General features: G+C 63.3%; 50 protein-coding genes, 1 other RNA gene and 3 pseudogenes (1 of these 54 running past the window's edge). 35 read left to right on the plus strand and 19 right to left on the minus strand.

Translation table 11 applies throughout. The features are described from left to right. Positions 1-118: 118 nt before the first annotated feature. Together NKH83_RS27495 and NKH83_RS27500 are read right to left on the minus strand one after the other, a co-directional pair. Positions 119-1,597, minus strand: coding sequence for an esterase-like activity of phytase family protein (locus tag NKH83_RS27495; RefSeq protein ID WP_352703523.1), 1,479 nt, complete (start codon positions 1,595-1,597; stop codon positions 119-121). A 309-nt stretch (positions 1,598-1,906) separates the two neighbouring features. Continuing rightward, positions 1,907-2,932, minus strand: coding sequence for a LacI family DNA-binding transcriptional regulator (locus NKH83_RS27500; protein WP_352475350.1), 1,026 nt, complete (start codon positions 2,930-2,932; stop codon positions 1,907-1,909). A gap of 194 nt (positions 2,933-3,126) precedes the next feature. Here NKH83_RS27500 and NKH83_RS27505 point away from each other — a divergent pair, with 194 nt between their 5' ends. From NKH83_RS27505 to NKH83_RS27525, 5 genes are all read left to right on the plus strand, one after another. Next, positions 3,127-4,161 carry a Gfo/Idh/MocA family protein gene (locus tag NKH83_RS27505; RefSeq protein WP_352475349.1) on the plus strand — a complete coding sequence of 345 codons (1,035 nt, stop codon included), beginning with the start codon at positions 3,127-3,129 and terminating at the stop codon, positions 4,159-4,161. Continuing rightward, positions 4,161-5,066 (plus strand): sugar phosphate isomerase/epimerase family protein, encoded by a 906-nt coding sequence (locus NKH83_RS27510; protein ID WP_502895633.1) that lies wholly within the window; start codon positions 4,161-4,163, stop codon positions 5,064-5,066. The genes NKH83_RS27505 and NKH83_RS27510 overlap by 1 nt, the downstream gene beginning before the upstream one ends. A 105-nt stretch (positions 5,067-5,171) precedes the next feature. Next, on the plus strand, positions 5,172-6,185 hold the full coding sequence (locus NKH83_RS27515) for a substrate-binding domain-containing protein (protein ID WP_352475347.1): 1,014 nt from the start codon (positions 5,172-5,174) through the stop codon (positions 6,183-6,185). Positions 6,186-6,271: 86 nt separating this feature from the next. Beyond that, a complete protein-coding gene (locus NKH83_RS27520) occupies positions 6,272-7,069 on the plus strand; it encodes an ATP-binding cassette domain-containing protein (RefSeq protein ID WP_352475346.1) in 798 nt (265 codons plus the stop codon). Beyond that, positions 7,066-8,115: an ABC transporter permease gene (locus NKH83_RS27525; protein ID WP_352475345.1), complete on the plus strand. Its 1,050-nt coding sequence runs from the start codon at positions 7,066-7,068 to the stop codon at positions 8,113-8,115. Before NKH83_RS27520 ends, NKH83_RS27525 begins: the two co-directional genes overlap by 4 nt. A gap of 9 nt (positions 8,116-8,124) precedes the next feature. Here the strand turns inward: NKH83_RS27525 and NKH83_RS27530 are convergent, their stop codons facing one another. Further along, on the minus strand, positions 8,125-10,827 hold the full coding sequence (locus NKH83_RS27530; RefSeq protein WP_352808204.1) for an ATP-dependent helicase: 2,703 nt from the start codon (positions 10,825-10,827) through the stop codon (positions 8,125-8,127). A 253-nt stretch (positions 10,828-11,080) separates the two neighbouring features. Between NKH83_RS27530 and NKH83_RS27535 the strand changes: the two genes are divergently transcribed. Further along, positions 11,081-13,393 (plus strand): glucose/quinate/shikimate family membrane-bound PQQ-dependent dehydrogenase, encoded by a 2,313-nt coding sequence (locus NKH83_RS27535; protein WP_352475343.1) that lies wholly within the window; start codon positions 11,081-11,083, stop codon positions 13,391-13,393. A 10-nt stretch (positions 13,394-13,403) separates the two neighbouring features. On the opposite strand, the gene NKH83_RS27540 is transcribed toward NKH83_RS27535, so the two are convergent. Further along, positions 13,404-13,835: a hypothetical protein gene (locus tag NKH83_RS27540; protein ID WP_254818955.1), complete on the minus strand. Its 432-nt coding sequence runs from the start codon at positions 13,833-13,835 to the stop codon at positions 13,404-13,406. A 9-nt stretch (positions 13,836-13,844) separates the two neighbouring features. Then, positions 13,845-13,994: a hypothetical protein gene (locus tag NKH83_RS27545; RefSeq protein WP_352808205.1), complete on the minus strand. Its 150-nt coding sequence runs from the start codon at positions 13,992-13,994 to the stop codon at positions 13,845-13,847. A 272-nt stretch (positions 13,995-14,266) separates the two neighbouring features. Here NKH83_RS27545 and NKH83_RS27550 point away from each other — a divergent pair, with 272 nt between their 5' ends. Next, complete coding sequence (locus NKH83_RS27550; RefSeq protein WP_352808206.1) at positions 14,267-15,166, plus strand: dienelactone hydrolase family protein; 900 nt, start codon at positions 14,267-14,269, stop codon at positions 15,164-15,166. On the opposite strand, the gene NKH83_RS27555 is transcribed toward NKH83_RS27550, so the two are convergent. Then, positions 15,167-16,075, minus strand: a complete 909-nt coding sequence (locus tag NKH83_RS27555; protein ID WP_352808207.1) for an EamA family transporter — start codon at positions 16,073-16,075, stop codon at positions 15,167-15,169. A gap of 90 nt (positions 16,076-16,165) precedes the next feature. Here NKH83_RS27555 and NKH83_RS27560 point away from each other — a divergent pair, with 90 nt between their 5' ends. Beyond that, positions 16,166-16,645: an Lrp/AsnC family transcriptional regulator gene (locus tag NKH83_RS27560; protein WP_352808230.1), complete on the plus strand. Its 480-nt coding sequence runs from the start codon at positions 16,166-16,168 to the stop codon at positions 16,643-16,645. Between the two features lie 257 nt (positions 16,646-16,902). On the opposite strand, the gene NKH83_RS27565 is transcribed toward NKH83_RS27560, so the two are convergent. Then, positions 16,903-17,100 (minus strand): hypothetical protein, encoded by a 198-nt coding sequence (locus NKH83_RS27565; protein ID WP_023676715.1) that lies wholly within the window; start codon positions 17,098-17,100, stop codon positions 16,903-16,905. Positions 17,101-17,247: 147 nt separating this feature from the next. Further along, a complete protein-coding gene (locus NKH83_RS27570; RefSeq protein ID WP_352808208.1) occupies positions 17,248-17,733 on the minus strand; it encodes a thioesterase family protein in 486 nt (161 codons plus the stop codon). Positions 17,734-17,852: 119 nt separating this feature from the next. On the opposite strand from NKH83_RS27570, the gene NKH83_RS27575 reads away from it, so the two are divergent. Continuing rightward, positions 17,853-19,268, plus strand: a complete 1,416-nt coding sequence (locus NKH83_RS27575; protein ID WP_352808209.1) for an FAD-binding oxidoreductase — start codon at positions 17,853-17,855, stop codon at positions 19,266-19,268. A 96-nt stretch (positions 19,269-19,364) separates the two neighbouring features. Then, entirely contained in the window at positions 19,365-23,399 is a 4,035-nt protein-coding gene (locus tag NKH83_RS27580; RefSeq protein ID WP_352808210.1) for an AsmA family protein, read from the plus strand. An 11-nt stretch (positions 23,400-23,410) separates the two neighbouring features. On the opposite strand, the gene NKH83_RS27585 is transcribed toward NKH83_RS27580, so the two are convergent. Next, positions 23,411-23,848: a MarR family winged helix-turn-helix transcriptional regulator gene (locus NKH83_RS27585; protein WP_352808231.1), complete on the minus strand. Its 438-nt coding sequence runs from the start codon at positions 23,846-23,848 to the stop codon at positions 23,411-23,413. 153 nt (positions 23,849-24,001) lie between these two features. On the opposite strand from NKH83_RS27585, the pseudogene NKH83_RS27590 reads away from it, so the two are divergent. Continuing rightward, positions 24,002-25,795: pseudogene (locus tag NKH83_RS27590) on the plus strand (chloride channel protein). 3 nt (positions 25,796-25,798) lie between these two features. Here the strand turns inward: NKH83_RS27590 and NKH83_RS27595 are convergent. From NKH83_RS27595 to NKH83_RS27610, 4 genes are all read right to left on the minus strand, one after another. Beyond that, positions 25,799-26,020 carry a ribbon-helix-helix domain-containing protein gene (locus NKH83_RS27595; protein WP_254818946.1) on the minus strand — a complete coding sequence of 74 codons (222 nt, stop codon included), beginning with the start codon at positions 26,018-26,020 and terminating at the stop codon, positions 25,799-25,801. 19 nt (positions 26,021-26,039) lie between these two features. Next, positions 26,040-26,243, minus strand: a complete 204-nt coding sequence (locus NKH83_RS27600) for a DUF4169 family protein (protein WP_352808211.1) — start codon at positions 26,241-26,243, stop codon at positions 26,040-26,042. A gap of 18 nt (positions 26,244-26,261) precedes the next feature. Continuing rightward, positions 26,262-26,798, minus strand: coding sequence for an SspB family protein (locus NKH83_RS27605; RefSeq protein ID WP_254818944.1), 537 nt, complete (start codon positions 26,796-26,798; stop codon positions 26,262-26,264). 134 nt (positions 26,799-26,932) lie between these two features. Continuing rightward, a complete protein-coding gene (locus NKH83_RS27610; protein ID WP_352808212.1) occupies positions 26,933-27,616 on the minus strand; it encodes a TetR/AcrR family transcriptional regulator in 684 nt (227 codons plus the stop codon). A 167-nt stretch (positions 27,617-27,783) separates the two neighbouring features. On the opposite strand from NKH83_RS27610, the gene NKH83_RS27615 reads away from it, so the two are divergent. Both NKH83_RS27615 and NKH83_RS27620 read left to right on the plus strand, forming a co-directional pair. Further along, positions 27,784-28,989: a multidrug effflux MFS transporter gene (locus NKH83_RS27615; protein ID WP_023676705.1), complete on the plus strand. Its 1,206-nt coding sequence runs from the start codon at positions 27,784-27,786 to the stop codon at positions 28,987-28,989. Between the two features lie 100 nt (positions 28,990-29,089). Beyond that, positions 29,090-29,905 (plus strand): annotated as a pseudogene (locus tag NKH83_RS27620) (LysR family transcriptional regulator); the annotation flags it as partial. 72 nt (positions 29,906-29,977) lie between these two features. On the opposite strand, the gene NKH83_RS27625 reads toward NKH83_RS27620, so the two are convergent. Together NKH83_RS27625 and ssrA are read right to left on the minus strand one after the other, a co-directional pair. Further along, entirely contained in the window at positions 29,978-30,718 is a 741-nt protein-coding gene (locus tag NKH83_RS27625; protein WP_352808232.1) for an SDR family oxidoreductase, read from the minus strand. 309 nt (positions 30,719-31,027) lie between these two features. Next, positions 31,028-31,383: a transfer-messenger RNA gene (ssrA, locus tag NKH83_RS27630) on the minus strand. 161 nt (positions 31,384-31,544) lie between these two features. On the opposite strand from ssrA, the gene NKH83_RS27635 reads away from it, so the two are divergent. The 6 genes from NKH83_RS27635 (at position 31,545) to NKH83_RS27660 (ending at position 36,090) form a co-directional block, all read left to right on the plus strand. Beyond that, on the plus strand, positions 31,545-31,856 hold the full coding sequence (locus NKH83_RS27635) for a DUF2853 family protein (protein WP_254818940.1): 312 nt from the start codon (positions 31,545-31,547) through the stop codon (positions 31,854-31,856). 113 nt (positions 31,857-31,969) lie between these two features. Next, positions 31,970-32,764 (plus strand): thymidylate synthase, encoded by a 795-nt coding sequence (locus NKH83_RS27640; RefSeq protein ID WP_352475331.1) that lies wholly within the window; start codon positions 31,970-31,972, stop codon positions 32,762-32,764. Between the two features lie 281 nt (positions 32,765-33,045). After that, entirely contained in the window at positions 33,046-33,837 is a 792-nt protein-coding gene (gene modA, locus NKH83_RS27645; protein WP_502895632.1) for a molybdate ABC transporter substrate-binding protein, read from the plus strand. Positions 33,838-33,853: 16 nt separating this feature from the next. Further along, positions 33,854-34,558 (plus strand): molybdate ABC transporter permease subunit, encoded by a 705-nt coding sequence (gene modB / locus NKH83_RS27650; RefSeq protein ID WP_254818937.1) that lies wholly within the window; start codon positions 33,854-33,856, stop codon positions 34,556-34,558. Then, positions 34,555-35,667 (plus strand): molybdenum ABC transporter ATP-binding protein, encoded by a 1,113-nt coding sequence (modC, locus tag NKH83_RS27655; RefSeq protein ID WP_352475329.1) that lies wholly within the window; start codon positions 34,555-34,557, stop codon positions 35,665-35,667. Before modB ends, modC begins: the two co-directional genes overlap by 4 nt. An 81-nt stretch (positions 35,668-35,748) precedes the next feature. Continuing rightward, complete coding sequence (locus NKH83_RS27660) at positions 35,749-36,090, plus strand: winged helix-turn-helix domain-containing protein (RefSeq protein WP_023676697.1); 342 nt, start codon at positions 35,749-35,751, stop codon at positions 36,088-36,090. Positions 36,091-36,123: 33 nt separating this feature from the next. Here the strand turns inward: NKH83_RS27660 and cobF are convergent, their stop codons facing one another. Further along, complete coding sequence (gene cobF / locus NKH83_RS27665) at positions 36,124-36,897, minus strand: precorrin-6A synthase (deacetylating) (protein ID WP_352475328.1); 774 nt, start codon at positions 36,895-36,897, stop codon at positions 36,124-36,126. A 140-nt stretch (positions 36,898-37,037) separates the two neighbouring features. Between cobF and NKH83_RS27670 the strand changes: the two genes are divergently transcribed. The 5 genes from NKH83_RS27670 to NKH83_RS27690 all read left to right on the plus strand — a co-directional run bounded on the left by NKH83_RS27670 (position 37,038) and on the right by NKH83_RS27690 (position 42,439). Further along, complete coding sequence (locus tag NKH83_RS27670; RefSeq protein ID WP_352808213.1) at positions 37,038-38,048, plus strand: DUF4424 domain-containing protein; 1,011 nt, start codon at positions 37,038-37,040, stop codon at positions 38,046-38,048. After that, positions 38,048-38,566 carry a dihydrofolate reductase gene (locus NKH83_RS27675; RefSeq protein ID WP_352808214.1) on the plus strand — a complete coding sequence of 173 codons (519 nt, stop codon included), beginning with the start codon at positions 38,048-38,050 and terminating at the stop codon, positions 38,564-38,566. The genes NKH83_RS27670 and NKH83_RS27675 overlap by 1 nt, the downstream gene beginning before the upstream one ends. Positions 38,567-38,727: 161 nt before the next feature. Beyond that, entirely contained in the window at positions 38,728-39,822 is a 1,095-nt protein-coding gene (gene hflK, locus NKH83_RS27680) for an FtsH protease activity modulator HflK (protein WP_023676693.1), read from the plus strand. Beyond that, positions 39,822-40,778, plus strand: coding sequence for a protease modulator HflC (gene hflC, locus NKH83_RS27685; protein ID WP_352808215.1), 957 nt, complete (start codon positions 39,822-39,824; stop codon positions 40,776-40,778). The genes hflK and hflC overlap by 1 nt, the downstream gene beginning before the upstream one ends. A 143-nt stretch (positions 40,779-40,921) precedes the next feature. After that, entirely contained in the window at positions 40,922-42,439 is a 1,518-nt protein-coding gene (locus NKH83_RS27690) for a DegQ family serine endoprotease (RefSeq protein ID WP_254818931.1), read from the plus strand. Positions 42,440-42,485: 46 nt separating this feature from the next. Here the strand turns inward: NKH83_RS27690 and NKH83_RS27695 are convergent, their stop codons facing one another. Further along, positions 42,486-43,058: a GNAT family N-acetyltransferase gene (locus tag NKH83_RS27695; protein ID WP_352808216.1), complete on the minus strand. Its 573-nt coding sequence runs from the start codon at positions 43,056-43,058 to the stop codon at positions 42,486-42,488. Continuing rightward, on the minus strand, positions 43,055-43,942 hold the full coding sequence (serB, locus tag NKH83_RS27700; protein ID WP_352808217.1) for a phosphoserine phosphatase SerB: 888 nt from the start codon (positions 43,940-43,942) through the stop codon (positions 43,055-43,057). The genes NKH83_RS27695 and serB overlap by 4 nt, the downstream gene beginning before the upstream one ends. On the opposite strand from serB, the gene miaA reads away from it, so the two are divergent. From miaA to NKH83_RS27715, 3 genes are all read left to right on the plus strand, one after another. Then, a complete protein-coding gene (gene miaA, locus NKH83_RS27705; RefSeq protein WP_352808233.1) occupies positions 43,932-44,900 on the plus strand; it encodes a tRNA (adenosine(37)-N6)-dimethylallyltransferase MiaA in 969 nt (322 codons plus the stop codon). The genes serB and miaA overlap by 11 nt on opposite strands. Positions 44,901-45,004: 104 nt before the next feature. Next, the gene (locus tag NKH83_RS27710) at positions 45,005-45,799 is read left to right on the plus strand and encodes a GGDEF domain-containing protein (protein WP_352808218.1); all 795 of its coding nucleotides are present in this window, start codon (positions 45,005-45,007) and stop codon (positions 45,797-45,799) included. A gap of 147 nt (positions 45,800-45,946) precedes the next feature. Next, positions 45,947-46,333 carry an ester cyclase gene (locus tag NKH83_RS27715; protein ID WP_352808219.1) on the plus strand — a complete coding sequence of 129 codons (387 nt, stop codon included), beginning with the start codon at positions 45,947-45,949 and terminating at the stop codon, positions 46,331-46,333. 36 nt (positions 46,334-46,369) lie between these two features. Here the strand turns inward: NKH83_RS27715 and NKH83_RS27720 are convergent, their stop codons facing one another. Further along, positions 46,370-48,196, minus strand: coding sequence for an ATP-binding protein (locus tag NKH83_RS27720; RefSeq protein ID WP_352808220.1), 1,827 nt, complete (start codon positions 48,194-48,196; stop codon positions 46,370-46,372). A 152-nt stretch (positions 48,197-48,348) separates the two neighbouring features. Here NKH83_RS27720 and NKH83_RS27725 point away from each other — a divergent pair, with 152 nt between their 5' ends. The 8 genes and pseudogenes from NKH83_RS27725 to NKH83_RS27760 all read left to right on the plus strand — a co-directional run. Next, positions 48,349-48,915 carry a helix-turn-helix domain-containing protein gene (locus NKH83_RS27725; RefSeq protein WP_352808221.1) on the plus strand — a complete coding sequence of 189 codons (567 nt, stop codon included), beginning with the start codon at positions 48,349-48,351 and terminating at the stop codon, positions 48,913-48,915. Position 48,916: 1 nt separating this feature from the next. Continuing rightward, positions 48,917-49,228 carry a hypothetical protein gene (locus tag NKH83_RS27730; protein WP_254818924.1) on the plus strand — a complete coding sequence of 104 codons (312 nt, stop codon included), beginning with the start codon at positions 48,917-48,919 and terminating at the stop codon, positions 49,226-49,228. Between the two features lie 22 nt (positions 49,229-49,250). Further along, positions 49,251-49,775, plus strand: a complete 525-nt coding sequence (locus NKH83_RS27735) for a GNAT family N-acetyltransferase (protein ID WP_352808222.1) — start codon at positions 49,251-49,253, stop codon at positions 49,773-49,775. Between the two features lie 291 nt (positions 49,776-50,066). Then, positions 50,067-51,818 carry an acetolactate synthase 3 large subunit gene (locus NKH83_RS27740; RefSeq protein ID WP_352808223.1) on the plus strand — a complete coding sequence of 584 codons (1,752 nt, stop codon included), beginning with the start codon at positions 50,067-50,069 and terminating at the stop codon, positions 51,816-51,818. 65 nt (positions 51,819-51,883) lie between these two features. Then, positions 51,884-52,456, plus strand: a complete 573-nt coding sequence (gene ilvN / locus NKH83_RS27745; RefSeq protein WP_023676680.1) for an acetolactate synthase small subunit — start codon at positions 51,884-51,886, stop codon at positions 52,454-52,456. Positions 52,457-52,517: 61 nt separating this feature from the next. Then, positions 52,518-53,113, plus strand: a pseudogene (locus tag NKH83_RS27750) (LysE family translocator). A 168-nt stretch (positions 53,114-53,281) separates the two neighbouring features. After that, positions 53,282-54,526, plus strand: coding sequence for an efflux RND transporter periplasmic adaptor subunit (locus NKH83_RS27755; RefSeq protein ID WP_352808224.1), 1,245 nt, complete (start codon positions 53,282-53,284; stop codon positions 54,524-54,526). After that, positions 54,523-57,527 carry the 5' portion of an efflux RND transporter permease subunit gene (locus NKH83_RS27760; RefSeq protein ID WP_352808225.1) on the plus strand. 154 nt of this gene lie beyond the right edge of the window, so only the first 3,005 of its 3,159 coding nucleotides appear in the window; the start codon lies at positions 54,523-54,525; its stop codon lies off the right edge, out of view. The genes NKH83_RS27755 and NKH83_RS27760 overlap by 4 nt, the downstream gene beginning before the upstream one ends.

Raw genomic sequence — 57,527 nt, forward strand, 5'->3', positions numbered from 1 at the left:
GTTATCAAGGCAACTGAAGGCGGCGACCATGTCGATGATGCCTTCGCGGGCAATTTGCGTGCGGCCCGGGGGGGGGGGGGGGGGGGGGGGGGCCCCCCCCCCGTGCCTGGGGGTGTCGCTACTTCCCGGCGAGGCCTGGAAGCGTGACCTGATAGACTAGGAACATCGTGTCGACATCGGCGCCATCTTCGGCCTTGTAGGCCGCGCCGACCTGGAAGCCGTCCTGGGTGAGAAAGTCATTGTCGTTGGCGACGAACAGGAAATAGTCGTCGGGCCGTGTTGGATCGAGGACGCTCACCACCGACATCGCCTCCCACTTCTCCGAAAGGTTGTTGCGGTCATTGGGCGCGCCATTGTGCAGCCCGAAGCGGCCGAGCTCGGTCTTGTCGTTGATGTCGATGAACGGCGTCAGCTTGGCCGGCGTCACCGAGGGATCGAGCTCACCTTTGGGCGCAACCGGCTTGTCCTTGTCGAACTCGGTGCCGGCGATGTCGGTTGCCGCCGACACATCGACGACGCTGATCTCGCGATAGAGCGAGGTGTCGCCCTTCACCCCCTGGCCGTTGCCGCTGTCGCGCGCCAGCATCAGGAAGGTCTTGTCCGACAGAGCCACGATTTCGCTCTGCGCGGCAATCTTGGTCTTGCCCTTGGCATCGGTGAACACCGGCAGCGGCACGACATATTCATGCGCAAGCTTGAGTTGGGCCGGATCCGAGGCATCGTAGACCAGCGCGCGCGTGTTCTGGCGCGTCGAAGCGGAATCGCCGCCATCCTGTCTGGGGGCCGATTGCAGCACAGCGATCAGGAACTTCCCGTCCGGCGTCAGTGCCATGCCTTCGAGGCCCTGGTTGTTCTGACGGCCGGTTTCGGGATCCGTCGGATCTGGGTCTGCCGCGCCCGGTCCCGGATTGTTGGACGCGAAGTTCGGCGTTCCATGACGCATCGGGACAAGCGCCGCCGGCGACTGCGTTGCCGACATCAGACGCCCATCGGCGGAGAAGTGGTAGATGTTCGGACCATATTCGTCCGAGATGAACATGGTGCCGTCGGGCAGCCGCACGATCGCCTCGTTATCGAGCGCGAGCTTGCCGTTGGCTTCGGGCAGGATCGGCATGTCGTCGGTCGCGGCGCGCACGCCGTTGAGCGGATCGAGGCCGGTTGCGTCGGCGCCCTTGTCGTCGGTCAAAAGCATGGTGTCGGCAAGGGTTGCCTTGAGGCCGGACTGTTCCTGGCCGGCGGCTGGTGCCGCACCCGGTGCGATCGGGGCGAATTCGATGGCAATCGTGTTGATGCGCGGACGGTAATCGGTGGTGCCGACGACATTGTAGCCACGATCCGGCAGCAGCCACAGCGAGCCCTTATAGCCATCGGCGCCATGCGTCCAGCCGGCAGCGTCGATCGCCATGCCCGAGCCGGAGCCAAACGTCTCGCCGAACTTGTCCCTTTGGCTGGCCGGGATGCGACCGACACCGACCAGGCCCTTGTTGACGAAGCTGACGCCGCCGACGGTCGCTGCGTTTTCAGCCAAGGCCGGAGTCAAGGCGGTGAACATCGCCAGCGCGACCGCGAGGGACGCGTTTCGGTGCAGGTTTTTCATGGAAATCCTCTTTGTGACAAAACAGCCGAAGCGGGCGTCGCATCGACATGCCGCCAGCGCTTTCCGAAAAAGGTCTAGGACGCGAACATGATACTTGCGTGACAGAGGGCGCTTGTTCCTTCATCCCCTTGTGGGAGAAGGTGGATCGGCGCGCAGCGCCGAGACGGAAGAGGGGTGCTGGACGGAGTGCCTCGGTGCCGAGCTGGAGCACCCTCATCCGACCGAGCTGAGCCTGTCCTCTGGCTTGCCGAAGGCAAGACCCGTGGGCTCGGCCACCTTCTCCCCAAGGGGAGAAGGGAAGTGCCACGGTCAGTCGCTGTCGCGCGCGATCAGCTGCAGCGGCCAGACTTCACGGATGATGCGTGCGCCTTCGGCGCCGGCGTAAGCCGGGATCGATGCCAGCAGCATTTCGGCCAGCCGCTCGCCCATCGGCTCCAGCGCCGGGCGGAAGCCGGTCAGCGCCGGCGAAAAATAGCGGCAGAGCGGGGTGTCGACGATGACGATCACCGCGATGTCGTGGCCGGGCTTGATGCCCGCCTCGGCCAAAGCCTTGCAGCCGCCAAGCGCCATCGCGTCATTGTTGAAGATGATGGCGGTCGGCGGGTCCTTGGAGCGCATGACCTTCGGCGTCACCGCGTAGCCGCCTGCCTCGTTGATGAAGCCGTCGGCGATCAACTCGGGGTCGAATTCGATGCCGTGCCGCCGCAACGCCTTGCGATAGCCGGCGAGGAACAGATAGCCGAAATTGAGATCGAGCGACGGGCGGATGGCCGCGATGCGGCGGTGACCGCGCGCGACAAGACGATCGACCGCGTCAGCACCGGCTTTTTCGAAGTCGAGGTCGAGCGAGGGGTAGGCATCGCCGCCGGAGCGGCTGCGGCCGAGCGTCGCGAACGGGAAACCGGCCTGGGTCAGATAGTCGATGCGCTCGTCCTCGCGCCGCGTCCAGGCCAGCACCACCGCATCGGCCCGCCGGGTCTCGACGACACGGCGCAGGCGCTCCTGCTGATAGTCGCCCGGCGCGCCCATCACCACGATCAGGTCGAGTCCGCTTTCGGCGAGCTTGGCCTGCAACCCGGTCAGGAACGGAATGAAGAACGGCTCGCCATATTCCTGATCGCCCGGATGCGGCTGCAGCATGAAGGCGATCGAATGGGTGGCGCCGCGCCGCAAACTGCGGCCGGACTGGTTCGGCGAATAATTCAGCTTCTTGGCCGCATCGAGCACGCGCTGGCGTGTGTCGGCGTTGACGTCGGCGCGGCCGTTGAGCGCGCGCGACACCGTGCCGATCGAAATGTTCAGGTGACGCGCAAGGTCGTGAATGCTGGACGCCAAAGGACAGTTCTCCCCCTTGCTTGGCTAGCACCGGCTGCTGTTCAGGCCAAGCCGGCATCACGTTTTTCGCTATCGGCCGATTGACATTCTACGCCATCGGGTGTGTTCTCGTAAACGTTTACGGAAAACATTCACGGCCCTGCCGTGAACGCCGTGACGATCGGTCTGGAGGGGCCGAGAGGGAGGAGCACTGGATGATCAATGTCGTCCTGGTCGGCTGCGGCGCCATGAGCAAGGCATGGCTCGATGCAGCCAGGCAGATCGACGGGCTCGCCATTGTCGGCCTGGTCGATATCGATGTCGAACGGGCGCGGGCGAGGGCGCGCGAATACGAGCTTTCGAGCGCCATCATTGGAACCGACCTCGACGCCGTGCTCGACCAGACCAGGCCCGACGCGGTATTCGACGTGGTGGTTCCCGCCGCTCGCCGCGAGGTCGCGCTTTCCGCCTTTGCCCATAATTGCCACCTGCTGACCGAAAAGCCACTCGCCGACAGCCCGGACAATGCGCGTGCCATCGTCGAGGCCGCCCGCAGCGCCGGGCGTATCCATGCCGTCGTCCAGAACCGCCGCTATGTCGCCAATGTCAGGCGCATCCGGCGCTTTCTCGATTCCGGCGCCATTGGTGCGCCAACCAGCATCCATGCCGAGTTCTTCGTCGCGCCGCATTTCGGCGGCTTTCGCGAGGAGATGCGTCATGTGCTGCTGCTCGACATGGCGATCCACACATTCGATGCCGCCCGCTACATGGCGGCCGGCGAGCCGACCGGTGTCTATTGCCAGGAGTGGGAGCCGGCCAATTCCTGGTATCGGCAAGGGTCGTCGGCGACCGCAAGCTTCGACCTCGGCGGCGGCAAGCTGTTCACCTATGCCGGCAGCTGGTGCGCGGCCGGCTTCCGCACCAGCTGGGACAGTACATGGCGGATCGTCGCAGAGCGCGGCAGCATTGTGTGGGACGGCGAGGACGGGCTGAAGGCGGAAATCGTGCAGCCGGTCCGTGAAGGCCTGTTCGACCGCACCGAACCGATAGCCGTGCCGCCGCTCGACCCGGCCGATCGCGTCGGCGGCCATCTCGGCATCATCCAGGATTTCGTCCGCGCCGTCGAGACCGGCACCGAGCCGGAGACGCGCGGCGCCGACAACATCAAGAGCCTGGCCATGGTTTTCGCTGCGATCGAGAGCGCCGAGACCGGGCGCCGGGTCGCCATCGCTGCACAGGAAGGATCATGATGCCAAACCCGCTGCTCGACATCAGGATTGGCACAATGGTGCGGGCCAATCTCGACGACCCGGCCGCCTATGTCAGGCAGATCCTGCCGCTCGGCTTCGAGAGCATCCAGCCGTTCTTCTGGCAGACGCTGGGCGGCAAGGACATTCCGCGGCTGGCGGGCGAGATCCGCGAGGCGATCGGCGACGCCGATGTCGTCGTCTCGTCGATCGGCGTGTTCGGCAATCCGCTGGAGAGCGGCGAGATCGATCGCGGCGTGCTCCAGGCGTGGGAAACGATCATCGACAACGCGCATCTGTTCGGCGCCAATATGGTCAGCGGCTTTACCGGCCGCATTCGCGGCAAGCCGCTGCCCGACAGCCTGCCGCGTTTCCGCGAGGTCTGGGGACCCTTGGCCAGGCGTGCCGCCGACAAGGGCGTGCGCATCGCGTTCGAGAACTGCGCCATGGACGGCAACTGGACCAGCGGCGACTGGAACATCGCCCACAATCCGGACGCCTGGGAGTTGATGTTCAACGAGTTGCCGGACGACAATCTCGGCCTGGAGTGGGAGCCCTGCCATCAGGTGGTCTATCTGATCGATCCGATCCCGCAGATCCGCAAATGGGCGCCGCGCATCTTCCACGTCCATGGCAAGGACGCGACCGTGCGCTGGGACGTGATCCGCGAACATGGCGTGTTCGGCCGCCTGCCGTTCGTTCAGATGCGCACGCCGGGTTTCGGCGACAGCGACTGGACAAGGGTGATCAGCGAGCTGCGGCTGGCCGGCTACAAAGGCGCCATCGACATCGAGGGCTGGCACGACCCGGTCTATCGCGGCGATCTCGAGATCACCGGCCAGGCGCGTGCGCTGGATTATCTCCAACAATGCCGGGGAGGCGCGAGCTACCTGCCGAACCCGGTGTGAGAACTCGGCCGGCGGGAGGTGCCGGCCAGGGAAAGATTGCGGCGCCTTGCCGAAGCGATCGTCAAAACCCCTCGGCTAGCGAGGGAACAAAGGGAGGATAAGTGCATGAGCATTACGATGAGAAGGACAGTTCTGCGCTCGACCGTCGCGGCGGCCGCGATGGCACTCGCCGCCGCACTCTCGACCTTGCCGGCGCAGGCGCTCGATGCCCAGTGGTGCAAGGATGTCCATATCCGTTTCTTCGTCGGCGGGGCAGAGGGAGATGCCTTCGGCACGATCGTCTATAATGGTGCCAAGCAGGCGGCAGCCGATCTTGGGCCGAAGGTCGACTACATCTTTTCCCAGTGGGATGTCGAGAAGATGGTGCAGCAATTGCGCGAGGCTGTCGCGGTCAAGCCCCAAGGCATCGCCATGATGGGCCACCCCGGCGACGCCGCGATCATGCCGCTGGCCGAACAGGCACACAAGGACGGTATCAAGATGATGTACCAGAACGTGCCGGTGCCGACGGTCACGGCGGCGTTCGGCGGCGGCTATGTCGGCGCCCAGCAGGAGCAGCAGGGCCGCGCGCTCGGCGCCGAGGCGGTCAAGCTGGCCGGGCTCAAGGCCGGCGACAAGGCGATCATGATCGGCCCGTTCGAGAACGAGAGCCGCGGCGCGCGCGAACGCGGCACAGTCGCCGCGCTCAAAGAGGCGGGCGTCGAGGTCATACAGCTCTCCTCGCCGCCAAGCGGCGAATGGGCTTCCGACCCCAATCTGGCAATTCCGGTGATCACCGCGGCACTGCTCAACAATCCAGACGTCAAGGCGGTCGGCTATCCCGGCGGGCAGATGCTGGGCAACGTACCGACTTACATGCAGGCGGCGGGCAGGAAGCCTGGCGATATCTTCAACTTCGGCTTCGACACCAGCCCGCAGATCGTCGAGGGCTTCAAGGGCGGCTGGGTGCAACTGACAGCCGACCAGCAGCCGTTCCTGCAGGGATATCTGCCGATCCTCAGCCTCTGCCAGCAGGTGGTGCTCGGCCTTGCGCCGATGAATGTCGACACCGGCGCCGGCTTCGTCACGCCACAGAATTACGAGATCGTCGCCGAGCTCGCCAAGCAGGCGCTGCGCTGACCTCCCAAGCCGTCGGCCGGGATCGAGCCCGGCCGGCGGGACCGCCGGCGAAAAGACCGGCACGCGAAAATCAAGCGAGGATCGCCATGGCCGAACGCATCATAGAACTGCGCGACATCAGCAAGTCCTATGGCCAGGTCTATGCGCTGGGCGGGGTTAATCTCAGCGTCGATCGCGGCGAGGTGGTCGGCCTGATCGGCGACAATGGCGCCGGCAAGTCGACGCTGATCAAGATCCTGTCCGGCGTGGTCAAACCGACCAGCGGCGAGATTCTCGTCCGCGGCAAGCCGGTGACCGGATGGAGTCCTGCGCGCTCGCGCGACGCCGGCATCGAGACCGTGTTCCAGGACCGAGCCCTCGCCGTGCAGCAGACCATCGTGCGCAATATCTTCATGGGCCGCGAACTCACCGGCTGGCTTGGCTGGCTGAAGGTCAACAAGGAGATCGCGGAGGCGAGCCGGCTGATGCGCGAGATCGGCTTCACTTCGAAAGTGTTCACGCCACAGTCGATCGTCGGCCAGCTCTCGGGCGGCGAACGCCAGGGCGTGGCGATCGCGCGGGCCATCTATAAGAAGGCGGAGCTGATAGTCCTCGACGAACCGACGACGGCGCTATCGCTGACCGAGACCGCCAAGGTCTTCCACTTCGTGCGCCAGGTGCGGGCGAGCGGGCGGTCGATCCTGTTCATCGGCCACAATATTCACCACGTCTTCGACATCGCCGACCGGTTCGTGGTGCTCGACCGCGGCAAGGTCGCGCTCACCGCCGACCGCAGCGAGGTCAAGTCGGCCGAAGACCTGATCAACTTCATGGAAGACGTCGCCCACCCCAGCGGATTGCCGGGGTTGCACGACGTGGCCGATGCGGGGAGGGCGGCACGATGAGCAAGACCATGGAACCCGATCTGCAGAGCCCCCTCGGCGGCACGCATGGCGAAGCCGCCGGGAAAGAGTGGCGACACCCGTCCGACAATTGGTTGCGCGGGTTCATCCTCGACAACCGCGCCGCACTCGGCACGTTGGCCGTGTTCATCGTTATGATGGCGGTGTTCATGATCGCCAATCCGACGGTCTTCACCACCTGGTATCTTTACAGTTCCGTGCTGACCACGCTGCCGGTGGCGTTGTTCGTAGTTGTGCCGCTGGTCTTCGTCGTCACCTGTGGCGAGATCGACCTGTCGTTTCCGGCGACAATGGGCTTTGCCTCATGGGTGTTCGCGCTGGTCGTGCAGGCCGGCTACGACCCGTTCCTCGGCATCGCCGCCGCAATGGTCACCGGCATGCTGCTCGGCTTCCTGGTCGGCTCCCTGGTCGTCTATGGCGGGTTGTCGTCGCTGATCGCCACGCTCGGCATGAATTTCCTGCTGCGCGGCCTGATCCAGATCATCAACGAGGGCAGGTCGACGGCACTGACCGGCCTTGCCGACAGCTGGGCCTACAAGATCTTCTCCAGCCAGCTTTACGGCATTCCGGTGCAGATCTTCTGGGCCATCGGCTTCGTCGTGCTGTCGGCGCTGCTCTACAACCGCCATCGCTTCGGCGCGCAGGTCAAGGTGGTCGGCGACAATCCCGATAGCGCCCAGCAGATGGGCATCGACGTCAAGCGCGTGCGGGTAAAAGTGTTCGTCTTCGTCGGCATCGGGGCTGCGATCGCCGGCACGTTTTCGGTGATGATCAACTTCACCTGGTGGCCGACGGCGGGGGACGGATACCTGCTGCCGGTGCTGGCATCGGTGTTCGTCGGCGGCACGCCGACCTGGGGTGGCATCGGCACGGTCGTCGGCGGTGCGATTGGCGCGGTCACGGTCTCTTTCATCCAGACCGGCGTCGTCGCGGCTGGACTGAGCGGCTTCTACGTCCAGTTCTTCAACGGCCTGATCATCATCCTGTCGCTGCTCGGCCATAAGTGGAACCAGGCGCGGTATCGGTGAGGGGCGGCCTCACACCCCCGTGACAAACCCGTCCAGCACGCGTTTCTGGCCGGCTTTGTCGAAGTCGATGGTCAGCTTGTTGCCTTCGATGGCCGAGATGTTGCCGTTGCCGAATTTCTGGTGGAAGACGCGGTCGCCGACGCTGAAGGGGGACGGCGTGTCGGCGACGGATTTGGCGACCAGCTCGCCGTCGATGGTGCGGCCCTTGATCGAGGTGCGGCCGGCGCCGTAGCCGGAGTCGGTTTCGCCATAGCCGATGCGCTCGACCTGGTGGCCGGAGCGCGTGCCCCAATTGCGGTCGGTGGCTTCGGTGCGGTTGGCCTGAGCACGCTGCCAGCCCGGCGTCGCATAGGTGCTGGAGAAAGCGCCGGATTTCTCGGCGCCGTTATTGCCGCCGATGTTGTCGAAGCGCGATGCTCCATAGGGGTTCTGCCTGCCCGCCCCTTGGCCGCCACGACCGGAGGCGAACGAGCCGCCACCATAGGCATTGCCGTAGCCGCCATAGGAGTTGCCGCCCTCGGAAACTTCGACATGGGCTTCCGGCAGTTCGTCGAGGAAGCGCGACGGGATGGTCGACTGCCAGAGGCCGTGGATGCGGCGATTGGAGACGAACCAGATGTGCAGGTTCTTCTTGGCGCGGGTCAGGCCGACATAGGCGAGGCGGCGTTCCTCCTCCAGGCCGGAGCGGCCACCCTCGTCGAGGGAACGCTGATGCGGGAACAGGCCTTCCTCCCAGCCGGGCAGGAACACGGTTTCGAATTCGAGGCCCTTGGCCGAATGCAGCGTCATGATGTTGACGGCATCGAGCTCGGCGTTCTGCTCGGCGTCCATCACCAAGGCGACATGTTCGAGGAAAGAGCGCAGTGATTCATACTCCTCCATGGAGCGGATCAGTTCTTTTAAGTTCTCGAGCCGACCGGGCGCTTCAACCGAGCGGTCGTTCTTCCACATGTCGGTGTAGCCGCTCTCCTCCAGTATGGTCTCGGCGAGCTCGGTGTGCGGCGTGGTTTCCAGCGCCTTCTGCCAGCGTTCGAAATTGGCCGATACTTCGCGCAGTGCCGCGCGAGGCTTCGGCTTCAGCTCGTCGCTCTCGGCGAGTTTTGCCGCTGCCTCCAGCATCGGGATGCGCAGCGCGCGTGCGGTATCATGGATCTGGCGGATGGTGGCTTCGCCGAGCCCGCGCTTCGGCACGTTGACGATGCGCTCGAAGGCGAGGTCGTCGGCGCCCTGGGCGACGACGCGGAAGAAGGCCAGCGCGTCGCGGATTTCCAGCCGCTCATAAAAGCGCGGGCCGCCGATGACGCGATAATTGAGGCCGAGCGTGACGAAGCGGTCCTCGAACTCGCGCATCTGGAAGGAGGCGCGAACCAAGATCGCCATATCGTTCAAATTGTGCTTCTGGCGCTGGTAGGCCTCGATCGTCTCGCCGACGGCGCGGGCCTCCTCCTCGGAATCCCACGCGGCGTGGACATGCACCTTCTCGTCGTCCTCGGCGATCTTTTCGGTGAACAGCGTCTTGCCGAAACGGCCCTCATTGTGGGCGATGAGGTGGGAGGCGGTGCCGAGGATGTGCGCGGTCGAGCGGTAGTTGCGCTCCAGCCTGATGATGGTGGCGCCAGGAAAATCCTTGTCGAAGCGCAGGATATTGTCGACCTCGGCGCCGCGCCAGCCATAGATCGACTGGTCGTCGTCGCCGACGCAGCAGATATTAACGGTGGCCGGGCGCGAGTTTCCCTCCCCCTTGAAGGGAGGGTGGCCGGGCAAAGCCCGGTCGGATGGGGTCCGAGCGGCAGTGCTCGACCCCGTGGCGGTGCCTTCTGCGGCAACCCCCTCCGCCCGCTTCGCGGGCACCTCCCCCTCAAGGGGGGAGGATTGTGGCCGCTGCGCCAGGAGGCGCAGCCACATGTATTGCGCGGTGTTGGTGTCCTGGTATTCGTCGACGAGGATATACTTGAAGCGCTTGTGGTATTCCTTCAGCACGTCCGGATTGGCGCGGAAGATGCGGATCGGGTGGCATAGGAGATCGCCGAAGTCGCAAGCGTTCAGCGTTTGCAGCCGTTCCTGATAGGCCTTGTAGAGCTCGCGGCCCTTGCCGTTGGCGAAGGCACGGGCATCGCCCTCGGGGATGTCGGCGGGACCGAGGCCCTTGTTCTTCCAGCCGTCGATCATCTGAGCGAACTGCTTGGCCGGCCAGCGCTTGTCGTCCAGCCCTTCGGCCTGGATGAGCTGCTTGATCAGGCGCACCACGTCGTCGGTGTCGAGAATGGTGAAGTCGGATTTGAGCCCGGCCAGCTCGGCGTGTCGGCGCAGCAGTTTGACGCCGATCGAGTGGAAGGTGCCGAGCCACGGCATGCCCTCGACATTGCCTTCGCCGATCAACAGGCCGATGCGCTGCTTCATCTCGCGCGCCGCCTTGTTGGTGAAGGTGACGGCGAGGATCTGCGAAGGGAAGGCTTTGCCGGTGGCAAGGATGTGGGCGATGCGGGTGGTGAGCACCCGCGTCTTGCCGGTGCCGGCGCCGGCCAGCACCAGCACCGGGCCTTCGGTGGTTTCCACCGCCAGCCGCTGCTCGGGGTTGAGGCCGTTGAGATAATCGGGCGCGTTGTTCTGGTTGCTGCGGGCAGCCATGGCGCGCGCGGCAATGCCCGACGGGGCCACAGGCCGCGCGTTCGGTTCGTCAAACAAGGGCATGTCTTCCGAAAAGCCGGACATCTCTCACCGAATGTAGTGATTCGGCAGCGAAAGGCCAGAAGCGTCTCCGTTTTGTTCTCTGTCCGGTCGGTAGGCTCACAATCTGAATGGGTCTGCTAACCAAAACGCCGGGCTTGCCGAGGGCCGGCGCCGTAAAACGCCGAGCTTGCTTGACAGGGGAGGCGGGCCGGAGAAAGTTGTGCTCGGGGCAGGAGCGCAATGCCGGGTTGCCCATGGACGCGTCGCGGAGCGCACCAGTCGAAGGAGCACCGTCTTGGCTGTGGTCATCACCTCCCTGATCCTTTTCCTCATCGGCCTGGCGCTTGGCGGCGGCGGTATCTGGCTCGTGACGCTGGGCGGCAGCTGGTATTACGTCATCGCCGGTCTAGCTTTCCTTGTCGCGGCCTGGCTGCTCTACAGGCGCAGATCCACCGCGCTGTGGCTCTACGCGGCGATCGTGCTCGGCACGCTCGCCTGGGCGGTCTGGGAGATCGGCTTCGACTGGTGGGAGCTCGGCCCGCGCGGCGGCATCATCGTGCTTGTCGCGCTATGGCTGCTGACGCCATGGGCGCGGCGCGGGCTTACCGGTCCCGACGGACGCGCACCGCTTATCCTCGCCGTGCTGGCATCGCTTGCCGTCGCCGGTTATTCGATGACGGTCGATCCAAAGGATATTACGGGTGAACTCAACACTGACAAGGTGACGCCGACGGCCGATCTCGGCGGCAATGTGCCGCCCGGCGAATGGCACTATTACGGCCGTACACCCTATGGCCAGCGCTATTCGCCGCTCGACCAGATCACCCCGGAAAACGTCGCCAATCTGCAGCCGGCCTGGACCTATCAAACCGGCGACGTGAAAGGGCCCGACGACATCGGCGAGACGACTTATCAGGTGACGCCGCTGAAGATTGCCGACACGCTCTACATCTGCACACCGCATAACTTCGCCATCGCCATCGATGCCGCGAGCGGCAAGGAGAAATGGCGCTTCGATCCCCAGGTCAAGCTAAACAAGGACCGCCAGCACCAGACCTGCCGCGGCGTGTCCTATTATGCCGACGCCAAGATCGCCGCCGGCCAGCCCTGCGCCACACGCATCTACCTGCCGACGTCCGACGCTCGGCTGATCGCCCTCGATGCGGTGAATGGCCAGGTCTGCCCCACATTTGCCGAGGGTGGCACGCTGAACCTGCTCGCCAACATGCCCTATCCGAAGCCGGGCTATTATTATTCGACCTCGGCGCCGCTGATCGTCGCCAACAAGATCATCGTCGGTGGCGCGGTCAACGACAATTATTCGACGCAGGAGCCGTCCGGTGTCATCCGTGCCTACGATGCCGACACAGGCGCGCTGTTGTGGAACTGGGATTCCGGCAATCCGGACCAGACGACGCCGCTGCCGCCGGGCCAGACCTACACCAACAACTCGCCCAACATGTGGTCGACGGCAAGCGCCGACGAAAAGCTCGGCCTGCTTTATGTGCCGCTCGGCAACAAGACGCCGGACCAGCTCGGCGCCGGGCGCAGCGCCAATGACGAGAAATTCTCCTCGTCGATCACCGCGCTCGATCTCAACAGCGGACAGTTGCGCTGGGTACGGCAGACCGTGCATCACGACCTCTGGGACATGGACGTGCCGGCGCAGCCGACGCTGGTCGACATCACCACGGAAAATGGCGTGGTGCCGGCGCTGGTCGGGCCGACCAAGCAGGGCGACCTCTATGTGCTCGACCGGCGCAGCGGCGAGCCGATCGTTCCGGTCAAGGAAGTGCCAGCACCCGGCGGCGCGATCGAGGGCGACCATACCTCGCCGACGCAGCCGTTCTCGGACCTGAGCTTCAGTCCGAAACCGCTGACCGGCGCCGACATGTGGGGCATTACCATGTTCGACCAGCTGGCCTGCCGGATCGAGCTTCGCAAGTTGCGCTATGAGGGCCGCTATACGCCGCCGTCGCTGCAGGGCTCGCTGATCTACCCCGGAAATTTCGGCACCTTCAACTGGGGCGGCGTGGCAGTCGATCCGGTCCGGCAGGTGATGTTCGGCATGCCGACATACCTGGCGTTCATCTCCAAGCTGGTGCCGCGCGCCGACGTGCCGCCGCCCGGTGACACCAAGGGCAGCGAACAAGGCCTGAACCGCAATGAGGGTGCGCCTTACGCAGTGATATTGAAGCCGTTCCTGTCGCCGCTCGGCATTCCCTGCCAGGCGCCGCCCTGGGGCTATGTCGCCGGTGCCGACCTTCGGACCGGCAAGATCGTCTACAAGCATCGCAACGGCACCGTCTACGACATGACGCCGTTGCCGCTGCCGTTCAAGGTCGGCGTTCCCGGCATTGGCGGGCCGATGATCACTGCCGGCGGCGTCGCCTTCCTCGGTGCGGCGGTCGACGACTATGTGCGCGCCTATGACCTGACGACCGGCAAGCAGCTCTGGCAGGCGCGGCTGCCTGCCGGCGGGCAGTCGACACCCATGACCTACACGGTAGCCGACGGACGCCAGTTCGTCGTTATCGTTGCCGGCGGCCACGGCTCGGTCGGCACCAAGCCGGGCGATTATGTGATGGCCTACACGCTGCCGAAATAGAGAAGTTCCTTCAGAGCCCGAGATGCCCTTTCAGGTCGGGTACCGATGCAAGGACCTCATTGGTCAGCTGCGGGCCGGCTGCTGCCTCGGCCTGCTGGACCAGCATCGTGCCGGCCTGACTGATCTGTGCTAGCGTAAGGCCCGATGCCTTGAGTATGGCGACGCCGTTGATCAGCGCGCCGGTCTTTTCGCCGAGAGCGCCGCCGAGCGCGCCCTCCAGCGAGGACAGGAGGCCACCACCGGAAGCCGCGCCGGGAGCCATGACATCATATTGCTTGGCCAGGGCGTCTGCTCCCGGGATTTTGGCAAAGAAGCTGGACAGAGTCGTGCCTTCCGCCTCGTGTTCAAGCACCGAGAAAATCGTGCCGGCGATCTTTTCCGTCAAAGCCTGGTTGAGACCGGATTTCTGGGAGACGGTGTTGATGATGTCCTGAACGTCCATGATCTTTCCTCAGGCTTTGGTGTTTGCGGGCGGGTGCCGGTTGACGCGGATCTTGATCAACGATCGTTTGAAGGCGAGGAAGGCAGTGAACCGCAGCGCCAGCAAAGCCATGGCGGCGAGGGCGAACCCACTTGCCAAAACCGGGGAGGGAAAGGTCATGGGCGTATTCCTTCGTCGTTAATCAGGCATTCTTTTCCCGCCAAATGGCCATTCTCGTTCGCCAAATGGCCCGAATGAGGCATAGCCCGGTAACTTCTTTTTACATCGTGGTGCGTGCATTTAGCATTGCCACAAAGGACCAAAATTTAACGACAGTGCGGCGCCGGGCATCACGGTCGTCGTGCAGGGACTTTTGGCAGCCTCACTCAGCCGTGACTGGACCAGGCAAGCTTCGGCTCTATGTTGCCGCGGGGGCCCACGAGGAGCGCGCCATGACAACACCTGCCGGACCCACTGCCGCCAAGCCTGTCATTACCCAGGCGATGATCGATGCCTATGACGAATACACGCATCTGACGCTCGACCGGCGCCGCTTCATGGAGCAATTGACCAGGCTTGCCGGATCGGGTGCGGCAGCTGCCGCGATCGCGCCGCTGCTGGCGGCGAACTCGGCCCAGGCGGCAATCGTGGCGGAATACGATCCGCGTGTGAAAGGCGAAGACATCAGCTATCCCGGCAGCGGCGACGAGATGAAGGGCTATCTGGTCAGGCCGGCGGACCAGACCGGCAAGCTTGGTACCGTCATCGTCGTGCATGAGAACAGGGGTCTCAACCCGCATATTCGCGACGTGGCGCGGCGCGTTGCGCTGGAAGGGTTCGTGGCGCTTGCGCCGGACTTCATGACACCGCTCGGCGGCACGCCGGACGACGAAAACAGGGCACGTGACCTGTTTTCCCAGCTCGATCCAGCACAGGTCGCCGCCAATGCCGTGGCAACGGTCGCCTACCTCAAAGGCTACAAGGACGGCAACGGCAAGGTCGGCGCCGTCGGCTTCTGCTGGGGCGGCGGCACGGTGAACATGCTGGCCGTCAACGCGCCGGACCTCGCAGCCGCCGTCGCCTATTACGGCATGCAGCCAAAGGCCGAGGACGTACCGAAGATCAAGGCCGCGCTCATGCTGCATTATGCCGGCCTCGACACCCGCACCAATGCCGGCATCGATGCCTTCAAGAAGGCACTCGACGCGGCTCATGTCGAATACTCGGTCTATGTCTATGAAGGCGCCAACCATGCCTTCAACAACGATACGTCGGCGGCCCGCTACGACAAGAAGGCGGCTGACCTCGCCTGGGGCCGGACGATCGCTTTCCTCAAGGAGAAGCTGACCTGATCAGGTGGGCGCCGGCGCCGGTTTGTGAAGGGCGACGCCGGCCACCACCAGCGCGATGCCAACGCAGTCGGTGAGGCTCGGCACCTGCCGCAGCACGATGACGCCGATCAACGTCGCGGTGACCGGCAGCAAAGACAGCATCAGCGCGAAGCTGGAGCGCGGCAGCCGCGACATGGCAAGCTGGTCGCATATATAGGGAATGACCGACGAGCAGATACCGACGCCGACCGCCGCAAGCAGCAGCGGCGGCGCCGAGAAAGCCGGCAGGGCATCGGCGAAACCGATCGGCAGAACGACGAGAAGGGCGACCGCCATGGCGGCACCCAGCCCGACGATGCCATCGCCGGCGCCGCCGCGCGCGACGCGGTGGCCGAGCACGATGTAGCCAACGAACAGCGTGCCGTTGAGGAAGGCCCAGAACAGGCCGACGGGATCGCTCGACCATTTGACGTCGATCAGCAACAGGGTGCCGGCGACAGCGGTTGCGAGGGCGGCGAGATTGCGCGGGCTTCTGAGGCCGACAAGCGCGACGCCGATAGTGCCGACGAATTCGATCGCCGCCACCAGCGAGATCGGCAGCCGGTCGAGCGCCAGGTAAAACGAGCAATTCATCACCCCAAGGCAGACGCCGAAGGCCAGAAGCAACAACCGCGTCGAGCGATCGGCGCGGGCGAAGACCGCCCACGGCCGGGTCAACGGGGCAAAGACGAGTGCCGCGGTGGCGATGCGCAGCCAAGCCATGCCGAGCACGCCGACATGCGGGAACAGCAGCACCGCGAAGGCCGGTCCGAGATAGTGGAACACGGCGCTGACGCCGAACCAGAGATGCGGCGGGACCGCGTTTGCCAAGGTAAAGGCGGGGCCGGCGAGTGCCGGACTTGCTGCCGGGGCTTGCGTCCGATCTTGCATGGGGTCAGTATCGCAGGCGATTTTTGCCATTGATATGGATGATGGTCGGTCATTGCGGCTATTTGCTTTCCGAAATCAAGGAGTATTCCGCTGAAACGCCTTCGAAATGAAAATACCGATCTGGGCCCGGCGGATCTGAAAATCCTGCGCCTGCTGGAAAAGGACGCGCGCACCAGCACCGCCGAACTGGCGCGATCGGTCGGCCTGTCGGCGCCGAGCGTGGCCGAGCGCATCAAGCGGCTGCAGGAAAGCGGTGTGATCGAGGCCTATACGGTGCGCATCAATCCGGCCGCGCTGGGCATGAAGCTGTCGGCATGGCTGCGCATCAGGCCGGTGCCGGGGCAACTCGCCGTCGTGGCCGAAATCATCCGCGACCTGCCGGAAATCGCCCAATGCGACCGGGTCACTGGTGAGGACTGCTTCATCGCGCTGGTGCATGTCGCCTCGGTGGCCGAGCTCGAGCGAGTGATCGACCGGATCATTCCCCATGCGATGACCAACACGGCGATCATCCAGTCGTCGCCGGTGGTGCCGCGCTCGCCGCTGGGGGCGGTGAAGCGCCAGCTTTGATGCTTGGGGTCGTTCGTCAGCACGTCGTCCGCTTAACTCGAAACGTCGCGCCGCCCCTTCATCGCCCTGCGGGCACTTCTCGGACGCTGTCATCAATGGTTTCGTCAATTGCCAGCGTTTGCTGAAAGAGCGCCGAGGCTGCGGCCAGCTCCTTTTCCCCGTCACTATACGCGGAAGGTGGCGGCAGCCGGATGAGGGGCAGCGCAAACGTCCCAGAAATGCAAACCGGCCGGCCGGTCTGTTTCTTCCCGCACCGTTCAGGCGTGGCCGCGTTTCATCCGCGCCTGCTTCAGGATGGCGCGCCAGCGGATCATGGCGAAGGGAATCGGCTCGTTGTTGTTGGCGATGTGGAAGATCTCGTTGTTGAGGTTCTTCAGCGAGCGCCAGAAATCATAGTCGGTGATGCGTGGATCAGCCGCCAGCCTGTCCGCCTCGACCTTGATGTCGGTTTTCATGCACGTTCCCCGAACCGCTGCTGCTCCGCCGCCCGTATCGCAATTCGATGCGGATGGTTTTCCAACGCCGCGTTGAGTCGTTCAACGTCTCAATTCGGCTTGTTCACGTTAAAACCTCAGTAAGGTTAACGGCGGTCGGACTGCGGTTCAAGCCGGCTTACGACGAATACCGATCGAGCGGCCGGCGCGCTCCGGCATCGGCAGGGCGGCATGGGCGGCGCGCATCGCTTCCACCCTGGCCAGGACGTCAGCGGGGAAGGGCGCGACCCTCGGGCCAGCCATGTCGACATGCAGCGACAGCGTTTCGGAGGTGGCGGCGAGCCAGCCGTCGCGATGGCGGATTTCCTGGTAGGCCCTCAGCCGCTTCTCGTCATGGTCCAGCAACTGGAACGAGACTGTAACCTTGTGGTCGAGATGCAATTCCTGGACGTAGCAGACATGGACTTCCGCGGTGTAGATGGTCAGCCGCCGTTCCCTTACATAGTCCGGCCCCATCCCCATCATCTCGAAGGCTTCGTCGGAGCACCGGTCGAACAGCACGTTGTAATAGGCCATGTTGAGATGGCCGTTGTAGTCGATCCAGGCCTCCTCGATGTCCATGGCGCGAGAGACGAAAGGGGCGGGGATGGGCATCGGAAACTTCCTTCTCGTCATGCCGGGATGAGCGTGGACTGGACAGAACGTGGTTGGTGAGACTACGCATCCCTAGATGCAGAACAAGGGTGGACGCTGGTCCATTCGCGGAGGAATCGATGGCTCTAAGCGACCTCAATCCGGTCGAGCGCAACGAAGAAGGCATCGCTGCTGTGCTCGGCATCCTCAAACAGCGGCTCGGCGAGCGATTCCAGACCGGCCAGGCGATCCGCGCCCAGCACGCGCACACCACGACCTATATTCCGACGCAGGCGCCGGACGGCGTTGCCTTTGCCGAAACCACGCAGGAGGTGCAGGAGATCGTGCGCGCATGCGCCGCGCACCGCGTGCCGGTGATCGCCTTCGGCGTCGGCTCTTCGCTGGAAGGCCACACCAATGCGCCGGGCGGCGGCATCTCGCTCGATACCTCACGGATGAACCGGGTCATAGCGGTCAATCCGCAGGACCTCGATTGCACCGTCGAGCCCGGCGTGACGCGCGAGGACCTCAACCGGCATCTGCGCGACACGGGCCTGTTCTTTCCGATCGACCCGGGTGCCAACGCTTCGCTCGGCGGCATGGCGGCGACGCGGGCGTCGGGCACCAACGCCGTGCGCTACGGCACGATGCGCGAAAACGTCTTGTCGCTGACCGCGGTGATGGCCGACGGTGAAGCAGTGACGACCGGCAAGCGCGCCAAGAAAAGCTCGGCCGGCTACGATCTGACACGGCTGCTGATCGGCTCGGAAGGCACGCTCGGCATCATCACCCAGCTGACGTTGAAGCTGCAGGGCATTCCGCAGGCGATTTCGGGCGGCGTCTGCCCGTTCCCCAGTGTCGAGGCGGCGTGCAATGCGGTGATCGCGACCATCCAGATGGGCATTCCGGTGGCGCGCATCGAATTGGTCAACGCGCTGCAGATGCGGGCGATGAAGACCTATTCGAAGCTTGATTACCCGGAGAGCCCGTGCCTGTTCGTCGAGTTCCACGGCAGCGATGCCGGCGTCGCCGAGCAGGCCGAAACCTTCGGCATGATCGCCGAGGAAAATGGCGGCGGCCCGTTCCTGTGGACCAGCGTCGCCGAAGAGCGGACGAAATTGTGGAAGGCCAGGCACGATGCCTACTGGTCGTCGCTGACGCTGCGGCCGGGTGCCAAGGGCCTGTCGACCGATGTCTGCGTGCCGATCTCGCGCTTTGCCGAATGTGTCACCGAGACCGAGGCGGATATCGCCGAGATGGGCCTGATCGCGCCGATCGTCGGCCATGCCGGCGACGGCAATTTCCATGTGCTGGTGCTGATGGACGTGGACGATCCGAAGGAGATCGCGCTGGCGGAAAAATTCGTGGCGCGGCTCAACATGCGCGCTATCGCCATGGATGGCACCTGCACCGGCGAGCATGGCATAGGGCAAGGCAAGATCGGCTTCCTGCGGCACGAGCTTGGCCATGGCGTCGACATCATGCGCACGATCAAGCAGGCGCTCGACCCGCTGAACATCATGAACCCGGGCAAGATATTGCCTGGAAAGGGCTGACCTTCAGGCCGCTGCCGTGCCCCCATTTGCCTCTTTATCGACACGCTGATGCGGGTAGAGTGCCACTGACTTTCAACCAAAACTATCCAGGAGCTAATGCTCGCACGCCTGTTCGTGATCTTCGGTGGGCTTCTTGTGCTGGTGCTGTGTGCGGCGCTGGTGGTGCCGTACTTTGTCGACTGGACTGGTTACCGTGCCGATTTCGAGCGCGAGGCGAGTGCCGTCCTCGGCCGCAAGGTGACCGTGCAAGGCGATGCGACGGCAAGGCTGCTGCCGTTTCCCTCGGTGACGTTCTCGAATGTCGCCGTTGCCGGTGGCCCCAACGGACAGCCGGCAATGACCGTCGAAACCTTTTCGATGGATGCAGAACTCGCGCCATTCCTGCGCGGCGAGGTGCTGATCTTCGACATGCGGCTGGTGCGGCCGAAGGCGACGATCGACATCGCCGCCGACGGCACGGTCGACTGGACGATACGGCCATCCTCGCCCTTCGATCCCGGCCAGATCTCCATCGAGAAGCTGACGGTGACGGAAGGACAGATCGCGCTCAGCCACGCCGCGGGCGGGCGCAGCCATCTTATTTCCGAGATCAACTCAACGATCTCGGCCAAGTCGCTGGCCGGCCCCTGGCGGCTGGACGGCTCACTGTTGCTGGACGGGTTGCGGACCACGATCGCCGCTTCCACCGGCAAAGCCGAACCGGACGGGCAAATGCGGCTCCGGCTCAAGGCCGATCCGGATGCCTATCCGCTGGTCATCGAGACCGACGGCAATGTGGGCCTCGTCGAGGGCGCCGCCGTCTATTCGGGCCAGTTCAAGATATCGGGCGCAGACCGGACCGCGGCGCGGCCGCGCGGCACCGGCGGCGAGGCGCTGAAGGTCAGCGCCGGCAAACCGGACCCGGGCTTCAGGCTGAACGGCAAGTTTTCGCTCGACCACCAGAAGCTCGGCGTCGACGAATTCCGCTTCGAGACCGGGCCGCTCGACAATCCCTACACGGCCGACGGCAAGGCTGTGGTCGACCTTGGGCTGAAGCCGCATTTCTCTATCGAGGCCAATGGCGCACAGGTGCAGTTCGACGAGGCCGTCGGGGCGGCGGCCGGGGCCGGATTGACGCTGTCCGAACGGGTGGCGGCGCTCGAGCAGGCGCTGCTCGATCTGCCGAAGCCGACAATACCGGGCACGGTCGAGGTGAAACTGCCGGCGGTGGTCGTAGGCGACACGACGGTTCGCGACGTGCATCTGTCCGCCGAGCCGGCCGAAGGCGGCTGGGCGGTAAAATCGCTGGCCGCCACGCTGCCCGGCCGCGCCAAGCTGGAAGCCAATGGCATGGTCAGCGTCGAGGACCATTTCGGTTTCACCGGATCGCTGCTTCTGGCGGTGGCGCAGCCCTCCGGCTTTGCCGCCTGGCTGTCGAAGGACGTCGACGAGGCGATCCGCCGTTTGCCGGCCGCCGGCTTCAAGGCCAAGGTGGATTTGAGCGAAAGACACCAGGCCTTCAGCGATCTCGAACTCATCCTCGGCAAGGCGAAGTTCTCCGGCCGCATCGATTCCAACCAGCCCGACGAAACCCGTCCATCGGTGCTGATGCAACTCGAAGGTGGCGAACTCGACGTCGATGGGCTCGCTGCCTTCGCCTCGATCTTCGTCAGCGACAAGGGCGCCAACCGCTTTTCCGATCGCGACCTCGATTTCCAGATCAAGGCCGGGCCGGTCAGCGCCGGCGGCTTGACCGCCGATAGCGTCGATACTTCACTTAGATTGCGTGAGGGGCTGCTTGAGATCGACCGCCTGTCGGTCGGCGGACTTGCCGGCGCCTCGATCAGTGCCACCGGCCGGATCAAGGATTTCCCGGCGAGCCCGACCGGCAAGCTCGACGCCTCGGTGGTCGCCGTCGACCTCAAGCCGCTGATCGACGTCGCCGTCCAGCATTATCCAGACAATGCGGTGCTGAAGTGGCTGGCGGAGCGCGCTGCTGCCTATCCCGAGCTGTTCCAGGATGCGCGTATCGACGCGGTCACGAGTGCCGCAGACAATGGCGATGGTACGACCGGACTGGCCATGAGCGCACAGGGCAAGGCCGGTGGCTCGGCCTTTTCGGCGTCGTTGTCCGGCAAAGGGGCGCTCGACCGGCCTCTCGAAGCGCCGGTGACGCTGACCTTCAACGCAAGGAACGCCGACGCCACCGCGCTTCTGGCGCTTTACGGTCTGCCGGCGCTGCCGCTCGGCATGCTCGGCGAGGCGACCACCGACGTCTCGGCCAAAGGCACGCTTGGCGGCGGCCTGGCGACACGATTCAGCCTGGCCGGCGCTGACTTCAAAGCTGGTTTCGACGGGACAATTGCCGACACGCCTCAGGGCGCGGCCGCCAAGGGCAAGGTCAGCCTTGAAACGGCCGACATCTCGCCATGGCTGATGACGACCGGCGTCGGCCTGCCCGGCATGGAGACCGGCATGTCGACGTCGCTTGCTGCCGATGCCGACTACGGCAATGGTCTCCTGGTGCTGAGCGGGCTCAGCGGCGCCGTCAACGAAGCGGCGGTTTCCGGTGACGTAAATATCGACATCAAAGAGGGGCTGCCGCATCTTGCCGGCGCGCTGTCGCTGGACGAGCTGGACCTCGATCCGATGGCGGTGATGCTGTTCGGCGACCACGCTTTCCTTGTCAATGACAGGACCTGGCCGACGGCACCGTTCAGCCAGAAATCCAGTCTGCCATTTACCGCCGATCTCGATCTGACGGCGGCGTCGCTTGCCGCCGGCCCGCTTGCCACCGCCTATGACGCTGCGCTTTCGCTGCAGCTCGACCAGGAGGGCATCCGTGTTTCCGACCTCAAGGCAAAATTCCTCGGGGGCGAGTTGAGTGGCCTGTTCGAGCTCAAGAACAATGACGGCACCGGGCTTTTCTCCGGTCAGATGAAACTCGCGGGCTCCGATTTGACAGCTGTGCTGCCGGAGGCCGGCATCAGCGGAAGCGGCGATTTCTCGACGGCGCTTTCGACCAGCGGCAAATCGGTCGACGCGATGGTCGCGGCGCTGTCCGGTTCCGGCACGGCGACGCTGAAGGGTATGACTATTGCCGGTTTTAATCCCGATGCCTTTGGCGCATTTATTGCCAAGGCCGACGCGATCGGGCGCGATATCGACGCGTCGAAGACTGCCGGTTTTGTGCCGCAGATCGCCGCGGCGGGCAGTTTTCCGGCGCAGGACACCGATATTGCCTTCACCATCGCCGGCGGCACGCTGAGGGCGCCGCCGGTCAAATTGGAAAGCCCGGGCGCGACGCTGTCCGCCGACATCACCGCCGATCTGAACACCAGCACCGTCGATGCCAAGGGCGAGATCGCCTATCGACCCGGCGATGAGGCGCTGGTCGGCTCCGAACCGATTTTGAATTTCAGCGTCGACGGTCCGTTCGGCGCCACCAAACGGCAGTTCGACAGCGAGCCGCTGGCCCAGTTCCTGACCCAGCGTGCGCTGGAAAAGGAGCAGCAGCGAGTCGAAGCCATGCAAGCCGCACTGCTCGAGAAACAAAGGCTGCGGCGTGAGGTGCGCTACTACGCTGCCCTGCAAATCGAGCGTGAAAGAGCGGCGGCGGAACGGCGCAAGCAGGAGGAGGAAGCGGCGCGGCTGAAGGCTGAGGCCGACGCCAGGGCAAAGGCCGAAGCCGAGGCTCAGGCCCAAGCCGAAGCGGAGGCGAGGGCGCAGGCTGAAGCCAAGGCGCAGGCCGAAGCCGAGGCGCAGGCCCAAGCCGAAGCGGAGGCCAGGGCGCAGGCCGAAGCCAAGGCGAAGGCGGATGCAGCGGCGAAGGCCGAAGCCGAGGCGAGGGCGAAGGCCGAGGCGGCTGCAAAGGCCAAAGCGGATGCGGAAGCCAAAGCCAAGGCGGCGCAACAGGCTGCCGAGGAAGCAGCGCAGGCCGAAGAACAGCAACGCCAGAGGGCGGAAGAGGCGTTGCGGATCGCCTCGGAAGAGAAGGCAAGGCTCGACGCCGAACGCAAGGCCGCGGCGGAGCGAGCGGAACGGGCGCCACCGGCCACAAATAACGTGCCACCGCCAGTGCAGCCCCCGCCAAAGCTCAAGTTCGATCCCTCGTCGATCGACGATCTGCTAAAATCGCTGAATGGCGGGTGACGGCGCATCCCTTATGTGTCGCGTCCAGCAAGCAAGCGCTTGAGCATCGGCTCGATCCGCCCGAGTTCGTCGAGATGAGCGGCTGACAGATCGGCGAGACTGTCGTCGGCGCGCTCGGTCAGCCGCAGCAGCACGCGGCGGTGGTCCTCCTCGTCGTGGTTCCTCGCGACGAGCCCGGCTTCGCAAAGACGGTTGACCAATTCCACGGCGCTGTGATGGCGGATGCGCAGGCGCTCCGCGAGGTCGCCAATGGTCACCGGCCCTCCGCCGGGAAACCCTTTGATTGCAAGCAGGGCCTGATGCTGGCGTGGTGTCAGGCCGGCTTCCTGCGCCTGGATCTGGCTGAATTCGAGAAAGCGGCGGATCAGGTAACGAAATTCGGACAGCCTTTGGTAGTCGGCCGGTCCGATCGCTGCGCCGCGCTTTTGTGGCTTCGAAGTGTCTGCCATCGATTCCTTGCCGACAAAGCCGCAAACGGCCTTGAACATTTATATCGTGTTACGATACAGAGCGAACCAACATGGCTCGTGGCTGCCATCTTCGGTGGCACGGTCGGCGACGCATCCGCAAGTCGGCACGCCGCCAGAAAACAAGATTTGCAAATGAAATCCGATCACACCAACCCCGGCCATCTGCGCGATTTTACCACCGATGCCCGGGTGCTGCTCATTGCCGGCATAGCGGTGGTGGTTGCGACGGCAGGGTTGTTTGCCGGCATTGCCCTTTTGAAGCTGATCCGGCTTGCCACGAACATCGCCTATTTTGGCCAGTTCACGCTCGCCGACCTGAAACTGCAGGATACGCCGCCTGGCTATGCCTCGGTATTTGTTCCGGTCATCGGGGCATTGATCATCGGTGTGATGGCTCGCTTCGGAAGCGAAAAGATTCGCGGCCATGGCATTCCCGAAGCCATCGAGGCGATCCTGCTCGGACGCTCGCGGCTCGACGCCAAGGTGGCGATCCTGAAGCCGTTGTCGTCGGCAGTCTCGATCGGCACCGGTGGGCCATTCGGCGCGGAAGGGCCTATCATCATGACCGGCGGCGCCATTGGTTCGCTGATCGCGCAGATGCTGCCGGTCAGCGACAATGAACGCAAGACGCTCCTGGTGGCGGGTGCGGCGGCCGGCATGACCACCGTGTTCGGAACACCGATCGCTGCCATCATGCTTGCGGTGGAATTGCTGCTCTTCGAATGGACGCCGCGCAGCTTCATTCCCGTAGCGGTCGCTGCCATCATTGCCGAGGTCGAGCGCACCATGCTGCATCTGCCGGGGCCGATCTTCCCGTTTCAGGGCGGCATGGAGGTTTCATTTCCAGGCCTTGCCGGCTGGGTGCTGGTCGGCATGGCAGCCGGGCTGCTATCGGGGTTGCTGACCCAGATGGTCTATGCCTGCGAGGACGGTTTCCAGAAGCTGCCCATCCACTGGATGTGGTGGCCGATGCTCGGCGGCCTGGTGGTCGGCATTGGCGGGCTGATCGAGCCGCGGGCGCTCGGCGTCGGCTATGACAATATCGCCGACATGCTGGATGGCCGCACCATAGCGACCGCTGCGCTCACCCTGTTGGTGGTGAAGGCGATCATCTGGTCGGTCGCACTCGGCTCGGGAACGTCGGGAGGTGTGCTGGCGCCGCTGCTGATCATGGGCGGGGCGATGGGCGCGGTCCTCGCCGGCTTCCTGCCGGCCGCCGATCCGGGCTTCTGGGCGCTGCTGGCGATGACGGCGACGATGGGCGGCACCATGCGTGCGCCGCTGACCGCCACCTTTTTTGCGGTCGAACTGACCGGCAACACCCATGTCCTGGTGCCGCTGATCGCGGCAACTGCCACCGCGCATGCGGTGACCGTGCTGTTGATGAAGCGTTCGATCCTCACCGAAAAAATCGCACGGCGAGGGCATCACATGGTTCGCGAATACCGTGTCGATCCGTTCGCCCTGACCAGGGTGCGCGAGGTGATGACCAGCGAGGTCTAGAGTGTGCCGGCGACAATGACGCTACACGGTGCGGCAGCGTTCCTGACGGCGCCCGAGACACGGCATCCGAGCTTTCCGGTCGTCGATGAAGAAGGGCACGTGCTCGGCGTCATCGACCCGCCGGCGATCCTGCGCTGGAGACGCGCCGGCAAGCACCGCACGACGACGCTTGGCGAACTGCTGGCCGGCAGCAAGGTCACGCTGGCCTATCCAGATGAGTATCTCGAGGGTCTCTCCGACAAGCTGCTGATGGCGAACGTGTCCCATTTGCCGGTCGTCACGCGAGAAAATGCCCGGCTGGTGGGCTATGTCGGCTGGAAGGACCTGATGCGCGTCAGATCGAAGAAACAGGCCGAAGAACGCGACCGCTCGGCTTTGCTGGGCTTCCGTATCCGGCGCAGGAAACAGGATAGCGTTGCCTGAAGGCTAAAACTTGCCGCGCTTGGCCCAATCCAGCACATAGAGCCTGAGCGCCGAGGAGAGGTTCGCATCGCGCGGGCGGCTCTCGTCGATTTCGGCGACAAGCGCGGCGAGCGTCAGTTTTCGCACGGCCGCAATAGCGATCAGGTCGTCGTAAAAAGGCTTTTCGAGCGAATAGCTGGTGCGGTGGCCGCGAATCGTGACCGAGCGCTTTTCGACCGGGCTCACGCGACGATCCTATTCACATTCAAGCATCGGATTTGTCCGAATCGCCCGATTTTTCGCGGCGATGGCGGGCGACGAATTTATCGGCCTTGTCGGCGATCAGGCGGTCGCGATCCCGGCTGGTTTTGGAACGGCCATGCAGCGCCCGGTTTTGCTCGGCCAGGCGCTCCTTCTCGGTTCGCGCCTTCTGCTTGCGTGCCTGACGGAGATTGACGATCTCGGCCATGTCACGCCGCCCGTCGGGTCATTTCTTGCGGAAGGCGTCGAGCGACACCACGTCGGCGCCCTTGGCACCGGCGTCGGCCGCGGCAGGCTTCTTTTCCACCTCAGCGTTTTTCTTCTTCGTCTCAGGCTTTTTCTCGGCGACGATGGCCAGCGGCTCGGGAGCAGGCTTGGCCTTTGTCTCCTGTTCCGCCGGGGTGTCGGTCTTGACGTCGAATTCGAGCTCGAAGTTGACGGATGGATCGTAAAAGCCGCGCACTGCCGAGAACGGGATTTCCAGTTTCTCCGGCACGTCGGAAAACGACAGCCCGACTTCGAAGCCGGTGTCGCTCACCTTCAAGTCCCAATACTGGAACTGGATGACGATGGTCATCTGTTCGGGATAGCGCTCGCGCAGCCGCGACGACACGCGCACGCCCGGCGCGCCGGTGAGAAAGGTGATGAAGAAGTGATGGTTGCCCGGGAGACCGGTGCGCGCGACCTCGGCCAGGACTTTGCGCATGACGCCGCGCAACGCCTCCTGGGCCAGAATGTCGTAGCGGATGTGGTCGTCGGCCATGTGGCTGTCGGGTTCCGTTGAATCGTCCTGATAGCTGTAATCAAGCTTGAGCGCGGCGTAAACCGGATATAGATCGCCTGCGTGCGGAAGCGAAGCCCATCGGCGACGATTTGATCGTCAAACGGCTTTGATCGTCAAGCGCTGGCGAGCGCGCCCTGTTTACCAGCCACAGGCTGCCGCTTGCCGAAGGCGCGCAGGAAGGTGCGCACGCCATTTGTCGCCGACTGCACCACCTCGTCCTCGGTCGGTGTGCCGCCGAGCATGAACGTCGTCTGCAACTCGGCATTGGCAAGCGCCATGAACTGGCGCGCTGCGACGTCGGGATCATCGATATCAAGGAAGCCGGCATGAGCGAGGCGGGCGAAGCGGGCGGCGATCGCCGGCCATGTCCTGCCCGGTCCTTCTTCGCGCCATTCGGCGAACAACTCGGGATAGCGCCCGCCCTCGGTCTGGATCAGCTTGCGCAGGAATTTGCCGTCGCGGTTGCAGATGCAGTTGTGATTTATCCGCACAGCAAAAGCGATGAGGTCGGCCTCGAGATCCTTCGGCTGATCGGGAAAAGTGGAAATCGTGGAAAAGATGCCGGCGTTGCAACGTTCGGTGAGGTCGCGGACGATGGCAACGAAGAGTTTTTCCTTGTCGCCGTGATGATTGTAGATGGTCTGGCGGGAGACGCCGGCTTCGGCCGCAATCATGTCGATATTGGCACCGGCGAAGCTTTCGCGGCAGAAGACCGAGGTGGCGGCATCGACAATCGACATCCGCTTGGCCTCATGGCCCCGTGGCGGGAAAATGTCAGGAGAAACGTTGGCCTTCATGCAAAACTATATAGAGGTGGTTGACGAATTAGACAAGCCTGTCTAAATTTGTGGACTGCACGAAGGGAGTTTCGTTCCGCAGAAGAGTCGGAACTCCATGGGATGGAACGTCCTAGGGTTACGCGCCGGTCCTCGGCGGCAACCAGAATTCGAAAGAGCCTGCTATCATGAACGCCAAATTCCTCCGCATTGCGGTCGTGCTCGGCCTATTGTCCGCGATCGGCCCGTTTGCCATCGACATGTATCTTCCAGCCCTGCCGTCAATCGGCGAGGATCTGCATGCCGGCACTGCCGCGGTGCAGATGAGCCTGCTGATCTTCTTTCTTTCCATGGGCTTCGGCCAGATCGTCGTCGGACCGATCTCCGACATGGTCGGCCGCAAGCTGCCGCTCTACGGCGGCCTGGCGCTGTTCATGGTCGGCGGCGTCGGCTCGGCGCTGGCTCCCTCGATCGAATGGCTGATCGCCTTCCGCTTCCTGCAAGGGCTCGGCGCCAGCGCCGGCATGGCCGTACCGCGCGCGATCGTGCGCGACCTGCATACCGGCACCGAGGCCGCCAAGTTGATGTCGCTGCTGATGCTGGTGTTTTCGGTCTCGCCGATCCTGGCGCCGCTGACCGGTAGCCAGATCATCGAGAACTTCGGCTGGCGGGCCGTGTTCTGGACGGTGACGGGCGCGGCCGTGCTGGCCACCATCCTGCTGGCGACCTCTCTCAAGGAGACGCGGCCGGTCGAAGAGCGCGCCGGTTCGTCCTTCGGGACGGCACTTTCCGGCTATCGCTTCCTGATGGGCGACCGCAACTTCCTTGGCCTGACGGCCATCGCCGGCTTCGGCATTGCGAGCTTTTTTGTCTATCTATCGAGCTCGTCCTTCATCCTGATCGACCATTATGGCCTGTCCCCTTCGGTTTACAGCGTGTTCTTCTCGATCAATGCGGTTGCCTTCATCGGCATGTCGCAGCTGACCGGGTTGCTGTCGGAGCGGTTCGGGCTGCAGCGCGTGGTGCGCGTCGCGGTGACCGGCTATGCGACGACGATGGTGGTGCTGTTCGCGGTGATGGCATCGGGTGTCGACCGGCTCGACGTAATGGCGGCGCTGCTGTTCATCGGCTACGGCTTTCTCGGCCTGGTCATCCCGACAACGTCGGTGCTGGCCATGGAAGAGCATGGCGAGATCGCCGGCACCGCTTCGGCGCTGATGGGCACGCTGCACTTCGCCATCGGCGCGGTCGCCATGGGCGTCGCCGGCGTGTTTTTCGACGGCACGCCGCTGCCGATGGTGGCGGGCATCACGCTGTGCGCGGCGATCTCCTTCACACTGGCCAAGATAACGCTCGGCCGCAGCCGGGACGTTGCGGAAGCGCCAGCGGAGTAAGCTTCACCTGTCGAGACAAAAAGGCCGGGCGATGTTCCCGGCTTTTTCACATTTGCGGTCCCGGTTCAAAGCAGCCTATGCCTATATGACGGGTCAAGACATGCAGCTTCGACATCTCAAGACCTTCGTGGCGGTCGCCACCACCCTGAACATCACGCGCGCCTCCGAGCGGGTTCATCTTGCCCAATCGAGCGTGACCGAACAGATCCAGGCGCTGGAAGCCGATCTGGGCACGTCGCTGTTCGACAGGTCACGGCGTGGCTTGAAGCTGACGGCGGCAGGACAGCGCCTGCTGGACTACGCAAACGATCTCCTCGACCTTGCGGACGAAGCCCGTTCCGCTGTCGCCGACGCGAGCGGTACGGTTGCCGGTCGTCTGACGGTCGGCGGCCTGGAGACGCTTTGCTCGACACGCTTGCCGGCTTTGCTGGGGGAATTCCATCGGCGTCATCCCGATGTGGAACTGGACCTCAGGGCGAACGATAGCAGTGGGTTGCGTGCCGGCGTGACAAGCGGCGCGCTGGACGTATCGTTCCATTTCGGAGCCGTCCCGGCGGCGGCGCCGGAGCTGCGAAGCGAACAGATAGCCGAGGAAGAGCTCGTCGTCATAATGCCGGCAAATCACCGGTTGGCCGGATATTCTGCCATAAGGTCCGACGACCTGGCTGACGAGGCCTTCCTCGTCACCCAGCCCGGTTGCGTCTATAGGCGGATGTTCGACGAAACGTTTGCCGCAACATTGCCTGACTGTCCAAAACTCGTCGGCGAGTTCGCCAGCATGGGTGCGATACGGGGCCTTGTTGCAGCCGGTCTTGGATGCGCGCTGGTTCCGCGTCTCGTGGCTTCCGCGGCCGACGCCAATATCGTCGTGTTGCCTTGGGTCGGAAGCAGCCCGGTGACGCCGGTCACCATGGTATGGCGCCACCGGCGCATTCAAGCGCCGGTGCTGCGGCTGTTCCTCGCAATGGTTCGCGAAATTTGGCCATGGCTAGACCAGCCGCTGGCCACCATCGACATGAAGCACCGTTCCGGTGATGAAGCCGTTATGCATCAGGGACGTGATGGCCTGGGCAATGTCGGCTGCCTGCCCGATCCGGCCGACGAGCAGGCGCTTTGCCATGCCGTCCAGCGCAGCCGTCTTTCCGCTGCCGGCGACGGCATCCCAAATCGGCGTGTCGACCCAGCCCGGCGAGACGACGTTGATGCGGATCGGCGCCAGTTCGACGGCAAGAGCGTAGGCGAGTGAGCCGAGGGCCCCATTAACGGCTGCCACCACCGAGCCTTTCGCCGCCGGACGATAGGCGGCGATGCCCGAGGTCAGCGTGATCGATCCCCTGGGCGTCAGACGAGGCGCGCCATGTTTGGCAAGAAGAAGCGGTCCGACGACCTTGGAATCCATCACTTTCCGCGCCAACGAGATGTCCATGTCGGGAAGCACTACATAGACGCCGGTGACGTCGGCGGCGGTCGAGACGATGTGGTCGAGCGTACCGACATCCTGGAACAGGCGTCGGACCTCGTCCTCACTTGTGACGTCGGCTGCGATCGTCCTCAGCCTTTCCGGGTGAGGCAAGCGCCGCCGTGCGGCCGACAACCGGTCCTGGGAGCGGCCGACGATCGTAACCTTAGCGCCGGCGGCAAGCCCCTGTTCGGCCAGCGAAAGCCCCATGCCGGAGCTGCCGCCAACGATCAGGATGCGTTCGTGTTTTGGTGTGGTTTCCTGGTTCATCTTGTCTCCATCAGGTAGCTCGCCGGGCATGACCACACGCGGCGAGAAACTGAGGCCTTGTCCCGCAAAGGCATGAGAGAAGGGAAACGGGAAGATACGAATGCTGCCATCGGAGGTTCCGATCATGGGAAGCCCTTGGGCTTTCGCCTCAGCCTGAGACGCTCAGCCCGAGACGTTGATGAAACATTCGCCGGTGCGATCGATGCGGTCAGCCAGGGATTGGTATAAAGGCCGCGGCGCCTTGGGTCTGTCAGGGCGCATAAAAAAGCCGCCGGCCAAGCTGCAGCTGCGCATATCAAAAAAGGGAGAAATGGAGGTTTCTGTTGCCAGGTACCTCCGAACCCCGCCTAGAAGTGCGAACCACTAGGGCTTGAATTGAAGCTATCGCACCGCTTACGCGGCGAGACGTGCTTCCGCATAGTTGTCGTTGGCAACTATAAGTTTAGCCCGATAACGGTGGTACAATGCCGGGCAAAAGTACGATCTTTACACCTTCGTCGATCCTATTTCGCCCCCAGCAAAAGCCGCTCCTGAGCAGCGGTTTTTGGTGGAGGCGCCGGGTACCGCCCCCGGGTCCGAACGGCTTATTTCATCGCCTGTTTATCGCCATAGTCGGTCGAGCCGACGAAGCGAATATAGGGACTGGCGGTGGAAAATGAAAGGCCGGAATGCCACTTTCGTCCGTACCAAAGTGGATCATGAAGGGTTGACTTGCAGCCGGTCTCAACCGAAGCTTTGTGGCGGTGAGGAGACCTAGCGCATACTTGCGGCAGCGCGCCACAATCCTCATCAACCGGATCCCGTGGCGCCGACGAGGGGAAATTCGATGGCCGATTATCTTGCAGACGTAAAGAAATATGATGCGGCGGCGGATGCCGACGCGGTCGCCAAGATCGTCAAACATCTGGGCATCGCGCTCAGGAACCGCGATTCCTCGCTGGTGTCCTGCACCGACCCGGAGGAACTGAAGCGCGTCAGGAACAGCTGGGTCGCCGGCAAGCTCGGCGTCACCGACGGCGCCAAGGCAGATGCGGCTATCGAAAAGGCCTGCAAGGCGATGGCGGCCGACAACAGCAAGAGCCGGGTGACGTTCTACTACCTTGTCGCCAGGGATCTGGGCATGCTCGGCTCGCTCTGAGCAACCTCGCCGCTGATGCTGGTGAGCCTTCTGCTGGAATCGTCTCGCTTTGCTGTGTTCGGCCGACGGTCATTCGGCTATGATGGCTGACAACCCGAATCGGACCGGAGCCGATGCGCCAGTATCTCGACCTTCTGAAGCATGTGCTGGAAAACGGCGCTGATCGCGGCGACCGTACCGGCACCGGAACGCGCTCGGTATTCGGCTACCAGATGCGCTTCGACCTGGCCCGCGGCTTTCCGGTCACCACCACCAAGAAGCTGCACCTGAAGTCGATTGTCCACGAGCTTTTGTGGTTCCTGGCCGGCGACACCAACATCAAATATCTCAACGATCACGGCGTCTCGATCTGGGATGAGTGGGCCGACGAGAACGGCGATCTTGGCCCGGTCTATGGCAAACAGTGGCGGTCGTGGCCGGACGGCCATGGCGGCTCCATCGACCAGATTGCGAATCTTCTGAAGGAGATACGCAAAAATCCTAATTCGCGGCGGCTGATCGTTTCGGCGTGGAACCCGGCCGAGGTGGAGGCCATGGCGTTGCCGCCCTGCCACTGCCTGTTCCAGTTCTATGTTTCGGAAGGCAAGCTTTCCTGCCAGCTCTATCAGCGTTCGGGTGATATTTTTCTCGGTGTGCCGTTCAACATCGCTTCCTATGCGTTGCTGACGCTGATGGTGGCGCAGGTGACCGGATTGAAACCCGGCGATTTCATCCACACGCTCGGCGATGCGCATCTTTACTCGAACCATTTCGAGCAGGCGCGCGAGCAATTGCGGCGCACACCCAAGGCGTTGCCGACGCTATGGATAAACCCCGAGGTGAAGGATCTCTTTGCTTTCCGCTTCGAGGATTTCCGGCTCGACAACTATTTCGCCGACGCGACGATCAAGGCACCGATCGCGGTCTAGCACCATAGCTGACCGTCCATATCGAAATTGCCCACTGCGGCTCCGCTCTTGGGCGTTGTCAGCATTCAACTTGATCGGCCGACGTCGACCTGACGCAATCCCTGGTCGCTGTTTTTATGCAATATTTCCTTCGGCCTCGATACCGCTGTATCCAACGAAGATTATCGCAGGCCAGGAAAACCTCAGCCCAGAAGACCGTCGCCGGTAAAGAGCCTTTCATTGTTATGTTCACATGGATATATCGATAGCGGCTTCGGGCGATCCGGGACGAGGAGAGTTTCATGCTGACGCGCAAGGGTTCGACGACGATTGCCAAAGTCGGTCTCGCCGCCATGCTGATGGTCGTGGTGCCGGCGGCCTATGCCGATGACAAGGTGGTCGTGTTTGCTGCGGCGAGCCTCAAGGAAGGGCTCGACGCCGTCAACAAGGCCTGCGAGGCCGACGTCGGCGAGGTGGCAACCATTTCCTACGCGGCGAGCTCGGCGCTGGCCAGGCAGATCGAAAGCGGCGCGCCGGCAGACGTGTTCGTCTCGGCCGATCTCGACTGGATGAAATATCTTTCCGACAGGAAGCTGACCAAGCCCGAAACCGAAGTGAAACTGCTCGGTAACCAGATCGTGCTGGTCGCGCCGCGGGATTCCAAGGTCGAGACCAGGATTGAAAAGGGGTTCGCTCTTGCCGGGCTCGTCGGTGACGGCAAACTTGCCATGGGCGATGTCAAGGCGGTGCCGGCCGGCAAATACGGCAAGGCAGCCCTCGAATCGCTCGGTGTCTGGTCTTCCGTCGAAGGCAAGGTGGCGCAGGCCGAGAATGTCCGCGCCGCTCTAAAGCTGGTATCGACCGGCGAGGCAGCACTCGGCATCGTCTACGCCACGGATGCGCATGCGGAGCCTGGCGTGAAAGTGGTCGGCACTTTCCCCGCGGGTACCCATCCGCCGATCATCTATCCAGTCGCCCAGCTTGCGGATTCGAAGGGGAAGGATACCCCGGCATTCCTAAAATGCCTGCAATCCGCCAAGGCTGGCGAACTCTTCAAGGGGCAAGGTTTTACCGTGCTCGCGCCGAGCAATTAGGGCAACGCGCTGACGTATGAACTGGCTGCTGGATCTTACTCCCGACGAATGGAACGCGGTCCGGCTGTCGATCAAGGTGGCGACCGTGGCGATGATCGCCAGCCTGCCGCCGGGCGTAGCAATCGCCCTTGTGCTCGCCCGCGGCCAGTTCTGGGGCAAGACGCTGCTCAATGGTCTGGTGCATCTGCCGCTGATCCTGCCGCCGGTGGTGACTGGCTATTTGCTGCTTTTGACTTTCGGCAAGCGCGGTCCGGCCGGGGCTTTCCTGGCCGAGCATTTCGGCATCGTTTTTTCCTTTCGCTGGACGGGCGCCGCGCTCGCCTGCGGGGTAATGGGTTTTCCGCTGATGGTGCGGGCGATCCGGCTGTCTATTGAGGCCGTCGACCGCAAAATCGAGGCGGCCGCCGGCACGCTTGGCGCCAATCCGCTATGGGTATTCGGCACGATCACCCTGCCGCTTATCCTGCCCGGCCTGATCGCCGGTGCGATCCTCTCCTTCGCCAAGGCGATGGGCGAATTCGGCGCGACGATCACCTTCGTCTCCAACATCCCGAACGAGACGCAGACGCTGCCGTCGGCGATCTATACTTTCACGCAGGTTCCCGGCGGCGACGCCGGCGCGCTCAGGCTGACGCTGATCTCGATCGTCATATCGATGGCGGCACTCGTGGCCTCGGAAGTGCTGGCGCGGCGTGTCGGCCGGCGGATGGACATCGAATGACGGTTCAGGTCGACATCAGCCACCGGCTTGGCGGTTTCGCCGTCAATGCCCGCTTCGAGAGCGCCGGGCGGCTGACTGCGCTGTTCGGGCCTTCCGGCTCCGGAAAGACGACGCTCATCAATTTGATTGCCGGGCTGATCCGCCCCGACAAAGGCCGTATCGCGGCCGAGGGCCGCGTGCTGGTCGATAGCGACGCCGGCCTGTTCGTGCCGAAACACAAACGGCGGATCGGCATGGTGTTCCAGGATGCGCGGCTGTTTCCGCATATGAGCGTGGCGAGCAATCTGCGCTATGGCCGTTGGTTCACGCCGGCTGCCGAGCGCTACGCGGATATCGATGGCGTGGTCGAACTGCTCGGCATCGGTCATCTGCTCGACCGGCGGCCGGCAAAACTCTCCGGTGGCGAGAAGCAGCGCGTGGCAATCGGCCGGGCGCTGCTTGCCAGTCCGAAATTGCTGCTGATGGACGAGCCGCTGGCGTCGCTCGACGAGGCGCGCAAGGCCGAGATCTTGCCTTATATCGAGCGGCTACGCGACGAGACGAAAATTCCGATCGTCTATGTCAGCCACTCGATCGCCGAAGTGGCGCGGTTGGCGAGTGACGTCGTGGTGCTGATGCAAGGCAAGGTCGCTGCTTCCGGTCCGACCGGAGCGATCATGCAGCGTCTGGATCTATTGCCGGCCGAAGAGCGCGGCGAGGGCGGTGCCGTGCTGGATACCGCGGTTCTGCGCCACGACGAAGCCTTTGGCATGACGGTGCTAGGCTCATTGGCGGGCGAGATCCGGGTGCCGCTTCTGGCAACGCCGGTCGGTGCGCCGGTGCGCGTCCGCATCCGAGCCCGCGACGTGATGATCGCCACCGAGCAGCCGGTTGGCCTCAGCGCGCTCAACATATTGCCGGGCACGATCGTGGCGATAGAGCCGGGCGAAGGGCCTACGGTCGAGATTGGTCTCGACTGCAATGGCGCAACCGTGCTTGCCCGCATCACCGAAAAGTCGCGGCAGACGCTGGGGCTCCGGCTTGGTCGACAGGTCTTCGCCGTGGTCAAGACAGTGAGCTTCGACCGGGCGAATACCGGGACCGGCTTGCCGGCCGAGGCGGATGGGTGATCGGCCGATGATTCGCTATATCGTTTGGGAATAGCGGTATCGCTGCAGAACTTGTAGAGTAGCGTGACCGCGGAGGAGCAAATGCCGTCGCTGAGTTTGCGGATAAATCTCGATCCAGATGGCCGCATCGGGCCGGGCAAGATCGAGCTTCTGGAACAGATCGCCGCCTTCGGCTCGATTTCGGCCGCGGCGCGCGGCATGGAGATGTCCTACAAGCACGCCTGGGATCTGGTCGAAGACATGAACCGGGTGTTCGGCAAGCCGCTGGTTGCGGCACAAACGGGCGGCAAAAAAGGCGGTGGCGCTCAGTTGACGTCGGTCGGGCTTGCTGTGGTCAGCCGCTTCCGCGCGATCGAGCGGGCTGCGTCTTCAGCAGCGGCGGCGCATATGGAGGCGCTGCAGGCCGAGATCGACGCTGCGTGAACTCGGCGGAATTCATGCCGCGCTCGATCCCTGCTAATCCTCCGGCTCGCCCGGCTTGCGCAGCAGATAGGTGTCCATGATCCAGCCTTTTTTCCGGCGGGCCTCCTCACGGGTGCTCACGATCTTGTCGCCGACGTCGCCAATCCGGCCCGAGATGACGATCTCGTCGGGGGTGCCGAGGTAGGCGCCCCAGTGGACGGTGACGTCCTTGTCGTCCAGCGTGTTGAAGGCGCATTTGCCGTCCAGCATGACGATGGTGCTGCCGGCGTTTTCGGGCAGACCTTCCTCGGTGAGCCGGCGGCCGGTGGTGATCAAAACGGCGTCGCCGATTCGGTTCAATGCCATTTTGTGGCTGGCGGCGAGTGCCTGGATGGCGGTGATGCCAGGGATGACCTCCAGCTCGAACGCGATATTGCCTCTGAGGCGCACGCGATCCAGGATGCGCAGCGCGCTGTCGTAGAGCGATGGATCGCCCCAGATCAGGAAGGCGCCGCAGCCATCTTCGGGGAGTTCGTCGCGGATCAGGCCTTCGTAGATCACGGCGATCGCTTCGTGCCAGTCGTCGACGGTCGAGCGGTAGGAAGGCGCCGGTTCGGCGCGCACCGGCACCTCGAATTCGACACGGCGCGAGTTCGGATTAGTGACGAAGCGGTCGCAGATCTGGCGGCGCAATTCGGCGAGATCGCTCTTCTTGGCGCCCTTGTCGGGAATGAACAGCACGTCGGCCCGATTGAGGCCGTTGATGGCCTGGACCGTCATGTGCTCCGGATTGCCGGCGCCGATGCCGATGACGAGAAGCTTGCGCATGGGCCAACTCCTGCCCGATCGGAACCGGTGTGTCTAGACCGACACGACATGCCGGCAGGCGCCGGCGCATTTGCCGAAAGGCTTTGAAACGCCACATTGAACAGCTAGAGTCATGTTGGCATTCTCGCCGGGGAGTCTCCATGTTCCGTTACGTCCTGACCGCAGCCTTGGCGCTCTCGGCTACGCCTGCGCTCGCCAATGATTCGGTCGCCGAACTCGACACTGGTGGGCTGATCCTTTCGCGCAGCGATGCGGTGGCGATGGAAAGCGAGGATCTCTACATCTCGCCGGAAAAGGTGACGGTCGACTACGTCTTCCGCAACAACATCGACAAGGATGTCAATGCGATCGTCGCCTTTCCGATGCCCGACATCGAAGGCGACCCCGAAGAAATACCGGCAATTCCGGAGGCGCAGAGCGACAATTTCCTCGGCTTCGAAGTGACGATCGACGGGGTGCCGGCAAAGCCGCAGCTCGAGCAGAAGGTCTTCGCGCTCGGCATCGACATCGGCGCTGACCTGAAGGCGCAGGGCGTACCGTTCTATCCGTTCGGCGATGCGGCCAAGGCAGCGCTGGCAAAGCTGCCGCAAGCGGTCACCGACGACTGGGTCAATCGTGGCATCATCATCGAGGACACCGCCGACGACGGTTCGGGCATGAAGACCGTCTATACGCCGTTCTGGCAATTGCGCTCGACCTATTGGTGGCGCTCGACCTTTCCGGCCAACAAGACGGTCCATGTCTCGCATCGCTACAAGCCGAGCGTCGGCGGCACCTCCTCGGTCAGCTTCTTCTATGACGGCCAGTTCCAGGGCCAGTATGCCGCCTACAAAACACGCTACTGCATGGACGATGCCTTCGAGAATGCCGTGCGCAAGGCAGCCAAGGACGATCCCGACGGCTATCCCAAATATTTCGAGAACCGCATCGCCTATATCCTGACCACGGGCGGCAACTGGGCCTCGGGAAACATCGGTACGTTCAAGCTGACCGTCGACAAGGGCGATCCGAAGAACCTGGTCTCGTTTTGCGGCGAAAACGTCAGGAAGATCGGACCGACGACGTTCGAGATGAAGGCGCAGAACTTCTACCCCGAGCACGACGTCGACATATTGCTGCTGGAGCCATCCGATGGCGGGAACGGCGGCTGATGGATCTCGCGATTTATGTCGCCATCGCCGAGAACGGCGTGATCGGGCGCGAGGGTGGGTTGCCGTGGCGGCTTTCCACCGATCTCAAGCGGTTCAAGGCCGATACGATGGGCAAGCCCATCATCATGGGCCGCAAGACCTATGAAGGCATCGGCCGGCCATTGCCGGGCAGGCTCAACATCGTGGTGACACGAGACAGGGCATGGCGCGCCGAGGGCGTCGAAGTCGCGCACTCAATCGAGGACGCGATCGCGCTGGCGACGGTGCGCGGGCGCTGCATGGCCGGCGCCGACGAGGTCTGCGTCATCGGCGGCGGGGAGATCTACGCTCAGGCGCTGCCGTTGGCCGATAGGCTGCACGTGACCCATGTTCTAGCCAGGGTCGAAGGCGATGCCCATTTCCCGCCGATCGATCCGGCGCTGTGGCGGATCGTCCGCTCGCAAGACCTGGCGGCTGGCGAAAAGGACAGCCATGCGACACGCTATTCGGTTTACGAGCGGCGCCGCGACGTGCATTGAAGACGACAAAGGGTCGCGACAGGTCTAAATGGACCCAAAAGGCGGACAGTGGCGGCAGCCGATCGCGTTGAAAGCGTGCCGTTGCATCCCTATAGAAGAATAATATTGGATTTTGCGCCGGTGAGCCGGCGCTTGAGGGAATTCCAAGCGAAAGGACACCCATGCCCTGGAACGACAAGAGCGGCGGCGGCGGCCCGTGGGGCGGCGGCAACAATCAGGGGCCTTGGGGTCAGGGACCCAAGGGACCCAGCGGCCCACAAGGCTCGCCTCCCGATCTCGAGGATATCATTCGGCGCGGGCAGGACAGGTTGCGGCGCGCGCTGCCGGGCGGCGGTGGCGCGAGCCCTGCCGTGTTCGGGCTGATTGCCGCGGCGCTGGTGGTGCTATGGGCGTTCAAGGCGGTCTACACCGTGCAGCCCGACGAAGTTGCGGTCGAGCTCAGGTTCGGCAAGCCGAAGGCGGAGCTCTCGCAGCCTGGCCTGCATTTCCATTGGTGGCCCATTGAAACGGTCGAGACCGCCAACATCGCCGAGCAGCTTGTCAGCATCGGCGGCGGCAGTTCCAGCGGCAATGGCCTGATGCTTTCCGGCGACCAGAACATCGTCAACGTGCAGTTCTCTGTGGCCTATCAGGTCTCCGACCCTAAGGCCTATCTGTTCGACGTGTCCGACCCGGACGGCATGCTGCAGCAGGTCGCCGAAAGCGCGATGCGCGAAGCGGTCGGCCGGCGCCCGGCGCAGGACATTTTCCGCGACGACCGGCAAGGCATTGCGGCGTCGGTGCGTGAGATCATCCAGACGACGCTGGACGGCTACAAGGCCGGCCTCAACGTCAACGCAATTTCGATCGAGGACGCCGCGCCGCCGCGCGAGGTTGCAGACGCGTTCGACGAGGTGCAGCGGGCCGAACAGGACGAGGACAAGTTCGTCGAGCAGGCCAATCAGTATTCCAATCAGAAGCTCGGCCAGGCGCGCGGTGCGGCCGCACAGATCCGCGAAGACGCGGCCGCCTACAAGAACCGGGTCGTGCAGGAGGCCGAAGGCGAGGCGCAGCGCTTCATCTCGGTCTATGACGAATATGCAAAGGCGCCGGAAGTGACGCGCAAGCGGCTCTACCTGGAGACGATGGAGAGGGTGCTGAAGGATTCGAGCAAGGTCATCGTCGAGCAGGGCAACGGGCAAGGGGTGGTTCCCTACCTGCCGCTGCCGGCATTGCAGCAGAAGGCGCCGGCACCGGCCACCGGAGGAAACCAGTGATGGCCAACCGTCTTCCCGTCATTGCGGTCATCGCCGCGGTCATCCTGTTCCTGCTCTATTCGTCGGTCTTCGTCGTCAATGCGCGCCAGCAGGCGCTGGTGCTCAGGTTCGGCGAAATCGTCGACGTCAAGAACCAGCCGGGCATCTATTTCAAGGCGCCATTCTCCTTCTTCGATGCCGACACCGTGCAGCTGATCGAAAACAGGGTGCTGCGCTTCGACCTCGACAACATCCGTGTCCAGGTTTCGGGCGGCAAGTTCTATGAGGTCGATGCCTTTATCGCCTATCGTATCTCGGACCCGCGTGTGTTCCGCGCCGCGGTCTCTGGCCAGATAGAACTGGCCGAGGCCCGGCTGAGGACGCGTCTCGACGCCGCTTTGCGCCGCGTCTATGGCCTGCGAGACTTCGAGGCGGCGCTCTCGGAAGAGCGCGCCGTGATGATGCGCGAGGTGCGCGATCAGCTGAGGCCGGATGCCACCTCGCTTGGCCTGCAGATCGAGGATGTCCGCATCCGCCGCACCGATCTCACGGCCGAAGTTTCACAGCAGACCTTCGACCGCATGAAGGCCGAACGTCTCGCCGAAGCCGAGCGGCTGAGAGCGCGCGGCAACGAAGCAGCGCAGCGGATCAGGGCTCGCGCCGACCGCGAAGTGGTGGAAATCGTCGCCGAAGCGCAAAAAGAGTCTGAAATCCTGCGTGGTGAAGGTGAAGCCCAGCGCAGCGCCACGTTTGCCGGTGCCTATCAGCGCGATCCGGCCTTCTTCGATTTCTATCGGTCGATGAATGCCTATGGCACGGCGCTGAACAGTACCGGAACGACGATGGTGCTGTCGCCGAATTCCGAGTTCTTCCGCTTTTTCCGCGACCCGAACAGCAAGGAAACGCCTGCGGCACCGGCGGCACCACCGCCTGCCGCTCCCACCGCACCGGCGGCACAGCCAAGCACCGGCCAGTAGGGCCGGTGCAGGGGCGCCGGCGTAACGGAGGATTTATCCTCTGGCCGTAGCCATAGCCGCAAACGTGCCTTATTTCTTGCCAACATGACGCGGACCGGCATTTTTGCCGAAGCGGTTTTTTCAGAACACCCGGAGGCCTTTCGATGACATCCACCACCCTTCTGCGTGCAGCGAGGCGGACGTTCATCGCCGGGGCCGCTGCGCTTCTGGTCGGCGCCGTTGCCGTTCCCTCGTTCGTGGCGCCGACGATGGCAGCCGACGGGCCGCCCTCGGTTGCCGATCTCGCCGCCGGCCTGCTTGGCGCCGTGGTCAACATCTCGACGTCGCAGACTGTTAAAGGCACTGAGGGGCCGGGCGCAGTGCCGATGCCGCAGCTGCCGGAAGGCTCGCCCTTCCAGGACTTCTTCGACGATTTCTTCAAGAACCGTGGCGGCGACAAGGGCGGCGGCGGGCAAAAGGTGCAGTCGCTGGGCTCCGGCTTCGTGGTCGACGCCGAGCAGGGCATAGTGGTGACCAACAACCACGTCATTGCCGATGCCGACGACATCGAGGTGAATTTCTCCGATGGGGTGACGCTCAAGGCGACGCTGGTCGGCACCGACACCAAGACCGACGTCGCGGTGCTGAAGGTCGATCCGAAAGGGCACAAGCTGACGGCTGTGAAGTTTGGCGATTCCAACAAGATGCGTGTCGGCGACTGGGTAATGGCGATCGGCAATCCGTTCGGTCTCGGCGGCACGGTGACGGTCGGCATCGTCTCGGCGCGCAATCGCGACATCAATTCCGGTCCCTATGATGATTTCATCCAGACCGATGCCGCGATCAACCGCGGCAATTCCGGTGGACCGCTGTTCAACAGCAGCGGCGAGGTCATCGGCATCAACACGGCAATCATCTCGCCGTCGGGCGGCTCGATCGGCATCGGCTTCTCGATCCCGTCGCAGCTTGCCTCGGGCGTCGTCGACCAGCTTCGCCAGTTCGGCGAGACGCGGCGCGGCTGGCTTGGCGTGCGCATCCAGCCGGTGACCGACGACATTGCCGAGAGCCTGGGCATGGCGACCGCCAAGGGCGCGCTGGTCGCCGGCGTCATCAAGGGCGGGCCGGTCGACAACGGCACCATCCAGGCCGGCGACGTCATCATCAAGTTCGACGGCAAGGACATCCATGAAATGCGCGACCTGCCTCGCGTCGTGGCGGAGAGCCCGGTCGGCAAGGCCGTCGACGTGATCATCGTGCGCAAGGGTGTCGAGCAGACCGTCAAGGTGACGCTCGGCCGGCTCGAGGATGGCGAGAAGCTTGCCAGCGGCGGTGAAAACGGCAACACCGACCAGGACGACGCCGACAAGGCGCCTGCGGTTTCGACGGCTTCCGTGCTCGGCATGACGATCGGCGAGCTCAATGACGAGACGCGCACGAAGTTCGGCATCGCCGCCGACGTGTCCGGCGTCGTCGTGACCGACGTCTCCAAGGATTCGGCGGCGGCTGAACGCGGCATCCAGCCGGGCGAGGTGATCACCGAGATCGCGCAGGAATCGGTCGCAACGCCCAAGGACGTCATGGACCGGATCGGTGCGCTGAAGGAGCAGGGGCGCAAGAACGCGCTTTTGATGCTGGCGTCGAAGACCGGCGAGCTGAGGTTTGTGACAATCCGGATGGATTGAGTCCGGAAGAGCCTGCAACACTCTGATGTTGAAAGGAAAAGGGCGGCTAGCGGGCCGCTCTTTTTCTTGCCTGCCAGTCGGTGCGTGACAGCCTGTAGAAGACATGTCGCCTGAGTGCGGTGTGGTTGTCCGGAACACCTGGATGGTCGAAGTCGGAGGCGGGGTCGGGGATCATGCCCAGGCGCTCCATGACGGCAGTGGACCGGCTGTTATCCTTGACTGCGAAGGACACGATTTCGTCGAGGCCAAGTCTTTCAAAGCCATAGGTGAGCCAGGCTTCGGCTGCTTCGGTGACATAGAAGCGGCCCCAGAATTCGGGTGCCAGCCGCCAGCCGATCTCGATCGTGCCGGGCGGCAGGAAGGGCAAATGATCGGTTCGGGTTATGCCGACGAAGCCGATGCATTCACCCGTGGCTGCGATCTCAGCGGCCGCGAAGCCGAAGCCGTCGCGATCGATAGCCGCGCGCAACTCCTCCATCTTGGCGTCAGCCTGGGCGCGGTCGCAGCGAAACGGAAAGAATTCCATGACCAACTCGTCGGAATTGATGCGATGGAAGAGCTCGCGGTCACGATCTTCCCAGTTGCGCAGGATCAGGCGCTCGGTGCGGATCGGCGTCATTCGACAAATTCCTCCCGGCGATAACCCTGCAGATAAAGCAAGGCGGTGAGGTCGCCGTGGTCGATGCGGATCTTTGCCTCGGATGCCACGGCCGGCTTGGCATGCAAGGCGACGCCGATGCCGGCAAGACGGATCATGTCGAGATCGTTGGCGCCATCGCCGACGGCAATGGCATCGGCAGGTGTCAGGCCGAGGCGGGCGGAAATCTCGAGAAGGGCCTCGGCCTTGGCGGCGCGGCCGAGGATCGGTTCGGCGACCAAGCCGGTGAAGCGGCGATCCTGCTCGATCAGACGGTTGGCGCGATTTTCGTGAAAGCCGAGCAATGCTGCGATGCGGGTGGTGAAGATGTCGAAACCACCGGAGATCAGCGCCGTCCAGGCGCCGCTGGCCGCCATCGTCTGGACGAGCGTGCGGCCGCCGGAGGCAAGCGTCAGGCGATTGTCGATGATGCGGTCGATGATTGCGGCATCGAGACCCTTGAGCAGGGCCACGCGCTCGCGCAAGGCCGGCTCGAATGCGATCTCGCCGTTCATCGATCGCGCGGTGATGGCGGCGACACGATCCTTGACGCCGATCTCGTCGGCAAGCTCGTCGATGCATTCCTGGTCGATCATCGTCGAATCCATGTCGGCGATCAGGATCTTCTTGCGCCTGTTCTCAGCCGGCTGGACGGCCACGTCGATCGGTTCGGAAGCAAGCGCGGCATGCAGGCGCGCCGTTATTTCGGAAGCGTCGGCGGTCTCCGGCAAGTCGACCTCGCAGGCGATGCTTTCGGCCAGCCAGCGAACAGCGCTTGCGCCGACCGACCGCGAGGCCATATTCGCTAGCGTCGGCGTCAATGCGCGGCCGGCGGGATGGGATAGAAGCGTGGCGATCAGCGGCATCGAAAATTCCAGCGGACGGGCGGGCGAAGGCCGCGTGAAGAACGCGATCCTGATAGCCGGGCCGACCGCCAGCGGCAAGTCGGCGCTCGCACTCGACCTCGCCGAGCGCAATGGCGGTGTCATCGTCAACACCGATTCCATGCAAGGCTATTCGGTGCTCGACGTGCTGACGGCGCGGCCTGGTCCTGCCGAACTCGCCCGCGTCCGTCACTTTCTTTATGGACACGTCGATCCGTCCACTGCCTATTCCACCGGCGCCTGGTTGCGTGATGTCACGAAGCTGATCGACGACGGCATGCTCTCGGAGCGGCCAGTGATTTTCGTCGGCGGTACCGGGCTTTATTTCCGGGCGCTCACGGAAGGTATCTCGGAGATGCCCGACATTCCGAAGTCGATCCGCGATCGCTGGCGCTACGAACTCCAGGAACAGGGCGCAGTGAGATTGCACCGCATCCTGTTGCGCGAGGATTCTGCGGCCGGCATGATGCTGAGGCCGACGGATGGCCAACGCATCGTGCGGGCGCTGGAGGTGCTCGACGCATCGGGCCGTTCCATCCTGGACTGGCAGGCCGCGCGTGGCCGGCCGTTGATCGACAGGAGTAGCGCGCGCTTTTTCGTCATCGAGCCGGAGCGAGCGGCGCTGGTGGAGCGGATCGATGCCCGCTTCGACAGCATGCTGGACAAGGGGGCACTGGACGAAGTGAAGCAGCTTTCGGCGCTCGGCCTCGATCCCGACCTGCCGGCGATGAAGGCGATCGGTGTTCGCGAGCTCCAGGCCGCGCTGGCCGGCGCCATCAGTTTTCCCGAGGCCATCGAGCGCGCGAAGATCGCGACGCGGCAATATGCCAAACGGCAGACGACCTGGTTCAGGCACCAATTGGGCCCGGAATGGCAGAGATTGCGTCCGGGTGAGGGGATCGACTCGATGCCCTCACCCCCTCCTTCGAGCGCAACCTGAAAACTCGACACCGAGGGGCCATTTCGCGTTGAAGTTGTCCAGGTTAACTGTCCGTAAGTTCCCGCATGCCATAAGATCGATAGGAACTTTCCAACGGGGAGCAGATGCGTTTCCACAAGGCGGAATCAGCCTTTTTTGTCTTTATTTTTGTGATCCTGGCCGCCGGCCTGGTGACGCTTTACGCCTATGGGCTCCTGCAAACCCTGGCCGCCGACGTTAGCAATACGCCTTCGGAACTCGATGAAATCATCTATCTCAACAAGCTGCTGTTTGCGACCGGCGTGCTGCTGGCGACTGCGCTGTTCTTCGGCATTTTCTTCATCTACCCGCTGATCCGAAAGCAGGCGACGGAAGAAGGCAAGCTGCGTGCCATGACCGTTTCGCTCAGCGCGCGTTCAGAGACGCTGGAGCATGCGGCGCTCACCGACAGCCTCACCGGCATGCAGAACCGGCGCTACTTCGACGATGCGCTGAAGGAATATCTCGAAGAGTTCCGCCGCATCGAGAAACCAGTCGGGCTGATGATCCTCGACCTCGACCATTTCAAGCAGGTCAACGACAGCCACGGCCACGATGTCGGCGACGAGGTGTTGCGGGCGGTCGCAAACTGTCTCAAGGACATGACACGCTATCACGACGTGGTGGCGCGCCTCGGCGGCGAGGAGTTCGCGGTGGTCACGCCCAATATGGATGCCGAGCTGCTATCCAAATTCGCCGAGCGCATCCGCAAGGCGATCGCCAACATGTCGGTGCTGACAGGCAATGTCCGACTGAAAATCACCACCAGCGTCGGGCTTGCTGTCTGGGATCGCAAGGAAACCGCCGAGGAGTTCTATCGCCGCGCCGATCGCCAGCTCTATGAGGCGAAGAGGCAAGGGCGCAACCGCGTCTGCGCCTGAAATTCCGTCGTCAAATTCGTGATGTGGAAATTCGTGATGCTGGCCGTCTGGTATCGTTTTCTGCGTTTCCGGTGCACGCAGACCGACGTCACCCGGTCAAGCTGAGATGCTGCCTTTGTGGGGCTTGCCGGAAATAGAGGTGTTGCCATGACTAAATCCGACCTCTCAGATCGTTATCGGGGCTATATTGCATGTCTAAACAAGCAGGATTGGCCAAACCTGGGGCGGTTTGTCGATGATGAAGTGATCCACAACGGTCGCAAACTCGGATTGTCCGGCTATCTCGAAATGTTGGTGAGAGACTTCGACGAAATTCCGGACCTTTACTTCGACATTCAGCTATTGGTTGCCGATCCGCCTTATGTAGCGAGCCGGCTAAGCTTCGACTGCGTGCCAAGGGGAACGTTCCTTGGGCTCGATGTGAGCGGGAAAAGAATTTCGTTTGCCGAGAACGTATTCTATGAGTTTCAGAGAGGGAAAATTGGCCAGGTGTGGTCAGTTATAGACAAGACAGCCATCGAAGCTCAGCTGTGATATCTGCGAGCGCTGCCTAAAAGTCGCTCGGCTCAATCATTCTGGCGGACGCAGCCCGAAGGTCGCCGGCTTGAGGCCGTATCGCAAGTCGAAATCGTCGTTCCGCTGGGTGCGTGCGGCCGACGGCTTGCGATAGTCCGAATCGCCGGCCTGCCGGCCCGGATCGACGACTTCCGCGAAAGGCATTGCCTGCTGTGATTTCGGCATGTTGCGCAGCCGTTCGACGATCGCCACTAGGTCGACCTCGTCGCCGGTTTCGGACGGCAAGGCATTCTCGCGTTTGGCGTTGCCTGGGATCAAATCCTCGGAGAGTTTTTCGAACTTCATCCGCATCGTCGTCGCCACGCCCTCTCCGAAGGCGATGGCCTCGCGCTGGCCCATGGAAGACAGGAACGCCAGCGTCGAGGCCGAGGAGTCCGCGATTGCCGAGCGGATGATCGCCTGGTCCTGCTCGTTGGCGAGCCGCATGGCAAAGAACGTCGAGCACTGCGACAGGATGGTCGGGTCGAGTTCGCCCGGGCGCTGGGTGACGACGCCGAGATAACAGCCATATTTGCGGCCTTCCTTGGCGATGCGCGACAGCGCGTGCCGCGTAGGCGCGAAACCGAGGCGCGGATCGGCCGGCATATAGCGATGCGCTTCCTCGCACAGGAAGAGCAGCCGCAAGCGGCCTTCGCTCCACAATGCCAGGTCGAAGGCCAGCCGCGCCAGCACCGAGCAAACGGAATTGACCACCTCGGACGGCATGCCGGCCATTTCGAAGCAGGTCACCGGGCGGCCGTGATGCGGCACGCGGAAAATGTTGCCGATCGTCTCGTGGATGGTGTCCTCGATCAGGCGCGAGTTGAACATGAAACGGTAGCGCGGATCGGATGCCGCCGATTCGATACGTGCCTTCAGTGACCTGAGGGTCGGGCGATCGTTCTTGCTTTCCAGCAATCCCATGCGCTCGTCGACCAGCTTGATGAGGTCGGCAATGCGATAGGGCACCGGCGCGTCGGCGGTCAGCGCGTCGGTGCTGCGCCGTAGGTAGTTGCCGGAGTTCGGATTGCGGTAGAGGTTCTTGGCCGCGGGGATGAGATCGCGCAAGGCGTCGACCTCTTCCGGGACCGTCTCGCGGCCGCGAAACAGCACCTCGGCAAATTCCTCGAGCTTGAACATCCAGAAGGGCAGGTCGAGCGTCGTGGAATCGACCCTGACGCAATGTTCGGGCAACGATGCGGCGAACTCGTTGTGTGGATCGAGGATGAGCACGCGCAGATCGGGCCGGGCGGCGATCGACTTGCGCAAGAGCAGCGACACGGCGGTCGATTTGCCGACTCCAGTGGTGCCGACAATGGCGAAATGGCGCGCCAGCGTATCATCGATGGCGATATTGGCGTCGATGGCCTCGTCCTGCGACAGCGTACCGATGGTGATCGAATGACGACCGGCGAGATCGTAGACGGCCTGCAGGTCGCGGCTGCGGATACGATGGGCAATGGCACCGATATGCGGGTAGGTTGTGATACCACGGTCGAAGATCGGCTTCGCGCCGGGTTCGGCACCGTCGCGCACCTCGCCGATCAATTCGATGCTGACCTCGATCGGATTCTGGCCCTCGCTGCTCCAGGCACGATCCGACTTGCCGATTTCATAGACAAGGCCGACGGTTCGTGATGTGCCGAGATTGATCGAGATCATCTTGCCGACGCTCCACAGGCCGGTGACCGTGCCTTCGATGTCGTCGGCATAGGCGCTGATGGTGGCGCGCGCGCCGTCGCATTGCACGACATTGCCCAGAATGCGCTTGTCGTTCTGCTCCGCCCTGCGGCGCTCCAGCAAAGTCGGTTCCCCAATGGAGGCTTCGCGTTCAACGAGCATGGACAGGCCGGTCCCCTTTTCCCAAGCGATGAGCCTAGGCGAACGGGGTTAAGGTGGGATGAGGCCGGATGGTTTAGCGGGCATTAAGGAGTTTGCGAAAACTGGACGAAACGGTCGTTGCCTCGCAGAAAAATTTTCGATATATTGTATTAATGGATGGTATAGCGAACGATATATCCTCGACTATCGGCAGAAGGATACACACTGAAAGGGTGGCTCGCAGCTGGTCCCTGGCTGAATTGGCGGAGCGGTCCGATGTCTCGAAAGCGATGCTGAGCACGATAGAGCGCGGCATGACCAGCCCGACGGCGGCACTCCTCGTGCGCATCGCGGCCGCCTTCGGCATGACGCTGTCCACATTGATCGCAAGGGCGGAATTGCAGGGCGGTGGCCTGCTTCGCGAAGGTGACCAGCCGCTGTGGCGCGATCCGGCTACGGGTTATGTGCGGCGGCATCTTTCGCCGGTCTCCGACATGCCGCTCGAACTGATCCGGATCCAGTTGCCGGCCGGCGCCAAGGTAAGTTTCCCGGCGGCATCCTATGCCTTCATCAGGCAACAGATATGGCTGATCACCGGGCGGCTGGAATTCACCGAGGGCGACATCGTTCACAGGCTCGAACCCGGCGACTGCCTGGCGCTCGGCGCGCCATCAGATTGCGTCTTCCACGCTCCGGGGCCGGACGCCGCCGACTATCTGGTTGCGTTGGCCAGGCGCTGAGGTGAAGGCACGCCGTCCGAAACGCTCCGACAATGGTGGACCGCCGCTCGACGACTATGACGGTCCGCCCTGGGGCAAGGGCGATCCCTATGTCTTTCTTGCCTGGCGGACCGCCCATGCCCAGGCATGGAAAGCGCCGAGCCGCGAGATCATGCTGATGCGGCTGGACAAGGCCGAGCGGCTGGGCCTGACCTATGAGGAATACACGCTCGAACTGCTGGAACGCGGGCGACATCTGCAAGAGGAAGACGCCGATCGCATCGCGGAAATCCGCCGGGCCAGGAAGCGGAAGCGGACCAGTCATTTCGACTGACGGGCGGCGAAGGGGAAACCACATGAGTTCGATCGAAATCAGGCCACTCAGCAATATTGACGGAACGCAAAAAATGCTGGCGGATCTGCTGATCGGGACAGTCGCTGCCGGCGGCTCGGTCAGCTTCATGCATCCGCTGGCGCCGGAGATGGCCGCGGCCTTCTGGAACAAGTCGCTTGATGCGGCCGCCAGAGGCGAAAGGGCGGTGCTTGGGGCCTGGAACGGCGAGGCTCTGGTCGGCACAGTCACCTTGCTGCTCGACTGCCCTCCCAACCAGCCGCACCGGGCCGAGATCGCCAAGCTGATGACCCGCCTCGATTGCCGCGGCAAGGGCATAGCAACCCGCCTGATGGAGGCGGCGGAAGCCGTTGCCGTGGAGAAAGGCCGCACGTTGTTGGTCCTTGACACGGCAAAAGAGGAGGGGGCTTCCGGCCTCTATGAAAAGCTCGGCTTCACGCTGGCCGGCGAAATACCGGATTATGCGCTGAAGCCGCATGGCGGGCTCACAGCCACCCTTATCTACTGGAAACGCATTGGTTCAGCCTGATCCGACCCGTGCACATTCGCCGTTGACAGCGGCGTCAAACCAATTCTATTGTCCGCCACCATGAAAAAGGCACTCATTCTCGTAGGAAAGCGCGTGGGCGAGGCGGTGTAACCGCCGGGCGATGACCTCCCATGCGCAAGACACAGGCTCCCTCGGGGGCCTTTTTTATTGCCCGAAACACGACTAAACGACGAGCAATCGCCAGATGGCGAACAGTACGGGACCAGACCGATGAGCAGTGGACAGAATGAGCGGCGCGACATGCCAAGAACTGAAATGCCAAGAACTGAAATGACTGGCGCCGAAATGGTGGTGCAGGCGCTGAAGGACAATGGCGTCAAGCATGTTTTCGGCTATCCGGGCGGCGCGGTTCTGCCAATCTACGATGAAATCTTCCAGCAGGACGAGGTCGAGCACATCCTCGTCCGCCACGAGCAGGGAGCGGGCCATGCGGCGGAAGGCTATGCGCGCTCGACCGGCAAGGCCGGCGTCATGCTGGTGACCTCGGGGCCGGGCGCCACCAACGCGGTGACGCCATTGCAGGACGCGCTGATGGACTCGATCCCGCTGGTCTGCCTGACCGGCCAGGTGCCGACTTCGCTGATCGGCTCGGATGCGTTCCAGGAGTGCGACACGGTCGGCATCACGCGACCCTGCACCAAGCACAACTGGCTGGTGAAGGACGTCAACGAGCTCGCGGCAACGATCCACGAGGCCTTCCATGTGGCAACGACGGGGCGCCCCGGTCCGGTCGTCGTCGACATTCCGAAGGACGTTCAGTTCGCCAAGGGTATCTATGTCCCGCCGCAGACGGCGCCGCGCACCAGCTACCAGCCGAAGGTCCAGGGCGACCTGGAAAAGATCAAGGCGGCGGTCGAGCTGATGGCCGGCGCCAGGAAGCCGATCATCTATTCGGGCGGCGGCGTCATCAATTCCGGCCCGGAGGCGAGCCATCTGCTGCGCGAGCTGGTCGACCTGACCGGCTTTCCCATCACCTCGACGCTGATGGGCCTCGGCGCCTATCCGGCGTCGGGCAAGAACTGGATGGGCATGCTCGGCATGCACGGCACGTATGAGGCGAACATGGCGATGCACGATTGCGACGTCATGCTCTGCATCGGCGCGCGCTTCGACGACCGCATCACCGGGCGGCTGACGGCGTTTTCGCCGAATTCGAAGAAGATCCACATCGACATCGACCCGTCGTCAATCAACAAGAACGTCCACACCGACGTGCCGATCATCGGCGATGTCGGGCGCGTGCTGGAGGATCTGGTGCGGCTGTGGCGGGCAACCGTCAAGGCCGACAAGAAAGCGCTTCACCCGTGGTGGGAGCAGATTGCCAAATGGCGCGCCCGCGATTCGCTCGCCTACAAGATGAACCACGAGGTGATCATGCCGCAATATGCCGTCCAGCGGCTCTATGCGCTGACCAAGGACCTCGACACCTACATCACCACCGAGGTCGGCCAGCACCAGATGTGGGCGGCGCAGCACTATCATTTCGAGAAACCGAACCGCTGGATGACCTCCGGCGGACTGGGCACGATGGGCTACGGCCTGCCGGCGGCACTCGGTGTGCAGATCGCGCACCCGGATGCGCTGGTCATTGATATCGCCGGCGACGCTTCGGTGCAGATGACGATGCAGGAGATGAGCGCGGCGGTGCAGCACGAGGCGCCGATCAAGATTTTCATCCTCAACAACCAGTATATGGGCATGGTGCGGCAATGGCAGCAGCTGCTGCACGGCAACCGGCTGTCGCACTCCTACACCGAGGCGATGCCGGATTTCGTCAAGCTCGCCGAAGCCTATGGCGGCCACGGCATTCGCTGCGACAAGCCGGACGAGCTCGATGACGCCATCAAGGAGATGATCGCGGTCAAGAAGCCCGTCCTCTTCGACTGTCGCGTGGCGACGCTCGCCAACTGCTTCCCGATGATTCCGTCCGGCAAGGCGCATAACGAGATGCTGTTGCCTGACGAGGCGACCGACGAAGCTGTGGCCAACGCGATCGACGCCAAGGGCAGGGAACTGGTGTAGGCTGTTCGAGGAAGCTGTGCGGAAACAGCAGATTAGCGCAAAAGTTTTAAATCGAGATTCATGTCATGAACGCACAGTTGCAACCGACCGGCTCGGCCTATTTCATCGCCAAGGAGACGGAAAAACCAGAGAACCACACGCTTTCGGTCCTGGTCGACAATGAGCCGGGCGTGCTTGCCCGGGTCATCGGCCTGTTTTCCGGACGTGGCTACAACATCGAGAGCCTGACGGTCTCGGAAACCGAGCACGAAAAGCACCTGTCGCGCATCACCATCGTGACGCGCGGCACGCCGCACGTGCTGGAGCAGATCAAGCACCAGCTCGAGCGCATCGTGCCGGTGCACCGCGTCGTCGATCTCACCGTGCGGTCGCAGGAATTCGGACAGGAGCGGCCACTGGAGCGGGAACTCGCGCTGGTCAAGGTCGCCGGCACCGGCGAAGCCCGCGTCGAGGCGCTCCGGCTCGCCGATGCATTCCGCGCCAGCGTCATCGACGCCAACACCGAGCATTTCATCTTCGAGATCACCGGCAAGGGGTCCAAGCTCGATCAGTTCATCGCCATCATGAAACCGCTCGGCCTAGTCGAGATCTGCCGTACCGGGGTGGCGGCGATGAACCGCGGCCCGCAAGGGATGTAGTCATCCAGCTTGGCTCTATCTCGTCGCTTTGCCATCGATCGGCATTGACTAGGGAAACGGCATGACATTCGACGCATTTTTCGCCTTGCTGGTTTATGCCTTCGTGACCTCGGTCACGCCGGGTCCGAACAATTTCATGCTTCTGGCCTCGGGTGTGAATTTCGGCTTGGTCAAGACCGTGCCACACATGCTCGGCATCGGCTTCGGCTTCCTCGTGCTGTTGCTTGCCGTAGGCTTCGGACTTGGCGCCGTGTTGACGGCCTTTCCGGTGCTGCATACCGGGTTGAAGATCGCCGGCGGCCTTTACCTGCTTTATCTCGCCTGGAAGATCGCCATGTCGCGCTCGCTCGGCGGCGAAGGCGAGGCGAAGGGCCAGCCGATGCGCTTCATCGAGGCTGCGGCTTTCCAGTGGGTCAATCCCAAGGCCTGGGTGATGGCGATTACGGCCATGGCCGTCTATACGAACCCGGAACGCCCGTTGTGTCCGTGGTGCTGATCGCGGCTGCGTTCGCCGTCGTCATGCTGCCGAGCATTTCGACCTGGGCCGGTTTCGGCATGGCGCTGCGCGGTTTTCTGGCAGATGCGGTGCGGCTCAAATGGTTCAACATCGCCATGGGCGTGATGCTGGCGGCGACGCTGTGGCCGATGCTGCGTTAGCTGCCGTTCTATTGTGCACTGCACATTAAATCTTCGTAATGACGGGTTTTGGCCCTTTTTCGCCTTCGGCATCCTCTATTATCTGGCAAAAGCGCGGCAATCGGCTGCGAGTTGAGCTAGACTACGGCCACCGGATAGCGGCGTGTCGGATCGAGAGGCCTTTTGTCGATGCGCGGAAAGATCGTATTTGCGGTGATCGCTGCAGCCTGCGTTGCCGCGGCGTGGCTCTATCTTTCGCCCACCGCAATGAGCGATCTTCAGCATCTGCTGTCGGCGAAGCAGACGGCGGCGGACAAACCCGCTGCAGCGGTAAGTGCCGCGCGTTCGACTTCGGTGGTTGCCGCCACCGCCTCGACGGCCGATTTTCCGGTCCGGCGCTATGCCATCGGCTTCGTGTCCTCTCCTGCCGTGGTCAGCATCAACGCACGGGTCTCGAGCCAGATCGTCGCAATCGCGGTCAAGGACGGACAGATGGTGAAGGCAGGCGACCTTCTGTTCTCGCTGGACGATCGTTCGTTGAAGGCGCAATTGGCACGTGATCAGGCGACGCTCGCAAAAGATCAGGCGCTGCTTGCCAGCGCCACGGCCGATCTTCAGCGGGCCAAAAATCTTGTCGCCAGGCAGGCCGGCACACAGCAGACCTACGATCAGGCTGTCGCGGCGCAGAAATCCGCAGCGGCCACCGTCGACGCCGACAAGGCAACGATCGATGCGGACCAAATCCAGCTTGGCTTCGCCACGATCAGGGCGCCGATCTCCGGCAGGCTTGGCGCGGTCAGCGTCACCGTCGGTGATCTCGTCACCACCAGCAACGGCAGCAGCACGTCGACCCCGCTGGTGACGATCACGCAGGTCGACCCGTTGCAGGTGAATTTCAATCTCCCCGAAAGCGATCTTGCGTTACTGCACAAAGCGCTGGCGGCGCCGCAGCAAGGCGCGGTGACGCTGACCAAGGATGGCGACCCGAAGCCGATCGGCAGGGGAACCCTGGATTTCGTCGATTCCTCCGTCGATACCGCGTCCGGCACGATCGCAACGCGGGCCAGCGTGCCCAACGCCGATCTTTCGCTGTGGCCGGGCCAATATGTCAATGTCGTGCTCGATGCCGGCATTATGCCGCAAATGACGTCGGTTCCGACGGTTGCCGTCCAGCCCAGCCAGAAGGGACCGTTCGTCTATGTGATCAAGCCGGACAACACCGTTGAAATGCGGCCGGTGCAGGTCGCGCTGACAGAAGGCGCCAACACCGCGATCAGCCAAGGATTGAAAAGCGGCGAGCGTGTCGTCGTCGAAGGCCAGACCAAGCTGAAGAACGGTGCGGCGGTGCGCGAAGGCAAGGCTTCGACCGGCACCGGCGACCAGGCGGCTCCGAAGGTCGCCGAGGCTGACCGGACGGGCGGAACACAGCCATGATTTCCGAATTCTGCATCCGCAGGCCCGTCGCAACGCTGCTCATGTCGTTCGCTCTGGTTCTGGGCGGGCTATTTGCTTACAAATTCCTGCCGGTAGCGGCACTGCCAAGCGCGGAATTTCCGGTGGTCAACGTCTCGGCCTCGCTGCCCGGGGCCTCGCCGGAAACCATGGCGACCTCGGTGGCAACGCCGCTGATCAAGCAGTTTGCCACCATCGCCGGCATCGATTCGATTTCGACGACCAACTCGCTCGGCTCGACCTCGATCGCCATTCAGTTCGTGCTCAACCGCGACATAGACGACGCCGCCGCCGACGTGCAGGCGGCGATCGCACGCACGCAACGACAATTGCCGCCGGAGATGACCAGCCCGCCGAGCTATCGCAAGGTCAATCCAGCCGACGCGCCGATCCTGCTGATGTCGCTGGTCAGCGACACCATTCCGCTGACCGATCTCGATGCCTTTGCCGAGAACGTGATTTCGCCATCGCTGTCGACAATCGATGGCGTTGCGCAGGTTTCGATCTACGGCCAGCAAAAATATGCCGTACGCGTCCAGATCGATCCGACGGCGCTCGCCGCTCGCGGCATCTCGATCGACCAGCTGCAGACCGCCATTGCCTCGGCAAACAGCAACACGCCGCTCGGCGTGCTCAAGAACAACAAACAGCAGCTGACGATCACTGCGAACACGCAGCTGACCAACGCGGCGGGATTCTCCAACATCATCATCGCAACCAAGAACGGCCATCCGGTGCGGCTCGGCGAGGTGACCCGCGTCATCGATTCGGTCGAGACCACGACGACGGCAAGCTGGTACGACGGCACCCGCGCCATCATCATGGCGGTGCAGCGTCAGCCGGATGCCAATACCGTCGACGTCGTCGACCGCGTCAAGGCGATGCTGCCTTCCTTCGAGGGTCAGATGCCGGCGGCGGCGAGCATCCAGTTGCTCAACGACCGCTCGACGTCGATCCGCGAGGCGGTGGATGACGTGCAGTTCACGCTGCTGCTCACCATCGCGCTGGTGGTGATGGTGATCTTCCTGTTCCTGCGCCGGGTGACGGCGACGGTGATCCCCGCCATGGCGGTGCCGATTTCGCTCATCGCCACGCTGGGTGTGATGTACCTGTTCGGCTTTTCCATCGACAACGTCTCATTGATGGGGCTGACGCTGGCGGTCGGCCTTGTCGTCGACGATGCCATCGTCATGCTGGAAAATATTTTCCGCCATATGGAGGAGGACGGGCTCTCGGCCCTCGAGGCGTCGCTCAAGGGCGCGCGCGAGATCGGCTTCACCATCATCTCGATCTCGATCTCGCTGGACGCCGTATTCATTCCGGTGCTTTTGATGGGCGGCGTGATCGGGCGCATCTTCAACGAATTCGCGGTGGTGGTGACGGTCGCCATCCTGGCGTCGATGTTCGTCTCGCTGACGCTGACACCGATGCTGTGCTCGCGGCTGTTGTCATTATCGAAAGCCGAGCAGAAAGCAGCGCATGGCGGGGACCACCGACAAAACGTCTTCATGCGGGGCTATGACAGGCTGCTGACATTCTGCCTGCGCCACAATTTCCTTGTCTTCCTTGTCTTCCTCGTGACCGCCGGGCTGTCGGTATGGCTGATCCAGATCTCGCCGAAGGGCTTTTTCCCGCAGGAGGATATCGGCCAGGTCTCGGTGACGACCATTGCGCGCCAGGATATTTCGTTTGACGCCATGGTGAAGCTGCAGGGGCAAGTGGCGGATGTCTTCACCCATTCGCCCTACGTCGCGCATGTCGGCTGGTCGGCGGGCAGTGGAAGCAATGCGCTCAACCAGGGCCAGCTGTTTGTGCAGCTGAAAGACAAGGACCGGCGACCGAACATCGACAAGGTGCTTTCGGACCTGCGGCGCCAACTTGCCAACGTGCCCGGCATCGGAACCTACATGCAGCCGGTGCAGAACCTGCGGCTCGGCGCGCGTTCTTCGGCGAGTGCCTACCAGCTTGCCGTGCAGGGCCTCGATACCCGCCTGACGAACGTCTGGGCGCAGAAGCTGACGGACGCGATGGCTGCCGACCATGCCGCCTTCACCGACGTCACCAATGACCTGCAGAACAATGCGCTTCAGGCGACGCTGGTGATCGACCGCGACAAGGCGGCGACGCTCGGCGTCGATACCGACACGCTGCGTTCCAGCCTTTATGGCGGTTTCGGCACCCAGCAGGTGTCGACCATCTTCGGCTCGGCCGACAGCTACGACGTGATCATGGAACTCGACCCGAAGATCGAGTGGTCGCCCGAGCGGATGCTGGCCATCAAGGTGAGAACGGCGAGCGGCAGCCTGGTGCCGCTCGGCGCGTTCGCCCGCGTCGATCGGACCGCTGGTGCGCTGACCGTCAACCAACTCGGCCAGCTTCCGGCTGTGACCATCTCCTACAATCTGCCGCAGGGCGTAGCCCTCGGCGACAGCGTGAGCCACATCAATGCGCTGAAGGAAAAGATCGGCATGCCGCCGACGATCTCGACCACGTTCTCGGGCACGGCGAAGACCTTCCAGGATTCGCTTTCCAACCAGGGACTGCTGATCGGCGGCGCGATCCTCACCATCTATATCGTTCTCGGCATGCTCTATGAGAGCTTCATCCATCCGCTTACCATCCTGACCGGCCTTCCCTCGGCGGTGCTTGGCGCGCTGGTGGCACTGCGGCTGGCGGGGATGGATTTGTCGGTGATCGCGGTGATCGGCATCCTGATGCTGATCGGTATCGTCAAGAAGAACGGCATCATGATGATCGACGTGGCGCTGGAACTCAGGCGCGAGGGGATGTCGCCTGTCGAATCCATCCACAAGGCCTGCCTGATGCGCTTCCGCCCGATCATGATGACCACGCTTGCCGCGCTGATGGGTACCATCCCGATCGCGCTCGGCACTGGTGCCAGTGCGGAACTGCGCCAGCCTCTCGGCGTGGCGGTGGTCGGCGGTCTCGTCGCCTCGCAGGCACTGACGCTGTTCGTCACGCC

The organism is Mesorhizobium sp. M0909 (genome assembly GCF_040319515.1).
In the GTDB taxonomy this organism is placed as follows: domain Bacteria; phylum Pseudomonadota; class Alphaproteobacteria; order Rhizobiales; family Rhizobiaceae; genus Mesorhizobium.

Coding starts and splice junctions, on each gene's coding strand:
- NKH83_RS27495 (WP_352703523.1), bottom strand. CDS start 1,597: ATGAAAAACCTGCACCGAAACGCGTCCCTCGCGGTCGCGCTGGCGATG.
- NKH83_RS27505 (WP_352475349.1), top strand. CDS start 3,127: ATGATCAATGTCGTCCTGGTCGGCTGCGGCGCCATGAGCAAGGCATGG.
- NKH83_RS27510 (WP_502895633.1), top strand. CDS start 4,161: ATGCCAAACCCGCTGCTCGACATCAGGATTGGCACAATGGTGCGGGCC.
- NKH83_RS27515 (WP_352475347.1), top strand. CDS start 5,172: ATGAGCATTACGATGAGAAGGACAGTTCTGCGCTCGACCGTCGCGGCG.
- NKH83_RS27520 (WP_352475346.1), top strand. CDS start 6,272: ATGGCCGAACGCATCATAGAACTGCGCGACATCAGCAAGTCCTATGGC.
- NKH83_RS27525 (WP_352475345.1), top strand. CDS start 7,066: ATGAGCAAGACCATGGAACCCGATCTGCAGAGCCCCCTCGGCGGCACG.
- NKH83_RS27530 (WP_352808204.1), bottom strand. CDS start 10,827: ATGTCCGGCTTTTCGGAAGACATGCCCTTGTTTGACGAACCGAACGCG.
- NKH83_RS27540 (WP_254818955.1), bottom strand. CDS start 13,835: ATGGACGTTCAGGACATCATCAACACCGTCTCCCAGAAATCCGGTCTC.
- NKH83_RS27545 (WP_352808205.1), bottom strand. CDS start 13,994: ATGACCTTTCCCTCCCCGGTTTTGGCAAGTGGGTTCGCCCTCGCCGCC.
- NKH83_RS27550 (WP_352808206.1), top strand. CDS start 14,267: ATGACAACACCTGCCGGACCCACTGCCGCCAAGCCTGTCATTACCCAG.
- NKH83_RS27555 (WP_352808207.1), bottom strand. CDS start 16,075: ATGCAAGATCGGACGCAAGCCCCGGCAGCAAGTCCGGCACTCGCCGGC.
- NKH83_RS27565 (WP_023676715.1), bottom strand. CDS start 17,100: ATGAAAACCGACATCAAGGTCGAGGCGGACAGGCTGGCGGCTGATCCA.
- NKH83_RS27570 (WP_352808208.1), bottom strand. CDS start 17,733: ATGCCCATCCCCGCCCCTTTCGTCTCTCGCGCCATGGACATCGAGGAG.
- NKH83_RS27575 (WP_352808209.1), top strand. CDS start 17,853: ATGGCTCTAAGCGACCTCAATCCGGTCGAGCGCAACGAAGAAGGCATC.
- NKH83_RS27580 (WP_352808210.1), top strand. CDS start 19,365: ATGCTCGCACGCCTGTTCGTGATCTTCGGTGGGCTTCTTGTGCTGGTG.
- NKH83_RS27585 (WP_352808231.1), bottom strand. CDS start 23,848: ATGGCAGACACTTCGAAGCCACAAAAGCGCGGCGCAGCGATCGGACCG.
- NKH83_RS27600 (WP_352808211.1), bottom strand. CDS start 26,243: ATGGCCGAGATCGTCAATCTCCGTCAGGCACGCAAGCAGAAGGCGCGA.
- NKH83_RS27605 (WP_254818944.1), bottom strand. CDS start 26,798: ATGGCCGACGACCACATCCGCTACGACATTCTGGCCCAGGAGGCGTTG.
- NKH83_RS27610 (WP_352808212.1), bottom strand. CDS start 27,616: ATGAAGGCCAACGTTTCTCCTGACATTTTCCCGCCACGGGGCCATGAG.
- NKH83_RS27615 (WP_023676705.1), top strand. CDS start 27,784: ATGAACGCCAAATTCCTCCGCATTGCGGTCGTGCTCGGCCTATTGTCC.
- NKH83_RS27625 (WP_352808232.1), bottom strand. CDS start 30,718: ATGAACCAGGAAACCACACCAAAACACGAACGCATCCTGATCGTTGGC.
- NKH83_RS27635 (WP_254818940.1), top strand. CDS start 31,545: ATGGCCGATTATCTTGCAGACGTAAAGAAATATGATGCGGCGGCGGAT.
- NKH83_RS27640 (WP_352475331.1), top strand. CDS start 31,970: ATGCGCCAGTATCTCGACCTTCTGAAGCATGTGCTGGAAAACGGCGCT.
- modA (WP_502895632.1), top strand. CDS start 33,046: ATGCTGACGCGCAAGGGTTCGACGACGATTGCCAAAGTCGGTCTCGCC.
- modB (WP_254818937.1), top strand. CDS start 33,854: ATGAACTGGCTGCTGGATCTTACTCCCGACGAATGGAACGCGGTCCGG.
- modC (WP_352475329.1), top strand. CDS start 34,555: ATGACGGTTCAGGTCGACATCAGCCACCGGCTTGGCGGTTTCGCCGTC.
- NKH83_RS27660 (WP_023676697.1), top strand. CDS start 35,749: ATGCCGTCGCTGAGTTTGCGGATAAATCTCGATCCAGATGGCCGCATC.
- cobF (WP_352475328.1), bottom strand. CDS start 36,897: ATGCGCAAGCTTCTCGTCATCGGCATCGGCGCCGGCAATCCGGAGCAC.
- NKH83_RS27670 (WP_352808213.1), top strand. CDS start 37,038: ATGTTCCGTTACGTCCTGACCGCAGCCTTGGCGCTCTCGGCTACGCCT.
- NKH83_RS27675 (WP_352808214.1), top strand. CDS start 38,048: ATGGATCTCGCGATTTATGTCGCCATCGCCGAGAACGGCGTGATCGGG.
- hflK (WP_023676693.1), top strand. CDS start 38,728: ATGCCCTGGAACGACAAGAGCGGCGGCGGCGGCCCGTGGGGCGGCGGC.
- hflC (WP_352808215.1), top strand. CDS start 39,822: ATGGCCAACCGTCTTCCCGTCATTGCGGTCATCGCCGCGGTCATCCTG.
- NKH83_RS27690 (WP_254818931.1), top strand. CDS start 40,922: ATGACATCCACCACCCTTCTGCGTGCAGCGAGGCGGACGTTCATCGCC.
- NKH83_RS27695 (WP_352808216.1), bottom strand. CDS start 43,058: ATGACGCCGATCCGCACCGAGCGCCTGATCCTGCGCAACTGGGAAGAT.
- serB (WP_352808217.1), bottom strand. CDS start 43,942: ATGCCGCTGATCGCCACGCTTCTATCCCATCCCGCCGGCCGCGCATTG.
- NKH83_RS27710 (WP_352808218.1), top strand. CDS start 45,005: ATGCGTTTCCACAAGGCGGAATCAGCCTTTTTTGTCTTTATTTTTGTG.
- NKH83_RS27715 (WP_352808219.1), top strand. CDS start 45,947: ATGACTAAATCCGACCTCTCAGATCGTTATCGGGGCTATATTGCATGT.
- NKH83_RS27720 (WP_352808220.1), bottom strand. CDS start 48,196: ATGCTCGTTGAACGCGAAGCCTCCATTGGGGAACCGACTTTGCTGGAG.
- NKH83_RS27725 (WP_352808221.1), top strand. CDS start 48,349: ATGGATGGTATAGCGAACGATATATCCTCGACTATCGGCAGAAGGATA.
- NKH83_RS27735 (WP_352808222.1), top strand. CDS start 49,251: ATGAGTTCGATCGAAATCAGGCCACTCAGCAATATTGACGGAACGCAA.
- NKH83_RS27740 (WP_352808223.1), top strand. CDS start 50,067: ATGACTGGCGCCGAAATGGTGGTGCAGGCGCTGAAGGACAATGGCGTC.
- ilvN (WP_023676680.1), top strand. CDS start 51,884: ATGAACGCACAGTTGCAACCGACCGGCTCGGCCTATTTCATCGCCAAG.
- NKH83_RS27755 (WP_352808224.1), top strand. CDS start 53,282: ATGCGCGGAAAGATCGTATTTGCGGTGATCGCTGCAGCCTGCGTTGCC.